We start from the raw sequence: 57,671 nt of genomic DNA, 5'->3' as shown, positions 1-57,671 counted from the left end.
GGACTGACGGCGTCCGTCACAACCCCATCTGCCGCGACGCCAGATCCTTCATGATCTCCTCGGTGCCGCCGCCGATGGCGTTGACCTTGACCTCGCGATAGATGCGCTCGGCCTTGATGCCGCGCATGAATCCGGCGCCGCCGAAGATCTGCACGGCTTCGGAGGCACAGAACGCCATGGTCTGCGTCGCCTGGTTCTTCATCATGCAGATTTCCGCAACCGGGCTCTCGCCCTGTTCGAGCCGCCAGGCCAGCATCTCCAGCATTGCTTGCGAGGCTGCCACCTTCTGCGCCATGTCGACGATCTTGTGCCTGATGACCTGGTGTTGGGCGAGCGGCTTGCCGAAGGTCTTGCGCTCCTTGGCGTAGGCAATGGCCTCGTCGAGGCAGACGCGGGCGAAGGCGGTGCAGCCTGCCGCCATGCCCATGCGCTCGCTGTTGAAGTTCTGCATGATGATCTTGAAGCCCTGGCCCTCCTCGCCGATCAGGTTTTCGGCCGGCACGCGGCATTCGTCGAAATGCAGCGTCGCAGTGTCGGAGGCCCACCAGCCCATCTTCTTCAGCTTCGTCCGGGACAGGCCGGGCGTGTCTCCTTCGATCAGGAGCAGGCTGACGCCGCCCGCGCCCTCACCGCCGGTACGCACGGCCACGGTCAGATAATCGGCGCGCATGCCGGAGGTGATGAAGGTCTTCTCGCCGCTCACGACGTAGTGATCGCCGTCGCGCCGTGCCCTGGTGCGGAGGCCCGCGACATCGGAGCCACCGCCCGGCTCGGTGATCGCGAGCGCGGAGATCTTCTCGCCCGACAGCACCTGCGGCAGCACGCGCGCCTTCACCTCGGGCCGCGCCGCTCGCGCGATCGGCGGCGAGCCGATGGTGTGGCTCATCAGGCTGGCACTGACGCCGCCCGAACCGGCGCGCGCCAGCTCCTGGCTGGCCACGATCTTCATGAACTGATCGGCGGCGATCCCGCCATATTCCTCGGGAAATCCGAGTCCCAACAGGCCGATCTCCGCCGCTTTGCGATAGAGCTCACGGGGAAATTCGCCGGCCTCGTCCCATTCATGAGCGAACGGGGTGATCTCCTTGTCGACGAAGCGGCGCATCACGTCGCGGAAGGCGTCGTGCTCGGCGGTATAGAACGGGCTCTTCATTGGTCTCGCCCTGTTGGCGGATTCGCTGGTCCACCATGGCTGGAACATTTGCCATTCACTTGCGCAGAGTGGCTGACCGCAAGGAGCCGCTCCACCGCGGCCTACGGCCTAGCAACTCAACGCAAGACGATTTTCGTCGCGCACAGGCCAACTCTGGCGCAAAAAACGTTGCTGCACAGACTCCGGCTGGTCCCAGGGCCACGCCGGCATAGTGCGCAGGGGAGGTATTTTTGGCCGTTCGTTACTACGACTGGATCGTTCATCATGGCCGCCGCACTCCGAACAAGGTCGCGGTGATCGACCTCGCGAGCGAGCGCCGCTTCACCTATTCCCAGTTGGACGCCCGCGTCTCGCGCCTCGCTTCGTTGCTGCGCCATACGCTGAACGTCTCGCGCGGCGACCGCGTCGCGGTGCTGGCGCTGAATACGACCGATACGCTGGAGGTACAGTTTGCCTGCGGCCGCCTCGGCGCCATCTTCGTGCCGCTGAACACCCGCCTCACCGTTCCCGAGCTTCAATTCATCACCGGCGATTGCGCGCCGAAGGTGATGATCCACGACGTCGAGCTCGCCGAGACGGCGCTTGCCGTCGCCAAGCTCTGCGGCGTCGCGACCACCCTGCTGCTCGGCCCGGGCGGGTCCTACGAGGCCGGTATCGCGGCCGCAAAGCCGCTCGACCGCGCCGAGGAGGTCACGCTCGATGACGTCTCGACCATCATGTACACATCGGGCACGACGGGCCATCCGAAGGGCGCGACCATCACCCATGGCATGACCTTCTGGAATTGCGTCAATCTCGGCGGCCCTGCCTGCATAGGGCCATCCTCGGTGCTGCTCACCGTGCTGCCGTTATTCCACACCGGCGGTCTCAACTGCTACACCAATCCGGTGCTGCATGCCGGCGGCACCGTGATGATCATGCGCGCCTTCGATCCCGGCACCGCACTCGGCCTGATCAACGATCCCGCGCAAGGCATCAACGTGTTCTTCGGCGTGCCGGCGATCTACCAGTTCATGGCGCAGCATCCCGCGTTTGCGACGACCGACCTCAGCCGGCTGATCGTCGGCGGTGTCGGCGGCGCACCGATGCCGGTACCGCTGCTGAAAGTGTGGGAAGCGCGCGGCGTCGCCCTGCAACAGGGTTACGGCATGACCGAGACCTCGCCGGCCGTCCTGGTGCTCGATCGCGAGGATGCGGCGCGCAAGGCCGGCTCCGCCGGCAAGCCCGTGCTGCATACCGAAGTGCGCATCGTGCGCCCCGACGGCAGCGATGCCGATGTCGGCGAGCTTGGCGAGCTCTGGGTTAGGGGTCCCAACATCACGCCGGGCTATTGGAACAGGCCGGAGGCGAACAAGACCTCCTTCACCGACGGCTGGCTGCACACCGGCGATGCGACGCGCATCGACGAGGAAGGCTTCTACTACATCGTCGACCGCTGGAAGGACATGTACATCTCCGGCGGCGAGAACGTCTATCCGGCCGAGGTCGAGAACGTCCTGCATCAGCTCAGTGCCATCGCCGAAGCCGCCGTGATCGGCATTCCCGATCCGCAATGGGGCGAGGTCGGCCTCGCCATCGTCGCGGTCAAGCCCGGCCAGAAGCTCACCGAGGCCGACGTCTTGGCGCATTGCGCGGCCAATCTGGCGCGCTTCAAGTGCCCGCGCCAGATCCGCTTCGTCGACGCGCTGCCGCGCAACGCCACCGGCAAGATCCACAAACCGACCTTGCGCAAGGAATTCTCGGTGGCCTCGGAGGTCGACAAGAAGGTCGCCAACGCCTGACGACAGCGTCCATAGCGGGCGCTTTATTTTCCGGCGTGCCGGCCCGTCGGTCGCGGATTATTGCGTCAAGAACAGCGCAAAAGGCTCTTCCACCGTGCGGCGCAGATGCTTTCGATACAGGGCGTGATTGGCATCGCCAGGCGCAACCCGCCCCAGGGATGGCTGCGGGACGTTCCTGAGAGGCACGTAGGCGATCGGTGCTGCGATCGGCGTGAGCTGCGAACCAGGCCCTGCACGGAGCGTCGAGATGATGCCGTACATCTCGCCGGCAACGGTCGGCCGCGACACCGTGATCACGCGGTGCTGCCCGTGCTTGATGATGACGAGGTAGATGAAGCCGGACTGATGGGGAACGGCGACCTCGCCGGTATGCTCGTAGGCAGCATCGGTTCGATCGCCCTCGCGGAAGACCAGCGAAGAGACCTTCGGCTCCCAGACGATCTCCGTGCGGTAGGCGAAGATCGCGTCCTTGTCGCCAAAGGACGGTCGCAACGTGATGTAGACGTCTTCGAGCCAGGTCACGGCGCGATGCGCATAGGAGCCGAGGCTGTCGGGAGCGACATCGTTGGCGGCCTGAGGCGCCGGCACGACGGGACCTTTGCGCAAGGAAACGCCCAGTGCCTGCTCCAGCCGGACCGTCGTCGCCAGCGTGAATGGGCGTCGTCCGCCGAGCACCTTCTCCAGCGTCGAGAGGCTGAGCTTGGCCTGCTCGGCCAGCGCCTGCCGGGACATCCGGCGCCGGGCGAGCTCCTCGCGAATGGTCTCGGCGATCTCGCGGCTCTGTTCATCCGAAAGCTGCTTGTCGGAAACCTTGTCCTGCATCTGCATCGTTAGCCCTGCTCCAGCGCGGCCACTCTAGCAGGCCGGACAAACCAGCACAAAACCGCACATGGCCGCCCCGGCCACGGCACACCCGGCCGGCCGTGGCGGAACATTGCCGATCATTCTGCTCGCGAAAGCGGCCGCTCCCGGCGAATGCTCGGAGCCAGCAAACGCTTTCTCGGGAGCAGGCCAAATGGACACCTACGACACAGCCGACAACGACGAGCACCCCCTGTTGAAGGGGCTGATCAAGTTCGGATTGTTGCTCCTCGCTCAGGGTATCGCGGTGATGCTGATGGCCTTCGTGGCCCTGCTCGTCAGCTTCGGGACGAGTTGGTCGGCAACGACCGAGCAGGCCAGCCTGCTCCAGCCCGGCGATGCCAGATCCGGAAGCCTGCTCCTGAAGGACGGCGACGCCATCACGGAAGCGATCCGCCTCGGCATCGACGTCGACATCACGGTTTCCGGCCCGACCTTGCGTGCCCGGATCACTCAGGTGTTCCGCAACCCGAGCAAGGATTGGGTCGAGGCGACCTATGTCTATCCGCTCGCGGCCGGCGGGGCCGTCGATACGCTGAAAATGGTGGTCGGCGACCGCATCATCGTGGGAGACATCAAGGAGCGGCAGCAGGCGCGCGTGATCTACGAAGAGGCGCGCCGCGCCGGCCAGAGGGCCGCGCTCACCGAGCAGGAACGGCCAAACATCTTCACCAATTCGGTTGCCAATATTGGCCCCGGCGAAGCCGTGCTGGTGCAGATCGAGTACCAGGAGCCGGTGCATCAATCCGGCAACGAATATTCGCTCCGCCTGCCGCTGGTGGTCGGGCCGCGCTACAATCCGGCGCCGATCGTCCAGAGCGTCGACTTCCGCAAGGACGGATCCGGCTGGGGCGCGACGACGTCGGATCCGGTAGCGGATCGTGACCGCATCTCGCCGCCCGTGCTGGATCCCGCCAAGAACGCATCGGTCAATCCGACCAGCATCACGGTACGCCTGAACGCCGGCTTCGCGCTTGGCGAGGTCAAGAGCCACCACCATAACGTCAAGATCGACAGCCCGGACAGCGCGACACGGATCGTCACGCTCTCCGACGGCGTCGTCCCCGCCGACCGCGACTTCGAGCTGACCTGGAAGCCCGCCGCCGAGAAGGCGCCATCGGTCGGCCTGTTCCGCGAACGCGTCGGCAACGCCGACTATCTGCTCGCCTTCGTCACCTCGCCCGGCACCGAGCAGGCGACAAAAAAGCCGCTGCCACGCGAGGTCGTGTTCGTGATCGACAATTCTGGGTCGATGGGCGGCACGTCGATCGTCCAGGCCAAGGCGAGCCTCACTTATGCGCTCTCCCGGCTTCAGCCGACCGATCGCTTCAACGTCATTCGCTTCGACGACACCATGGACGTGCTGTTTCCCGCTTCCGTGCCGGCAGATGCCGCGCATGTCGGCGAGGCCACCTCGTTCGTGAGCGCTTTGCAGGCGCGCGGCGGCACCGAGATGGTGCCGGCGATGCGCGCAGCGCTGGCCGACAAGCTCGGCGACACCGGCATGGTTCGCCAGGTGGTTTTCCTGACCGACGGCGCAATCGGCAACGAGCAGCAATTGTTCGAAGCGATCACGGCGATGCGCGGTCGCTCGCGTGTCTTCATGGTCGGCATCGGGTCGGCGCCCAACACCTATCTGATGACGCGCGCCGCCGAGCTCGGCCGCGGGGCTTTCACCCATATCGGCTCGGTCGAGCAGGTGGAGGAGCGCATGCGCGGCCTGTTTGCCAAGCTCGAAAACCCGGCCGTGACCGGCCTCACCGCGAAATTCTCCGAGGCCAACGCCGACGTCACACCGGCGATCATCCCGGACGTCTATCGCGACGAGCCGCTGGTGCTGGCGGCAAAGCTCGACAAGCTCGCAGGCGCGCTCGAGATCAGGGGACGGGTCGGCGACCGTCCATGGTCGGTGACGCTGCCGCTGCAACAAGCTGCCGAAGGCAAGGGCCTGTCGAAACTCTGGGCCAGGCGCAAGATCGGCGACGCCGAAGTGGCGCGCGCCATGCGGGAGCTCGCCCCCGAGGAGGCGGACAAGGCGATCCTGGCGCTGGCGCTCGACCATCAGATCGTCACGCGCCTGACCAGCCTGGTCGCCTTCGACAAGACGCCGAGCCGCCCCGAAGGCGCGCCGCTCAAGCTCAGCGAATTGCCGATCAACCTGCCGGCCGGCTGGGATTTCGAGAAGGTGTTTGGCGAACGGCCGCAGATCCCGGCGCAGTTGCGCGAGCGCCATGCCGATGCAGCCGCCTCACCGGCCGCGCGGCGCCCGACGCCCGCAGCGCCCGATGCGATCCGCCTGCCCAAGACGGCGACCTCGGCCGAACTGAAAATGATCGCAGGCCTGATTCTGATCGTGCTCGCCCTTTTCCTGTTCGTGTTCAACCGGCGTCGGCCCTTGCTCACCAACGCCGCTTGAGAGAGGAGCTCCCCGACTCCTCTGTTAGCGCGCGCGGCTGCCTGTCCCGTCACCAACGGCCGCGCGCGCCCTTTTTTGCGGATGTCATTCCGGAGCGATGCGAAGCATCGAGTCCGGAATCTCGAGATTCCGGGTTTGGCTCTGCGAGCCGCCCCGGAATGACCAACAAAGAGATACAGATGCCCCGCCTCATCTCTCCTCTGGTTCTGGCCCTGATCGGCCTCTTCCTGTTCGGTGACGGCGCCTACATCCACGCCAAGGCGTGGCTCGCGCAGGTGCTGCTGGCGCGGGCGTTCGACCGAAGCGTCGCGACAGGACAGGCGGTGAAGCCATGGTCGTGGGCGGACACCTGGCCGATCGCCCGGATCGAGGTCAGGCGAATCGGCGCCAGCGCCATCGTGCTGGAAGGCGCGAGCGGACAGGCGCTGGCTTTTGGCCCCGGTCATGTCCAGCACACGGCCGATGCGGGCGAGCGTGGGACCGCCGTCTATGCCGCCCATCGCGACACTCATTTCCGCTTCCTGCGCAACGTCGTCATTGGCGACATCATCGATGTCACGCGTCGCGACGGTCGACATTTCCGCTATCGCGCGGATTCCGCGGATGTGGTCCGTTTTGATGCATCGGGCATCGAGGCCACGACACAGGGCTTCGAGCTTGTTCTCGCGACCTGCTGGCCATTCGACGCGGTCACCTCCGGCCCCGAGCGCTACATCCTCCATGCAACATTGATCGGAGCCGACACATCGCCTACCGCGCCGACGACACGCGGCAGCATCGCTCATTCCACCACACGGCATACCCCCGTGGTTGCCACTCCACCGGACTCGCCATAGAACGGAGTGGCACTCGACCAAGAAGAACAACAGGTGAGGTCACGGCATGGAAGCCCAGGTGTCCGCTGCGTCCGCGTTCCATCCATGGTCTCCGCCGTCCGATGCCAGCGACATCGTCAAGGGCATCCACGCGATGCTGCACCCGCGCAACATCGTGCTGGTGGGCGCGACCGACAAGCCTGGCAATTATGCCGAACGCATCTGGAACAATCTGGTCAAGTACGGCTACGAGGGCGGCCTCTATCCGGTCAACGCCAAGCGCGACACCATCTGGGGCGTTCCCTGCTACAAGGACTTTGCGAGCCTCCCGGAGAAGCCCGATCACGTTCTGGTGCTGGTGCCGGCGCGTTTTGCGGTCCAGGTGATCCGCGACGCCGCGGCGGCCGGCGCGCGCTCGGCCACGATCGTCACCTCCGGCTTCAGCGAGCTGCAGGATGAGGAAAGCCAGAAGCTCGCCGCCGAATTGCAGGCGGCCGTGCGCGAGACGGGGCTTGCGGTCACGGGCCCGAACTGCCTCGGCAATCTGAGTGCGGGCGAAAAGCTCTTCACCAACATCGACGACCGTGTCGTGACCATGGAGCAGGGCGCGGTGGCGATCGCCGGGCAATCGGGCGCGATCGTCATGGCGATCCGCCAGGCGCTGGAGGATCGCGGCGTCGGGGTCGGCTACATGGTGACGACAGGCAACGAGGCCGGGCTCGAGACGCCCGACCTGATGCGCTATTTCGCAGAGGATCCGAGCGTCAAGGTGATCGTCGTCTACCTCGAAGGCGTACGCAACACCAGGGCGTTCCGCGATGCCTGCAAGGCGGCGCGCGCCGCAAGCAAGCCCGTCATCGCGCTCAAGCTCGGCGCCTCCGAAGGCGGCCGCGCCGCGGCGATGGCGCACACCGGCGCGCTCGCGGGCTCGATCGAGACGTTCGACGCCGTTGCAACGCGCGAAGGCGTGATCCGGGTCGGCGGGCTCGACGAGCTGATCGAGACCACCGAATGCTTCGTCCACGCGGCCGTGCCCAAGGGCGACCGGCTCGCCGCCGTCACGCTGTCGGGCGGCAAGCGCGGCATGCTGATCGACGCCTTCGACGCAGAAGGCCTGAAGTTCGCGCCGCTGAGCCCGCATGTCAGCTCGGAGCTGTCGAAGATGCTCGGGCCGGGCTCGATCGTCGGCAATCCGCTCGATGCCGGCTTTGCCGCGGTCGTCGATCCCTCCGTCTATATGAAGTCGATCAAGCTGATGATCGACGATCCCGATATCGACATCGTCATCATCGATGCCGAGCTGCCGAAGGCGCCGCACGAGCTGCGCGAGCGCAATCTGCGCATCGTCGACGAGATGGCGAGCAAGGGCGGCAAGCCCGTGATCTATATCAGCGCGATGTCGATCGGCTTCACCGAGTACACCAAATCCCTGCGCAAGTCGCTGCCGCATCTCGCGGTGATGCAGGGCATGGACCGGGCGGTGACCGCGATCAAGTCGCTGCTCGCCTACGCCAAGCTGCGCAAGGAGGTGCCCGACATCGTCCCGAGCTCGGAGCCCGCCGCCCGCGCCGTGCTGGAGAAGGCGCTGAAATCGGCAAGCGGCGCCGCGCTCGATGAGGTCGCCTCGAAGAAGCTCCTGAAAGCGTATGGCATTCCGGTCTCGAAGGAGGCGATCGCACAGACGGCGACGGAAGCCGCAGAGATCGCCAAGCAGATCGGCTTTCCGGTCGTGGCCAAGGTCGTCAGCGCTGAGATCCTGCACAAGTCCGACATCGGCGGCGTGGTGTTGAACCTGAACAGCGCGGCCGAGGTGAAGAAGGCGTTCGCCGATATCACGGCCCGGGTGAGCAAGTTGAAAGGCAAGCCGAGGCTCGACGGCGTCCTGATCGCGCAGCAGGTCAAGGCCGAGCTCGAGCTCGTGGTAGGCGCCTCCCTCGATGCCGAGATGGGGCCTGTCGTGCTGTTCGGCACCGGTGGCGTCGACATCGAGCTGATGAAGGACGTCGCGCTCGCCGGCGCGCCGCTGGACGAGGCCGAGGCGCGGCTCCTGATCGGCCGTACCAAGGCCGGCATCAAGATGCGGGGCTATCGCGGCAAGCCGGCCCTGCACGAGGCCTCCGCGGTGAAGGCGCTGGTCGGCCTGTCCAATTTGATCGCGGATGCCGGCGACCGGATCGCCTCGATCGACGTCAACCCGTTCCTGATCAACACCAGGACCGGCGTGGCCGTCGATGCCCTGATCGTGCTCAACAACGCCGCGGCAAGGCGCGCGGCTGGCCATTGAGGCGCCGTAGCACGTAGGCAGAATCCGCCACTCCCTGCGACAGGCGAGAAAGGCGGCGGGTTACGCTTCGCTAACCCGCCCCCACTTACATTGCGGCCTGCTTCCAACTTCCCTGCTTTGGCCTTAGACTCAGCCTCATGGCACGTGCGAGCAATCTGGTGATCGGAACGGCGACGCTGGCGGTGATCGCCGTGGCGCTCGGCGGCGTGCTCGGCGTGCAGAAATGGCGCACCATCCAGAGCCGCAGCCAGCTGCGTGTGGTGTTCGAAGGCGGCTCCGCCAGCGGCCTGCGCCGCGGCGGGCCGGTCAATTTCGACGGTGTGCCGGCCGGCCAGATCCGCTCGATCAAGCTGGAGAGTCCGCGCCGGATCGTGGCACTGGTGATGCTCGATAATACCGCGCCGATCCGCAAGGACACTGTGGCGGGCATCGAGTTCCAGGGCCTGACCGGCGTCGCTGCGATCTCACTAATCGGAGGCGCGCCCTCCGCGCCACCGGTGCCGCTGGATTCGGACGGCGTCCCCGTCCTGACCGCCGATCTCAGCGACGCCGAAACCATCGTCGAAACCCTGCACAGCGTCGACCGCGCGATCGTCAGCAATGCCCCCGCAATCAAGGAGGGCCTAAGCACGTTCGAAAATTATACCGCCGATCTTCGCAGCAAGGGCACAGAGATCGATTCCGTCATGGCCAAGGTCGACAGCGCCTTCGCGGGCTTCGACAAGGCGGTCACGAAGATCGAGGGCGTGGTGCCCGGCTTCGTCGACGGCAAGGCCGACGAGCTGTTCGAGAAGATCAAGGGGCTGCACGAGCTTGCCGACACCATGAAGAAGAAGTCGGCGGGTTATCTCGAGGACATCCGTCGCTCGCTGCTCGATGTCAGCGAGGCCGCCAACAAGATGAGCGGGATACCAGCGCCGCCGCGCCCCCCGCGCCGGCCCACGGAGCAGAAGCGGTAATTCCTCTTTCTTACCCTCCCCTGGAGGGGGAGGGTCGGCTCACATGGAGCGTAGCGAAATGTGAGACGGGGTGGGGTGACGGTCTCTTCCCATCCAACAGTGCCCGAGAGGAGAGATCACCCCACCCCGCTCGCGCTACGCGCGATCGACCCTCCCCCTCCAGGGGAGGGTGGCAGTCCCCGCTTAGCGACGTTCGAGGGACTCACACTCCAAGATCACCGACGCGGAATCCGCCAACAGCTCAGTAGTTGCTGGCCGCCGCGCCGTTCGGAATGCCGTCGATCGGACATTCGTCAGTCCCCGGCGTCGCGCGGGTCATCGCCTCGACCATGTCCCGCGTGCCTTCGGGATCCCTGATCCAGTTCTTGTAGAAATCATACGGACACGCCGCGACGCCGCGCGGACTGTCGCCGGAATTGATCATGCCGGTGTAGCCGCGGTGGACCAGCTTGTAGAGATGGTTCTGCGACTGGCCGTTGCGGCGCGCGTCGCGGATCAGGTGTTTCGAGAGCTGGGCGTACTGGATGCCGTAATCCTCCTCGCCGCACTCGCCGAGGGTGCGACCGTCGAAGCCGATGATCGCGGAATGGCCGAAATAGGAATAGACGCCGTCGAAGCCGGCGGCATTGGCAACCGCGACATAGACGTTGTTAGCCCAGGCCATCGCCTTGGAGATCATGACCTGCTGCTCCTTGGCCGGATACATGTAGCCCTGGCAACGCACGATCAGCTCGGCGCCCTTCATGGCGCAGTCGCGCCAGATCTCCGGATAATTGCCGTCGTCGCAGATGATCAGGCTGACCTTGAGCCCTTTCGGCCCCTCGGACACATAGGTGCAATTGCCGGGATACCAACCCTCGATCGGCACCCAGGGCATGATCTTGCGGTACTTCTGCACGATCTCGCCCTTGTCGTTCATCAGGATCAAGGTGTTGTAGGGCGCCTTGTGCGGATGCTCCTCGTGGCGCTCGCCGGTCAGCGAGAACACGCCCCACACCTTTGCCTTGCGGCAGGCTTCGGCGAAGATCGCGGTCTCCTCGCCGGGCACCATGGACGCCGTCTCGTACATCTCCTTGGAATCGTACATGATGCCTTGCGTGGAATATTCCGGGAAGATCACGAGGTCCATGCCGGGCAGGCCGAGCTTCATGCCGACGATCATGTCGGCGATCTTGCGGGCGTTGTCGAGCACCTCGGCCTTGGTGTGCAGGCGGGGCATCTTGTAATTGACGACTGCGACGCCGACCGTGTCGTTGCTGCTGGAGATGTCACCGTGAAGCATGTTGAGCGCTCCTGTACCTTGTCTGTTTGATGCTGGCGTGTCGCGTTAGTGGCTGATCATCCAGGGCCGCGCCGTCGGAAAGCCCTTGGCGCCGCCTCCGGACCTGGTCATCAGCCGTGCCGGCTTCTTCTTGTCCGACGGGCCCTTGTCCTTCACCGTCTTGCCCGACGAGCAGCAGCCGCAGCCGGGGCCGTGCGAGGCCTTGTATTGCGCCAGCGTCTGCGGCGCGTGCGAACTGCGCTCGTTGACGGCATGCGCCTTGCGCTCGTCGGCCGGCATGCAGAAGAAATTTGGCGCGGTCAGAATCACCCGCGGCGCTGGGGTCTCGCAGTGCGGACAGCTCTGCGGATCGTCGCATTCCGCCATCGGGCGCAGGTCCTTGAAGGGACCGCAATCATCACAGAGATATTCATAGACCGGCATCGTATCACCTACGCTGTTGCCTGTTCACACAACTCGCTGCCACCGCGCGTGTGGAGACAGCCCCTCACCCCAACCCTCTCCCCGTAAGAGCGGGGAGAGGGAGCGCAAGCGTCACTTGTCTGGCGAGATCGGCATCTGGATGTCGCCGGTGATGTGCTTGATGGGCCCTGCCGCCGACGGGCTCACGTCGAAGTCGAAGATCTCCGTCGGCAGCCACAGCGTGGCGCAGGCGTTGGGCACGTCGACCACGCCGGAGATGTGGCCCTGGCACGGCGCGGTGCCGAGGATCGAATAGGCCTGGGCGCCGGAATAGCCGAATTTCTTCAGATACTCGATCGCATTGAGACAGGCCTGGCGATAGGCGATGTGGACGTCGAGATAGTGCTGCTTGCCGGCTTCATCCACCGAGATGCCTTCGAAGATCAGGTAGTCCTTGTAGTTCGGCGTGATCGGCGACGGCTTGAAGATCGGGTTCTTGATGCCGTATTTCGACATGCCGTCCTTGATCACCTCGACCTTCAGATGCAGCCAGCCGGCCATCTCGATGGCGCCGCAGAAGGTGATCTCGCCGTCGCCCTGGCTGAAGTGCAGATCGCCCATGGAGAGACCCGCGCCCGGCACATAGACCGGGAAGTAGATCTTCGAGCCGCGCGAGAGATCCTTGATGTCGCAATTGCCGCCATGCTCGCGCGGCGGCACCGTGCGCGCGCCTTCGGCGCCGATCTTGGCCTTGACGTCGCCCTTGGCACGACCGCCATGGGCCGTGGGTGCGAAGGGCGGATTGGCAAGGCCGGGCACGCGGGTCGGGTTGGTCGAGATCAGCTCGGCCTCGCGCTTGTTCCAGGTCTCCAGCATCTTGGGATCGGGCAGGCAGCCGATCAGGCCGGGATGGATCAGGCCGGCGAAGTTGACGCCGGGCACGTGGCGCGACGAGGTGTAGAGGCCCTTGATGTCCCAGATCGACTTCTGCGCCAGCGGGAAATGGTCGGTGAGGAAGCCGCCGCCGTTCTGCTTGGAGAAGAAGCCGTTGAAGCCCCACAGGCTTTCCTTGAGCGGACCGACGTCGAGCAGGTCGACGACGAGGAGGTCGCCCGGCTCGGCGCCCTTGACGCCGATCGGTCCGGACAGGAAGTGCACGATCGACAGGTCGATGTCGCGCACGTCGTCGGCGGAATCGTTGTTCTTGATGAAGCCGCCGGTCCAGTCATAGGTCTCGATGATGAAATCGTCGCCGGGATTGACCCAGGCCACGATCGGGATGTCGGGGTGCCAGCGGTTGTGCACCATGTCATTTTCATAGGCCGACTTGGTGAGATCGACCTTGATCAGTGTCTCTGGCATCGAGAGGCTCCCCTTTTGCACGGTTGGTTAGACGGACAGATATTTCGAGACCTGCGCGGCATCGACGGCATCGCGCGGATCGTCCCGCACGATCTCGCCGTTCTCGATCACCAGCACGCGGTCGGCGATATCGAGCGCGAAGCTCAGGACCTGCTCGGACACGACGATGGAGAGCCCCTTCTCGTCGCGGATACGCTTCAGCGTGCGCGCCATCTCCTTGATGATCGAGGGCTGGATGCCTTCGGTCGGCTCGTCCAGCAGCAGGACCTTCGGCTTGGTCGCGAGCGCACGCGCGATCGCGAGCTGCTGTTGCTGGCCGCCCGAGAGATTGCCGCCGCGCCGGCCTTTCATCTCCAGCAGCACCGGGAACAATTCGTAGATGTCGCCGGGCACCTCGGAGCCGCCGGAGACGACGAGCCCGGTTTCGATGTTCTCCTTCACCGTCATGGTCGAGAAGATCATGCGGCCCTGCGGCACATAGGCGAGGCCCTTGGCAACGCGCTCAAAGCTCTTGAGGTTGCCGAGCTCGGCGCCGTCCATGGTCACCGAGCCGCTTTTGGCGGGCAAAATGCCCATCAGCGACTTCATCAGCGTGGTCTTGCCCATGCCGTTGCGGCCCATGATCGCCACGATCTCGTTGGGCGCGACCTTGACGTTGAGCCCGTGCAGCACCTCGCTCTGGCCATAGGCGACGTGGAGATCGGAAATTGCCAGCATCAGCGTGTTCCTTAATGGCCGAGATAGACTTCAACGACCTTGGGGTCGTTCTTCACCTTCTCCATGGTCCCCTCGGAGAGGATCTGGCCCTGGTGCAGCACGGTAACCTTGTGCGCGATGTCCTCGACGAACTTCATGTCGTGCTCGATCACGAGCACCGAGCGATTCTTGATGATGCGGTTGAGCAATTCGGCGGTCTTGGCACGCTCGGACACGCTCATGCCGGCGACGGGCTCGTCCAGCATCAGAAGGTCGGGGTCCTGGATCAGCAGCATGCCGATCTCGAGCCATTGCTTCTGGCCATGGCTGAGCTCGTCGGCATAGGTGTTGAGCTTGTCCTTGAGGAAGATCATCTCGGCGACCTCCTCGACCCGGTCCTTCACGAGCTGGTCGCGCTGGAAGGTCAGCGAGCCGAACACGGTGCGACCGCGCGGGAACGAGATCTCGAGGTTCTCGAACACGGTGAGGTCCTCGAACACCGAAGGCGTCTGGAATTTGCGGCCGACGCCGGTCTGCACGATCTCGTTCTCCTTCATCTTCGTGAGCTCCTTGCCACGAAACTGGATCGAGCCCGAGGTCGCCTTGGTCTTGCCGCAGATCAGGTCGAGCACCGTGGTCTTGCCGGCGCCGTTGGGACCGATGATGACCCGGATCTCGTTCTCCTCGACATAGAAGGAGAGATCGTTGACCGCCTTGAACCCGTCGAACGAGACGGTCAGTCCGGAGACGGCGAGCAGGAAGTCCTTGGGCTGATGTCCGATGAGCATGATCCCCTCCTCACTCTGCCGGTGCGCCGTCGGCGACCGAATTGTCGGTCCAGCCCGCCTTCGGCTTGCGTGAGCCGAACAGCCGGTCGATGCGCGGCTGTACGTAGTCGGCCCAGAGCCCGGACAGGCCGTTCGGGAAGGCGAGCACGACGGCGATGAACAGCGCGCCGAGGCCGAACAGCCAGAGTTGCGGAAAGGATTCCGACAGGCTGGTCTTGGCGAAATTCACCAGGATAGCGCCCCAGATCGCGCCGAAGATCGACATGCGCCCGCCGACCGCGGTGTAGATCACCATCTCGATCGACGGCACGATGCCGACGAAGGACGGCGACATGAACCCGACATTGAGCGCGAACATGGCGCCGCCGATCGCGGCGAAGACCGCCGCCATGCAGAAGGCGAAGATCTTGAAATTGGCGACGCTGTAGCCGGAGAAGCGGACGCGGTCCTCTTGCTCGCGCATTGCGACCAGGATGCGGCCGAGCTTGGTCAGGCGGATGAACTGCGCGATGCCGATGCAGGCGAACAGCAGCACCACCTCGACGAAGTACAGGATGATCTTGGCGTGGTCGGGCCGGATGTCCCAGCCCTTGAGCGTGCGCAGATCGGTCATGCCGTTGATGCCGCCGGTATAGCCCTGTTGCCCGACGATCAGGATGGTGAGGATGGCGGCGACGGCCTGGGTGATGATCGCGAAGTAGGTGCCGCCGACACGACGCTTGAACATCGCGGTGCCGATGATCAGGGCGAACAGGCCGGGGACCAGGATGATGGCGAGGATGGTGAAGGTGAGGCTGTGGAATGGCTGCCAGAACAGCGGCAGTGACGTGATCTGATTCCAGTCCATGAAATCGGGGATACCGGGTGTCGACTGGATCTTGGTGTTCTCGACGCTCGAGGCTTCGAGCTTGAGGAACATTGCCATGCAATAGCCGCCGAGGCCGAAGAACACGCCCTGCCCGAGGCTCAAGATGCCGCCATAGCCCCAGCACAGTACGAGGCCGAGCGCGACAAAGGCGTAGGTGAGGTATTTCGCGACCAGATTGAGGCGGAATACATCCAGCGTCAGCGGCAGGATCACGAACAGCACGGCGGCCAGCGCGATGAAGCCCATCAGTTCGGATCGGTTGAAGAAGCGTGAGTTGATGATCATGACTTGCCTGCTTCTCGTTATTTGCGGACTTTGAGGGCGAAGAGGCCCTGGGGCCGCAGCATCAGGATGCCGACGACCGCGAGCAGCGTGAGCACCTTGGCCATCGAGCCCGACATGAAGAATTCGAGCGTCGATTGCGTCTGCGAGATCGAGAAGGCGGAGGCGATGGTGCCGAGCAGGCTGGCGGCGCCGCCGAACACGACGACCAGGAACGTATCGACGATGTAGAGCTGCCCCGACGTCGGCCCGGTCGAGCCGATCATGGTGAAGGCGCTGCCGGCAATTCCGGCGATGCCGCAGCCGAGGCCGAAGGTGTAGCGGTCGACCTTCTCGGTGTTGATGCCGACCGCGCCCGCCATGATGCGGTTCTGCACCACGGCGCGCACCTGGCGCCCCCAGCGCGACATGTAGAGCACGTAGGCGACACAGACAGTGATCAGCACGGTGAGGCACATCACGAAAATGCCGTTGATCGGCACCTCGATGCTGTCGGTGACCTGGAGCGAACCAAGCATCCATTGCGGCAACTCGACGCCGACCTCACGTGCGCCGAACACGGAGCGATAGGCTTGCTGCAGCATCAGGCTGAGGCCCCAGGTGGCGAGCAGCGTATCGAGCGGACGCTTGTAGAGGTGCCGTATCAGCGCCCATTCCACCAGCATGCCCAGCGCGCCGGATGCGACAAAGGCCAGGATCATCGCCAGGAAGAAGTAGCCGGCGAACAGGCCCGGCAAGTAGGCCTGGAAGAGATTGGAGGTCATCCAGGTGACGTAGGCCCCGAGGATCATGAACTCGCCATGGGCCATGTTGATGACGCCCATCTGGCCGAAGATGATGGCAAGCCCGAGCGCCATCAGGACGTAGACCGAGAACAGGATCAGCCCGGCAAAGCCCTGCATGACGAAGATGGAGCCGAGATCACCAAGCGAATAGTCGCCGAACATCGATGTCCTCCGTCGGGGATAAGGGTCCCGCGTCGCGATGCAGACTCGCGACGCGGGGTCTTGCGGCATGGACTTGCAATCCACGCCAGGGAGCGGCTTGGCCTGTGGGAGAAGCGCGACGGATGTCGTCGCTTATTGATAGCCCTTCGGGAACGGATCCGGCTCGACGAGATCGGCGGTCTCGTAGATCAGCTCGAACTGGCCATCGAGCTTGGCGCGCCCCACCCGGGTCTTCGACCACAAATGATGGTTCTCGTGGATGCGCACATAGCCTTCCGGCGCGCCCTTGAACTCGACGCCCGGGGAGGCCGCCGCGATCTTGTCGACGTCGAAGGAGCCGGCCTTCTCGACCGTCAGCTTCCACAGCCACGGGCCGAGATAGGCAGCCTGGGTGACGTCGCCGATCACGGTCTTCTCGCCCCACATCTTCTTGAACGCCGAGACGAAAGCCTTGTTGTTCGCATTGTCGAGCGACTGGAAGTACTTCATGCAGGCATAGGCGCCCGCGATGTTCTCGCCGCCGATGCCGTCGATCTCGTCTTCGGTCACCGAGATCGTCAGCAGCGCCTGCTTAGAGAGATCGATGCCGGCCGCCTTGAGCTGCTTGTAGAACGCGACGTTGGAGCCGCCGACGACGTCGGTGAAGATCACGTCCGGCTTGGTCAGCTTGATCTTGTTGATGACCGAGTTGAACTGGGTCGAGCCCAGCGCGTAATATTCCTCGCCGACGACCTTGCCCTTCAGCACGTTCTCGACGTGCTTGCGCGCGATCTTGTTCGAGGTGCGCGGCCAGATGTAGTCCGAGCCGATGAAGAAGAAGGACTTGGCGCCCTTCTCCTTGGCGATCCAGTTGAGGCCCGCCAGAATCTGCTGCGTCGCTTCCTGGCCGGTGTAGATCACGTTCTTGGACTGCTCGAGGCCTTCGTAGAAAGTCGGGTAGTAGAGCATGCCGTTGTATTGTTCGACGACCGGCAGCACGGCCTTGCGGGAGGCCGAGGTCCAGCAACCCATGATCGCCGCAACCTTGTCGTTGACGAGGAGCTTCTTCGCCTTCTCGGCGAAGGTCGGCCAGTCCGACGCACCGTCCTCCTGGATGAACTTGATCTTGCGGCCGAGCACGCCGCCCGCCGCGTTGATCTGCTCGATCGCGAGCTTTTCGGCCTGGATCGAGCCGGTCTCGGAGATGGCCATGGTGCCGGTCGCCGAGTGCAGGATGCCGACCGTCACCTCGGTGTCGGTGACGGCAAGACCCGTGGTGTTGACCGCCGAGGTCGCCGGCGCCTGGGCGAATGATCCCCGCGGCAGCATCGTCATGGCCGGCACGGCGGCCATTCCCATCAATAATTTGCGCCGAAACGGCGATAACAGGCCATTGTTTCGTTCGTCCGACATGAGCACCCCACTTTTTGTTCGAGACCACGCGATTGGTGCGGTGAGGATGGCGCGGATTGGGGCAGCGGGCGCATACGCAAGATCGCGTATACTGCACCGCAAAATGCCGACGTAGGCTCTTGGTACGGAATTTGCGAGGGGCTCCGGGTCCGTATCGGCAGTGGGGTAGAGCGTGGCAGGGCGGCAGCGAATAGACCGCGTCAGGCGCCAGTACAACCAATGGGTCGCCAACCAGACGCTGGAAGACTACGCGCTGCGCTTCACGGCCAAGAGCGCACGCCGCTGGTCCGCCGCCCGGGTCGCCAACACTGCGCTGGGCGCGATCTCGTTCCTGGCGATGGAGGCGATCGGCGGCACCATCACGCTGAACTACGGCGTCACCAACGCCACTGTCGCCATTCTCGTGGTTTCCCTCATCATCTTCTGCTGCGGCGTTCCGATCGCCTATTATGCCGCCAAATGCGGCATCGACATCGACCTGCTGACGCGCGGCGCCGGGTTCGGCTACATCGGCTCGACCGTCACCTCGCTGATCTACGCGTCCTTCACCTTCATCTTCTTCGCGATTGAAGCGGTGATCCTCGCGTCCGCGCTCGAGATGTGCTTCGGGATTCCGCGGCCGATCGGCTATCTCATCAGCGCCGTCGTCATCATCCCGCTGGTGGCTTACGGCATCACGCTGATCAGCCGCTTTCAATTGTGGACGCAGCCGCTGTGGATCGTGCTGCACATCATCCCATTCGCGGCGATCGCCTGGCACAACCCGCATTCCTTTACGGAATGGCGCAAGTTTTCCGGCGAGCACGGCGACCTCAACGGGCAATTTGATCTGCTGCTGTTCGGTGTCGCGGCCTCGGTCGTGTTCTCGCTGGTGGCGCAGATCGGCGAGCAGGTCGACTTCCTGCGCTTCCTGCCGCGCGACCGCCGCGCGTCCAAGGCCTCCTGGTGGATGGCGCTGATGAGCGCAGGCCCCGGCTGGATCGTGCTGGGCGCGCTGAAGCTGCTGGCGGGCTCGTTCCTCGCCTTCTTCGCGCTCAGCCACGGGGTGCCGCCCGAGGAGGCCGCCGAGCCGGCGCACATGTATCTCGAAGCGTTCCGCTACGTGCTGTCGCAGCCCGATCTTGCGCTGGCCCTAACCGGAACGTTCGTGATCCTCTCGCAGGTCAAGATCAACGTCACCAACGCCTATGCCGGTTCGATCGCGTGGTCGAACTTCTTTTCGCGCCTGACCCACAGCCATCCCGGCCGCGTGGTGTGGCTGGTCTTCAACGTCATCGTGGCCCTGTTGCTGATGGAGATCGGGGTCTACAAGGCGCTGGAGCAGACGCTGGCGCTTTATTCCAACGTCGCGATCGCTTGGGTCGGCGCGCTGGTCGCCGATCTCGTCATCAACAAGCCGCTGGGCTTGCGGCCGCAGCAGATCGAATTCAAGCGCGCGCATCTCTACGACATCAACCCGGTCGGCGTCGGTGCGATGACGATCGCGACCATCGTCTCCATCAGCGCCTTTTACGGTCTGTTCGGGCCTACCGCGAAGGCGCTGTCGGCCTTCATCGCGCTCGCCGTCGCCTTCATCGCCGCCCCGTTGATTGCCTGGGCCACCGGCGGCAAATACTACATCGCACGCAAGCCCAAGCGCAGCTGGCAGAACATCGAATCGATCCAGTGCTGTATCTGCGAGCACGCGTTCGAGCCGGAGGACATGGCCTCCTGCCCCGCTTACGCCGGGCCGATCTGTTCCCTGTGCTGTTCGCTGGACGCCCGCTGCCACGATCTCTGCAAGCCGCATGCGCGGATCCAGGCGCAGGTGTCGGAGACGCTGGGCAAGCTGATGCCGCAGCCGATCTACGCCCGGATCAACTCGCAGCTCGGCCACTATATCGGCGTGTTCGTGGTCTCGGCGGGTCTCGTCGCGCTGGTGCTCGGGCTGATCTATCTGCAGACATCGGCGAGCGTACATGGCGAAAATGCACTCGTCTCCGACGTGCTGTGGAAGGTGTTCTTCTCGCTCAGCATCATCATCGGTGTGGTCGCCTGGCTGTTCGTGTTGGCGCAGCAGAGCCGCCGCGCGGCCGAAGCCGAGACGCGGCGGCAGACGACACTGCTGATCCAGGAGATCGACGCCCACAAGCGCACCGACGCCGAGCTCCAGCGCGCCAAGGAAGTCGCCGAATCCGCCAACCTCGCCAAGAGCCGCTACGTGGTAGGCCTGAGCCACGAGCTGCGCTCGCCGCTGAACGCGATCAGCGGCTATGCCCAGCTGCTGGAGCAGGATGCGACGCTGAGCGCCAAGCCGCGCGACCAGGTCCGCGTCGTCCGTCGCAGCGCCGACCACCTCTCCGGCCTGATCGACGGCATTCTGGACATCTCCAAGATCGAGGCAGGGCGGCTGTACCTGTCGCGCGACGAGGTGCGCCTCGGCGAATTCCTCGACCAGCTCGTCGGCATGTTCCGTTTGCAGGCCGCGGCCAAGGGCATCGACTTCGTGTTCCGGCGGCCTCCACACCTGCCGCTGGTGGTCTATGCCGACGAGAAGCGGCTGCGCCAGGTGTTGATCAATTTGCTCTCCAACGCCATCAAGTTCACCCAGAGCGGCAGTGTGCAGTTCGTCGTGCACTATCGCAGCCCCGTGGCCGAGTTCGAGGTGATCGACACCGGCCCGGGCATCCGGGCCGACGACCTCGAGCGCATCTTCGCGCCCTTCGAACGCGGCGCGCTCGGCGTCTCGCAGCCGCAGACCGGCACCGGGCTCGGCCTGACCATCAGCCGCCTGCTGGCCGGGGTGATGGGCGGCGATATCAAGGTCACGAGCACGGTCGGGACCGGTTCGACCTTCAAGGTCAAGCTTCTGCTCTCGGAGGTCACCAATCCGCAGCGCATCGCGCCGGTGGAGGCGCCGGTCTCCGGCTATCACGGCGCGCGCAAGACCATCCTCGTCACCGACGACGATCCCGTGCATCGCGACCTGCTGCGCGAGGTGCTGACGCCGCTCGGTTTCATCCTGCTCAGCGCCCCCGATGGGCCCGGCTGCCTCGCACTGGCGCAGCATTGCCGGCCCGATCTGTTCCTGCTCGACATTTCGATGCCGGCCATGGACGGCTGGGCCGTAGCGGAGGCCTTGCGCGCGAGCGGCCATCACCAGGCGCGGATACTGATGGTGTCGGCAAGCGCACTAGAGGCCCACGGCGCGCCGCTGGCACAGCCCTTCCACGACGGCTATCTGATGAAGCCGATCGACATCCCTCGGCTCTTGGAGACGATCCGCCAACTCCTCAAGATCGAGTGGCAGTACGGTTCGAACGAGATCGCAGTGCCGTTCTGGCGTCCCGAGACTGGTTCAAGGCCGCCGGCGCGGCACATCGAGGCGCTGATCGGGCTCGGCCAGATCGGCTACGTCAAGGGCATCCAATTGAAGCTGGACGAGATCGGCAGCGAGCATCCGGAGCATGCCGACTTCGTCGCGCAGATGCGCTCGCTGGTCGACCGCTTCGATCTCGATCAGTACATGGACACATTGAAGACATTGCATGCGCATGAGCATTGAACCGAAGAAGCGCGACGTCGCGCTCGTTGTCGATGACTCTCCGGAGACGCTGCGGCTGCTGACCGACGCGCTCGACGGTGCCGGCATGACGGTGATGGTGGCGCTCGACGGCGCAGCCGCGATGCGCATCGTCGACCAGATCACGCCCGACATCGTGCTGCTCGATGCCGTGATGCCCGGAATCGACGGCTTCGAGACCTGCCGCCGGCTCAAGCGCGACGCCGACCTTGCCAATGTCCCTGTCATCTTCATGACGGGCCTCGCTGAAACCGAGCACATCGTGCGCGGGCTCGAGGCCGGCGGCGTCGACTACGTGACCAAGCCGATCGTGATCGAGGAGATGCTGGCGCGGATCCGCGTTCATCTCGGCAATGCCCGGCTGACGCAGAGCGCGCGCGCCGCGCTCGACGTCTCCGGCCGCTTCCTGTTCGCGGTCAACCGCCAGGGCAACGTGCTGTGGGCGACGCCGCAGGCGCAGAAATTGATGTCCGACCATCAGGGCACACAGGCCGACGACTTCGTGCTGCCGCCATCACTGCTGCAATGGCTCGAGCAGGCCAAGGCCAAGGGCAGCTCGAAGTCGCAGGCGACCTCGTTACCCGACAATCCGCAACTCCGGCTCTATTACATGGGCGAAACGGCGCCGAACGAGTTTCTGCTGCGGCTCTCCCGGGAGTCCGGCACCGCGCTGCCTCCCGAGTTCACCAGCGAGCTCGGCCTCACCACCCGCGAGGGCGAGGTGCTCGCCTGGCTCAGCAAGGGCAAGACCAACCGCGACATCGCGCAGATCCTGGGCCTCAGCCCGCGCACCGTCGACAAGCATCTGGAGCAGATCTACGCCAAGCTCGGCGTGGAGAACCGGACGGCGGCGGCGGCGATTGCGGCGAATGCGACGCGGCGGAATTCTTAGGCGTGGCGTGAATGAGTTGAGATGCTGCGCACCCGATCCACGGTGTCGTCCCGGACAAGCGCAGCGAAGCGGAGCGCCGATCCGGGAGCCATAACCCCCGGGAGGTGTTTTGCGAAGACTCGGAGTGATCAGCGTGCCCAGTAACCACTCCCTGTGGTTATGGGTCCCGGGCTCGCTTCGCACCCCGGGACGACAGCGGAGTGTGTGGCGATCGATAGCCGCCCCTTACATCGGCATCTTCAACTGTACACAAACGCGTTGTCGTCCAGATCCGTCTTCGGAATCTCGTCCTTTTCGGTCCAGTAATCCTGGCTGTGCTGCCATTCCGGCTTGTCGCCGCGCTTGGGCAACAGGTCCATGTTGCGCATCATGTAGCCGGGATTGAAGTTTTCCGGATCAATCCAGGGCAGGATCGGCATGTTGTGGTCTTCGGGGCGCAGTTTCACCTCGACCTTCCTGGCGCCCTTGGCCTTCATGTGACCGAGCAGCCGGCAGACGAAATCGGCGACGAGGTCGACGCGCAGCGTCCAGCTGGCGCGGAAATAGCCGAACACCCAGACCATGTTGGGCACGCCCGTGAACATCATGCCGCGATAGGTGACGGTGTCGCCGAAGGCGAGCGGCTTGCCGTCGATCTCGAAGGCGATGTCGCCGAGCGCCGCGAGATTGAAGCCCGTCGCGGTGACGATGACGTCGGCTTCGAGCAGCTTGCCCGATTTCAGCTGGATGCCGTTCTCGACGAAGCACTCGATCTCGTCGGTGACGACGGAGGCCTTGCCGCTGGCGATGCCCTTGAACAGGTCGGCATCCGGGACGAAGGCGATGCGCTGGCGCCAGGGCCGGTAGGTCGGCGTGAAGTGCGTCTCGACATCGTAATCGGGGCCGAGCACAGCGCTGATCTGGCCGATCAGCTCCTTCTTCACCTGCTCGGGCTTGGATACGCAGAGCTTGGTGAAGGCATCCTGCTCGAACAGGATCTTGCGCCGCACGATCTCGTGGATCCACGCCTCGTCGACCTGAAGCCGGCGCAGCTCTTCGGCGATCTCGATGGCGTTGCGGCCGAGCCGGAAATAGGTCGGCGAGCGCTGCAGCATGGTGACATGCGCGCATTTGTCCGCGATGTTCGGCACCAGCGTCGCCGCAGTGGCGCCCGAGCCGATCACGACGACCCTCTTGTTCGTGAGGTCGATGTCGTCAGGCCAGGTCTGGGGATGGACGATGCGACCCTTGAAGCGGTCCATGCCCTTCCATTCCGGTGTATAGCCTTCCGAATGGCGGTAATAGCCCTGGCACATCCAGAGAAAGTTCGCGGTGAACGTCCTTGCTTCGCCGGTGTCGGTCGTCACCGCCTCGATGGTCCAGAGATTCTGCTCGCTCGACCAGCTCGCGGAATTGATCTTGTGCTTGTAGCGGATGTGCTTGGCGATATCGTTCTCGTCGATCACCTCTTTCATATAGGAAAGTATCTCATCGGCCGTCGCAATCGGCGGGCCGACCCACGGCTTGAAGCTGTAGCCGAAGGTATGGAGATCGCTGTCGGAGCGAATGCCGGGGTAGCGATGTGTGCTCCATGTGCCGCCGAACGTCTCCTGCGTCTCCAGGATGACGTAGCTCGTGCCCGGAAGCTGCTTCTGGATGTGATAGGCGCTGCCGATGCCGGAGATGCCGGCACCGACGATCAGCACGTCGAAATGTTCCGAAGCTTGCTTGGTTGTGGCGTGACTGCGAACAGCGACATTCATTGGTGCTTCTATGCCTTGCTTGTTTTTGTGGCCGCCCTTGACGGGCAACGCGTTTCCTCCGCGACCGGCATGATCACCCGGCGCGCTTCCGCTTCAAAATGACATAGATCAAGTCGCGGTCAAATCACAGCGCCGCGCCCCAGCCCCGCGCGGTCTGCAAGATCCAGTCGCGGTACAGCGTGAGCGGCGTGACGCCGGTCATTCCGCCGCAACCGGCCGCACCGTTCGGCCCCGTGGACCAGCTGACGAGCCCGACGAGGAAGGCGCCATTCGGCTTGTCCTCGAACACAGGACCGCCGGAATCGCCGGTGCAAGCGCCGATTCCCTCGCGAACACCGTTGGTTACGGGATCGACCAGCCTAATCTGGAGCGTGCCGGGCTGGCCCGTGGCAACGAGCCCGGCCACACGCGTGATGCCGCCACTCTTGCCGTCACCGTGGACCGTGACGCCAATGCCGGCGATGACGAATCGGCTGCCGACCCGGATTGGGATCGTCGGCGTGCCGACCGTCACTGTGGATTTTCCCTTGAGTGGAATTTCCAGTTGCAGCAACGCCACGTCGGCGGTGGCGCGGTGCGATTGCATCGCCTGCATGCTGAAGTTCGGATGGATCGCGACCGTGCGCACGTTCAGCAATTGCGGCGTACCGTCGGCGCCGCGATCGACCACCTTGTAGTCCGCGCCAGGCTGCACGCAGTGCGCGACCGTCAAGACCACGCGCGGTGCAATCAGGCTGCCGGTGCAGAAATTGCCGCGCGAGCCGACGATGGTGACGATGGCGCGCGCGACACCATCGGCCTGCGGCGTGCCGCCGCCGACGATGGCATGAGCTGACCCGACGGTCAGCAGCGCAGCGATGACGAGAGTTGCAAGCTTCTTCATGGGAACACGCTTCGGCGTCGTTGACGGCGGCAGATGGCTTCGGACTGGCCCTTGCCGATAGCGCATGCTAGCCGTCTTGGAAAGGAATTGACGAGGGCAGGACATTGGCGATCGAGGCGGTGATCTTTGATTTTGGCGGCGTGCTGACGAGCTCGCCCTTCGAGGCGTTCGCGCGGTTCGAGACGGCGCGCGGCCTGCCCGTCGACATCATCCGGCGCACCAACGCCGCCAACCACCTGGAAAACGCCTGGGCCAGGTTCGAGCGGGCCGAGGTCGACATCGAGACGTTCGATCGATTGTTCGCCGAGGAATCTCGCGCGCTTGGCGCCGAGGTGCGCGGCCGCGAGGTGCTGCCGCTGCTGCAGGGCGAGCTGCGCCCGGAGATGGTCGAGGCCCTGAAGCGCATCAAGGCGCAATTCAAGACCGGCTGCATTACCAACAACCTTCCGGCCAATGCGATCGGCAGCCTGACCGGGCGCTCGCTCTACATTGCCGAGGTGATGGTGCTGTTCGACCATGTGATCGAATCCGCCAAGATCGGCCTGCGCAAGCCCGACCCGCGCATCTACGCGCAGATGGTAGACACATTGAAGGTCGATCCAAAGAACTGCGTCTATCTCGACGATCTCGGCGTCAACCTCAAGCCCGCGCGCGAGATGGGCATGACCACGATCAAGGTGACGAGCGGCGCACAGGCGATTGCCGAGCTGGAGAAGGCGACGGGGCTGACGCTGGGGTAGACAGCGCGCCAGTGACGCTGCCGTAGGGTGGGCAAAGCGCAGCGTGCCCACCACTGGCAAATCGTGGGCACGGCGCTTCCGCGCCTTTGCCCACCCTACGAGAGCTATTCCGCCGCGGCAGCGATCCGCTCCGGGAATGCCGCAGCGAGCGAGGCTCGATCCGGCTTCAGCACGCCGCGCTCGGTGATGAGACCTGTCACAAGGCGCGCCGGGGTCACGTCGAAGGCGTAGTTCGCGACCGGCGAGCCCTCCGGCACGATCCGCACCGTCTCCAGCCTTCCATCGGCGGTGCGGCCGGTCATGTCGGTGACCTCGACGCCGCTGCGCTGCTCGATCGGGATATCGCGGATGCCGTCATGGACGGCGAAATCGATCGTGGGCGACGGCAGCGCGACGTAGAACGGCACGTTGTTGTCGTGGGCGGCGAGCGCCTTCAGATAGGTGCCGATCTTGTTGCAGACGTCGCCATTGGCGGCGACGCGGTCGGTGCCGACGATGGCGAGATCGACCATGCCGTGCTGCATTAGATGGCCGCCGGTATTGTCGGGGATCACGGTATGCGGCACGCCGTGATGGCCGAGTTCCCATGCGGTGAGCGAGGCGCCCTGGTTGCGCGGACGCGTCTCGTCGACCCAGACATGGATCTTGATGCCGCGCTCATGCGCAAGATAGATCGGCGCCGTCGCGGTGCCCCAGTCGACGGTGGCAAGCCAGCCGGCGTTGCAATGGGTCAGCACGTTGACCGCCTCGCCCGGCTTCTTCGATGCGATCGCCTCGATCAGCTTCAGACCGTTGCCGGCGATGCCGCGATTGATCTCGACATCCTGCTCGACGATCTCATCGGCGCGCGCATAAGCGGCCTCCGCCCGTTCATCGGGATCGATCGGCGCCAGCGTCGCACGCATCTCGTCCAGCGCCCATTTCAGATTGATCGCCGTCGGCCGCGCCACGACAAGCGTGTCATAGGCCCGTTTCAGCCCGGCGTCGGAGGCATCCTCGCGCATAGCGAGCGCCATGCCATAAGCCGCCGTCGCGCCGATCAACGGCGCGCCGCGCACCAGCATGTCGCGGATCGCGACGGCCGCGTCTTCGCACGAGATCAGCTTCGCGACGACGAACTCATGCGGCAGCCGGCGCTGATCGATCGCGCCGACCGACCAGCCGTCACGCTCACGCCAGATGCTGCGGAAGTGCTTGCCGTCGACCTTCATGGCATTCTGCCTTTCGTATCACGCCCGCAGCACGCGTCCCGCCACCGCGTCGAGCTTCTTGAGCAGCTCCGGATCGCGCGCCTCGGGCGCCGTGATCAGCGCGGTGTCGAGCGCGCGGTCCGAGCCGATCGGGCACGGCTCGTGCTCGCGCGGGAAATCCCTTGCCAGCCGCGCCACCAGCGCCTTCGCCTTGTCGGCGTTGGAGCTCAGCACGCGGATGATGTCCTGCACAGTGACGGCATCGTGGTCGGGATGCCAGCAATCGAAATCCGTCACCATCGCGACCGTGGCGTAGCAGATCTCCGCCTCGCGTGCGAGCTTTGCCTCGGGCATGTTGGTCATGCCGATCACGGAATAGCCCAGCGTCTTGTAGGTCATGCTCTCGGCATAGGTGGAGAATTGCGGACCTTCCATGCAGACATAGGTTCCCCCGCGCGCAATCGCGATATTCTCGGCTTCGGCCGCTGCCGCAAGGTGGATGCGCAACCGCGGCGAGACCGGATGCGCCATCGACACATGCGCGACGCAGCCCCGCCCGAAGAACGAGCTCTCGCGCTTGTGGGTACGGTCCACGAACTGGTCGACGAGGACGAAGGTGCCGGGCGGAAGTTCCTCCTTGAACGAACCGCAGGCCGACAGCGAGATCAGGTCGGTGACCCCGGCGCGCTTGAGCACGTCGATATTGGCGCGATAGTTGATATCGGAGGGCGACAGCCGATGGCCCTTGTCGTGCCGCGGCAGGAACACGATCGGCAGGCCGGCGATAGCGCCGCGCCGCAAGGGAGCCGACGGCTCGCCCCAGGGACTTCCGATCACCTCTTCGCGCGCATCCTCGAGGCCCGGCAGATCATAGATGCCTGAACCGCCGATGATGCCCAATACCGCCTGCGCCATGCCTGCTCCACCCTGTTCGCCACGTGCGACATGGTTAAGCTATGCCAGTTTTGCGGCGGCTTTGGAACGGGGATGGTGCAGTGATGCCGGTGCCGTGAGGAGGGCGATTGCGCACTAGGCAGGGACGACACACCTGGAAGAGAGCAGCGCCCTGACTTAAGCCGCGTTCGCCAGCTGCAGCTGCGCCGCCACCATCCGCTCCAGGGTCTCGACGGACTGGAAATTCTCCGGCGTGATCTCCGACTGCGGGATCGTGAAGTCGAACTCGGCTTCGACCCCGAGCATCAGATTGACCATATCCATCGAGGTCAGGCCGGCGTCGACCAGCTTGGCGGATGGCGTGAGGTCGGCGCTGAGCGAATTCTGCTCGAGGATGCCCTTCACCAGCTTGATGATGCGGTTGCGCAATTCGGTATCAAAGGCCTGCATCGGCAAATTCCCGTCTGTCGTCGGAGGTGGACCAGCTCCGGCTACGATGGGCGCGGCCCGCCGGTCCTGCAATGGGAGGCACCAATACTTCGCGTTTGTTAGTAAACGATGACTCAGATTGTCTGGAATTCGAGCTTCTTCCAGATTCCTAACGCGATGCTCGAAAAGCGGGAGGCACAAACAACCCGACCTTAACTGTTCGTTCGGAATTTGGCTTTGTTTACCCTGTATTTGATCGACGAATTTGAATTAAATCCGTAGCCTCGTCTCACAAGCAAAGATGACCGGAGGATCGCTTTCAGCGGCGTCGCAATGACGCCGGCGATCTCGAACGGCAACCGGAGGCGGACGAGTATGAACGTGCGTGAAGCAATCCTCACTGTCGACGAAGCACAGACGAGCTTCCTCGAGCAGGGTCCCTCCCTGATCGAGCGCACCGCCCGAACCGCCGCTGCTGCGGCGGCCGACGCCGACGAGGTCGATCGCGACGCCCGTTTCCCGCACAAGGCTTTCGAGGCCGCCCGCGAGCAGAAGCTGCTCGGCGTCATGATCCCGGTCGAATTCGGCGGCTTCGGCGCTTCCATCTACGACGTCACCGACATCTGCTACACGCTCGGCCGCGCCTGCGCCTCGACCGCGATGATCTACGCGATGCACCAGACCAAGGTCGCCTGCGTGATCAGGCACGGCCACGGCATTCCCTGGATGGAGACCATGATGCGCCGGGTCGCCCGCGACCAGTGGCTGCTCGCCTCCTCGACCACCGAGGGCCAGAACGGCGGCAACATCCGCGCCAGCGCCGCCGCCGTCGACCACGCCGGCGACACCATCTCGCTGGTGCGCGACGCCACCGTGATTTCCTACGGCGCCGAGGCCGACGGCCTCGTCACCATCGCCCGTCGCGCCACCGATGCCGCGGCCTCCGACCAGGTGCTGCTGGCACTCGCTAAGGACGATTATTCGCTGAAGCGGACCCTTGGCTGGGAAACGCTGGGCATGCGCGGCACCTGCTCGACCGGGTTCGAGCTGAAGGTCGACTGCCCCGCCGACCGCGTCTTCCCGGAATCCTATGACAAGATCCACGCCCAGACCATGACGCCGTTCGCACATCTGTGCTGGTCGTCGGCCTGGGCCGGGATCGCCGCCGCAGCCGTCACCCGCGCACAGGCCTTCATCCGCAAGGCAGCCCGCAGCTCCGGCGGCCAGATGCCGCCCGCCGCGGCACATTTCACCGCCGCCAAGATGTCGCTGGCAAGACTGCGCGCGCTGCTGTCGGCCAATATCGACGCCTTTGCCCGCGCCGAGCACGACGAGCGCGCCCTCGGCTCGCTCGACTTCCAGTCCTCGATCACGCTTCTGAAGGTGCAGGCCTCCGAGCTGGCGGTCGAGACCGTGATGCATGCGATGCGCACGGCGGGCCTCTCCGGCTACCGCAACGACGGCGAATTCACCATGGGCCGGCACCTGCGCGACGTGCTGTCGGCTCCGATCATGATCAACAACGACCGCATTCTCGCCAATGCCGCGACATCGACGCTGATGAGCGGCGTGCCGACAAGCCTTCGTGACTAAGTCCTCGGCGACCGAACCAACAAGAACAATTTTGAGATAGCAGGATACCGGACCATGAACATTGCCATCCTCCCCGATTCGCCGACGACCGCGCCGCAGGCGATCGATCCGCTCGATCATCTCGCCGACAAACTGTTCCATCGCATGGGTGCCGACGGAGTCTACGCCCGCACCGCGCTCTATGAAGGCGTCGTCGAGAAGCTTGCCGCGCTGATCACGGGCCATCGCGAATCCGGCACCGAAGTGATGCGCTTCCCGCCGGTGATGAGCCGGGCTCAGCTGGAGAAATCCGGCTATCTCAAGAGCTTTCCGAACCTGCTCGGCTGCGTCTGCGGCCTGCACGGGACCGAGCGCGAGATCAACGCCGCGGTGAGCCGCTTCGATGCCGGCGGCGACTGGACCACCTCGCTGTCGCCCGCCGACCTCGTGCTGTCGCCAGCAGCCTGCTATCCGGTCTATCCGATCGCGGCGAGCCGCGGGCCCCTGCCGAAGGGCGGCCTGCGCTTCGACGTCGCCGCGGATTGCTTCCGCCGCGAGCCATCGAAGCATCTCGACCGGCTGCAATCGTTCCGGATGCGCGAATATGTCTGCATCGGCAGCCCCGACGACGTCGCCGACTTCCGTGAGCGCTGGATGGTGCGCGCGCAGAACATCGCGACCGACCTCGGCCTCACCTTCCGCGTCGACTATGCCAGCGACCCCTTCTTCGGCCGCGTCGGCCAGATGAAGGCGGTGAGCCAGAAGCAGCAGCAGCTCAAGTTCGAGCTTCTCATTCCGCTGCGCTCGGAAGAGCAGCCGACGGCCTGCATGAGCTTCAATTATCACCGCGAGCATTTCGGCACGACCTGGGGAATCCAGGATGCCAACGGCGAGCCGGCCCACACCGGCTGCGTTGCCTTCGGCATGGACCGGCTTGCGGTCGCCATGTTCCACACTCACGGCACCGACCTTGCGGCCTGGCCCGCCAAGGTTCGGGACGTGCTGGGCCTGCAGCCGCTGGCACCGGCCGATGCCCATGTCGCGGCCCATGTCGAGGGCTGGCGCTAACCGAACGAGGCCTGTCATTTCCACGGGTAAGACGAGCGTGATCCACACCAAGGTCCGATGCCGCGAGATCACCGAGTCCGACGCAGACGCGATCGCTGACTTGCTGACGCGCGGCTTCGTGGGCCGCTCGCGCAACTACTGGATCCAGGGCCTGCGCCGACAGGCCTTCCGGCCCGTACCGGAGGGCTATCCGCGCTTCGGCTACATGCTCGACAATGACGGCACGCCGGTCGGCGTGCTGCTGCTGATCTATACGGCACGCAGGAATGGCGAAGAGACTGCCATTCAGTGCAACCTGTCCAGCTGGTATGTCGATCCGGCCTATCGCAATTACGCTCCGCTGCTGACCAAGATCGCCCAGCGGCACAAGGACGTGACTTACTTCAACATCAGCCCGGCGCCGTGGACCTGGCCGATCATCGAGACCCAGGGCTTTCGCGCCTATTGCCGCGGAATATTCTTCTCGGTGCCGGCACTGGCGCGTGTCCCTCGCGCGAGCGAGATCGAGGTCATCTCGCCTCACGCCAAGACGATCGAGGGGCTTTCCGAATCCGAAGCCGAGCTGCTGATCCAGCATGCGCGGTACAATTGCCTCAGCCTGGTCTGCCGAACGCCACAGGGAACGTTTCCTTTCATTCTGCAACCCGTCCGCATCCGCCGCGGCTTCATCGCGCCCCCTGCGATGAAGCTGATCTATTGCCGTAACGCCGCGGAATACGCCGCCTGTGCCGGCCGTATCGGCCGGCTGCTGCTTCGGCTCGGCAAGATCGCGGTGGCGGTCGATGCCAACGGGCCGATTCCCGGTCTTGTCGGTATTTATACCGAACGGCGCGGTCGCAAGTACTTCAAGGGCCCGCACCGGCCGCAGCTCGGCGATCTCACGGACACGGAGCTCGTGTTGTACGGGCCTTAGGGCAGTGCTCGGCCGAGAACACACCGTTGTCCCTGCGAACGCAGGGACCCATTACCGCGTGATCCATCTCTAAGTCCCGGCAGTCGTACCCGGGCCCCCTTCACTTCCAGTTTTTCGCCAAACATCTTCCTGTGGCTATGAGTCCCTGCGCCCCGTGCGCAATTGCGCACTAGGCAGGGACGACACTGATGTGTTGTGTATCTCTCGGCCAAGTCTCGCTTGCGCCTCTTCATTTACGACACTCTCTCCATCGCCGGTCACCCTCCGTAAACTACTGCGCTTAAGGGAATTTTCCGGCCTCTTCGCTACGCTCAGTGGTTGAATTAGGTTGCGTTAATTGCTCGCCGAGATCCCGCCGATCCCATGACGTCGACCTGCGACAACGAGCTTGATGCACGCCGCGAGCTGGGCCCGGAGGCCCTGGTCGCGCTGAGCCAGCTTGCGCTCGACCACATGGAGCAGGGCGTCTGCGTTTACGACGCGGAAAACCGCGTCGTGCTGGTCAACCAGCGTTACCTTTCCCTGTTCGATATGTCGGCCGACGTCGTGCGGGTAGGCACGAGCTACCGCGAGGTGCTCGCACACAGCGCCGGGCGCGGCAACTTCCCGCCAAGCGAGCTCGACGCGCTCTACTCGGCGCGGATCGCACGGATCGCAGCGGGAAAGCCGTTCCGGACCGAGCAGCGGCTCGCGACCGGCTTCGTCATGTCGCTCGAGTTGAAGCCGCTTCCCGGCGGCGGCTGGATGACGATCTGCGACGATGTCACCCGCCTAGCCCGGCTCGAAGCGGAATTGCGCGTGCAGACCGAGCGCAGCCAGCACGCGCTCGCCAACATGTCGCACGGCCTCATCATGTACGACGCCGACAGCCGCGTCGTCGTCTGCAACGAGCGTTTCCTGAACCTCTACAACCTCGATCCCGGGGTCGTGAAGCCGGGGGTCTCCCATCGTACGGTGCTCGACCATTGGGTGGCGCGGGGCAATTTGTCGGGCATGCCGGCCGACGAATTCCACGATTCCAGATTGGAGGACGTGCGTCTCAGACGGACGAAATCGCTGCTCGTGATGCGTTACGACGGCCGCATGGTGCAGACGATCTCCCGCTTCCTGCCCGACGGCGGCTGGGTGACCGTGCACGAGGACGTCACGGAGCGGCTGCAATACGAGGAAACGCTGCGGCAACAGAACGTCATGCTCGATGCGGCGCTGGAGAACATGGCGCACGGGCTTGCTTTCTACGACAGCGACATGCGGCTTCGGATCTGCAACACCACCTACCGCAAGCTCTACCGATTATCGCCGGAGGAAACCAGGCCCGGCACGCATCTGGCCGAGCTGATCGAGCGTTCGATGGCGAACGGCGCGTTCTCGTCCGAGTACAGCCCCCAGCAGATCCTGGAAGACGCCCGCACGCGGATCGCGAGCCGCGATTCCTCGCCGATGCGTCGGCGCATGTCGAACGACACCGTGGTCTCGGTACGCTATTGCGCCCTGACCGACGGCGGCTTCGTCGCCACCTATGAGGATATCACCGAGCGGGAACATGCGATCGGGGAGCTGAGCGAGCAGTACCGCCGCTTCGACGCGGCGCTCAACAACATGAGCCAGGGCCTGTGCATGCTCGATGCGAACCTGCGCGTGATCGTCTGCAATCGCCGCTATATCGAGATGTTCGGCCTGTCGCCTGACGTCGTGAAGCCGGGCGTCTCGATGCGCGAGATCATGGAGCACAGCTGCGAGCTGGGCCTCCATCCTGACATGACGGGAGCCAGGCTTTATGCCGATTACGTCGAACGGCTGCGCGAAGGCGAGCACACGCTGCACCGGCATTTGAACGACGGCCGCATCATCAAGCTCAACCACAAGCGCATGGAGCAAGGCGGCTGGGTCGTCACCTACGAGGACGTCACCGAGCGTCACAAGGCCCAGGCCCGCGTGGCGCACATGGCGCGGCACGATTCGCTCACCGACCTGCCCAATCGCCTGCTGTTCCGCGAGAAGATGAGCGAGGGGCTGAACCAGGTCGCGATCGCCGGCGGCGCGATGGCGGTGCTGTGCTTCGACCTCGACAATTTCAAGACCGTCAACGACCGCCTCGGCCACGCCGCGGGCGACCGCCTGCTGCGCTGGGTCGCGGCGCGCCTCAAGGAGAATGTCGGCGAGCACGACACCGTCGCACGTCTCGGCGGCGACGAATTCGCCGTCCTGCAGCGCGGACCGCAGCCGCAATCGGCGGAGAAGCTCGCCAGACGCCTGGTCGAGGTCATCGGCCGCCCGCCGCCGCTGGAGAACCAGTCGATCCATGTCGGCGCCTCCGTCGGCATCGCGATCGCGCCCGACCACGGGCTCGATGCGGACGAGCTGATGAAGTGCGCCGACCTCGCACTCTACCAGGCCAAGGCCAAGGGGCGCGGCGCCTATCAGCTGTTCGAGCCCGAGATGGAAGAGGAGGCACGCAGCCGTCACGCGCTGGAGCAGGATTTGCGCGGTGCGCTGGAGGCGCGCGAATTCCACCTGGTGTTCCAGCCGCAGATGCGGCTCGATTCGTCGGAGCTCACCGGTTTCGAGGCACTGCTGCGCTGGAAACATCCCTCGCGCGGTCTGGTCTCGCCGGCCGAATTCATTCCGATCGCGGAAGAGAACGGGCTGATCGTTCCGATCGGCGAATGGGTGCTGCGCAGCGCCTGTGCGACTGCCGCGTCCTGGCCCGACGTCAGCGTCGCGGTGAACCTGTCGCCGGTGCAGTTTCGCTCGCGCGGATTGGTGGCAATGGTCACGAGCGCGCTCGCTGAAGCCGGCCTGCCGCCGCAGCGGCTCGAGCTCGAAGTCACCGAAACGGCCCTGCTCGACGACAGCGAAGCGACGATCGAGATCCTGCACCAGCTTCGGGCGCTGGGAGTGCGCGTCAGCCTCGACGATTTCGGCGTCGGCTATTCCTCGCTGAGCTACTTACGCAAGTTTCCGTTCGACCGCATCAAGATCGACCGCTCCTTCGTCGGCACGCTCGGCGAGAGCCCGGAGAGTGTTGCCATCGTCCGCACCATCGCAAGCCTCGGCTCCGTGCTCGGCGTCGAGACGACGGCCGAGGGTGTGGAGACCGAGGAGCAGCTCGATTTCGTCCGCGAATGCGGCTGCACCGCGGTGCAGGGCTATTATTTCGGCAAGCCGTGCCTCGCATCGGAGGTCGGCCGCACGATCGAGACGCTGAACACGGTCCGAAAGGTCGCCTGAGCCGCGCGCCGTCCGCCGACGGCGCAAATTCCGTGTCTCGGCAAGCGCCAGAACGACGGATTGTCGCACGCCCCGTTTCCGGCATGATTGGCTCCCCGACTGTGCACCGCGACCGCGCAATGCGCTTTTCTTCTCCCGTGAATTCGAGGACAATCCCGTCGCAACAATGAGAAACTGCGGCCCGAACGGGCCGCCGCGAGGGAGGTGTTCCGATGTCGGGGTATGGGCTGAGGGCGGCTGCATTTGCCGCTATGCATGTCGTCATGGGCGCGTTGGCCGCAACCAGCGCTGGCGCGCAAGATTATCCGACCAAGCCGATCACGCTGATCGTGCCGTGGCCGGCCGGCGGATCGACCGATATCTCGATGCGCGCAATCGCCGACAGCGCCTCGAAGGTGCTGGGGCAGCCGATCGTGATCGACAACAAGGCCGGCGGCGGCGGCACGGTCGGTCCCGCGACCATGGCAGCGGCGGCGAAGCCGGACGGCTACACCATCTCGCAGATCCCGATCACGGTCTTCCGCCTGCCCTTGATGCAGGAGGTGTCGTGGGATCCGGCCAAGGACTTCAGCTACATCGTCCATCTCACCGGCTACACCTTCGGTGTGACCACCAGCGCAGAGTCGCAGTTCAAGAGCTGGAAGGACGTGGTGGAGTTCGCGAAGGCGAATCCGGGCAAGGTCACCTATGCCACGCCGGGCGCCGGCACCTCGCTGCATATCGGCATGGAGCAGATCGCCGGAATGTCCGGCATCAAGCTGACGCAAGTCCCGTTCAAGGGCGGTGCGGAGACCAACGCCGCGGTGCTGGGACAGCACACCATGCTCCAGGCGGATTCCACGGGATGGCGGCCGCTGGTCGACGCCGGCAAGCTGCGCCTGTTGATGGTGTGGACGGGCGCGCGGTCGCCGAACTACCCCGATGTGCCGACGCTGAAAGAGCTCGGTTATCCCATGGTCTACGACTCTCCGTTCGGCATCGCCGGCCCGAAGGGAATGGATCCCAAGATCGTCGCCAAGCTGCACGATGCTTTCAAGAAGGCGGTCGAGGACCCCGCCGTCGTGGCGACGCTCGCCAAGTACGACATGGTGCCGAACTACAAGAACACCGAGGATTACAAGAAGTTCGTCGTCGAGGTCACCGAGTCCGAGCGCAAGGTGATCGACAAGCTCGGGCTTGCGAAGAAGTAGGGCCACACTGCTTCGTGTCCCGGACGCAGTGCAGCGCTTCTTCAGCGATGCACTGCAGAGCCGGGACCCACCTTGCCACGAACCGCTGGACCCCGGATCTGCAGCGCACCACTCCGTGCTGCGCAGCGTCCGGGGAATGGTCGAGAGAGAATCGATGCACGATCCAACCAACGTCAAGCTCCGCCTCAACAATTCCGAGCTCTGGGGCGGGCTGATCGGGCTCGCGCTCGGCGGCTTCGTGATCTGGTCGGGCACGAAGCTCAAGCTCGGCACCATCAACGATCCCGGCTCCGGCTACGTGCTGTTCTACACCGGCATCCTGATGTGCGTGTTCGCTGGCGCCATCATCCTCTCCGCGGTCACCGAGGGCGGCCCGACGCTGGCCTCGCGCTGGGAGAACGTGCGCTGGAGCAAGCCGCTCCTGCTGATCGGCTGCCTGGTGGCATTCTCGGTCGCACTGGAGCCGCTCGGCTTCCTGCTGTCGTCGATCCCCTTGATGCTGCTGTTGTTGCGGCTGATCGATCCCGTGCGCTGGACGCTTGCGATTCCGATCGCCGTGCTGGCGCCCATGGGCATGTGGTGGGTGCTGAAGCGGGTGCTGCTGATCCAGCTGCCCTCGGGCCTGTTTGGGATCGGTTGACCGCATGGATACGCTCATCAATGTCGCGCACGGGTTCGGCGTCGCGCTGCTGCCGATCAACCTGCTCTACTGCTTCATCGGCGTCTTCATCGGCACGCTGGTCGGCGTGCTGCCGGGCATCGGGCCGATCTCGGCGATGTCGCTGCTGCTGCCCGTGACGCTGTCGGGCACGCCGGAATCCGGCATCATCATGATGGCTGGCATCTATTACGGCTCGATGTATGGCGGCTCGACCACCTCGATCCTGGTCAACATCCCCGGCGAAGCCGCTTCCGTCGTCACCTGCATCGACGGCCACCAGATGGCGAAGCAGGGCCGCGCTGGCCCCGCGCTCGGCATCGCAGCCTTCGGCTCCTTCATTGCCGGCACGTTTGCACTGATCGCCTTGATGCTGGTCGCGCCGAAGCTTGCCAGCATCGCCATCGCGTTCGGCCCGGCAGAGTATTTCAGCCTGATGGTGCTCGGCCTCGTGGTGCTCACCTTCCTGACGCAGGGCTCGATGCCGAAGGCGCTGCTGATGGCGTGCATTGGCGTCGTGCTCGGTCTGATCGGGCTCGACAGCATCACGGCGCAGCCGCGCCTGACCTTCGGCCGCATGGAGCTGATCGACGGCATCGGGCTCGTGCCCGTCGTGATGGGCCTGTTCGGGGTTGCGGAGGTGCTGCTCAACACCGAGCAGGCGATCAAGCGCGACGTCATCAACACCAGGATCACTCATCTGCTGCCCACCGGGGAGGACTGGAGGGCGAGCGCAGGTCCGGTCGGCCGCGGCACCATGCTCGGCTTCTTCCTCGGCATCCTGCCCGGCGGCGGGGCCGTGGTGGCGTCGTTCGCCTCCTACGCGCTGGAGAAGCGGCTGTCGAAGACGCCCGGGCGTTTCGGCCAAGGAGCGATCGAAGGCGTCGCGGGGCCGGAAGCGGCGAACAACGCCGCGGCGGGCGGAGCCTTCATTCCGCTGATGACGCTCGGCATCCCGCCGAACGTGGTGATGGCGCTGCTGTTAGGCGCCTTCGTCATTCACGGCCTGCAGCCGGGACCGCTGCTGATCACGCAAAACCCCGGCCTGTTCTGGGGCATCGTCGCCAGCATGTATATCGGCAACGTCATGCTGCTGATCCTGAACCTGCCGATGATCGGCATGTGGGTGCAGCTGCTCAAGCTGCCCTACAACATCCTGTTTCCGCTGATCATCCTGTTCACAATCCTCGGCGTCTACTGCTCCAGCAACAATGTGTTCGACGTCTATGTGATGATCGCGTTCGGGATCATCGGCTATTTCATGCGCAAGCTCGGCTACGAGCCGGCACCGCTGGTGCTGGCCTTCGTGCTCGGACCGATGATGGAGAACAATCTGCGTAAGTCGCTGATCCTGTCGCAGGGCGACCTGTGGACCTTCGTGCAGCGGCCGATCTCGGGCGTCTGCCTTGCGTTCGCGATGGTGCTGCTGGTCGCGCCGCTCCTGCCGTCGTTGCGCAAGAAGCGCGAGCTGGTGGCGCTGGACGAGGGGGCGTGATTTCGTAGGGTGGGCAAAGCGAAGCGTGCCCACGCGTCTGTTGCCGTATCGAAAAAGCGTGGGCACGGCGCAAGTGCGCCTTTGCCCACCCTACGACATCTCAGCTCGCCGCAGGCAGCGCGCTCTCCGTTGAAACGCCCCACGGCCGCTCGGCCGAGGCGAGTCCGATCAGCCGGCCCTGGATGTAGTCGCAGCCCCAGTCGCGCAGCATGCCTGCGGCTTCCTCGTCCTGCACCCATTCGGCCACGGTCTTGATGTCGAGGCGGCGGGCGAGGTCGATCAGGGTCTGCACGAAGGCGCGGTCGTCGGCGGAATGGGTGATGTTCTGCACGAAGGCGCCGTCGATCTTCACGATATCGACGCCGAGCTTGCGCAGGTTTCGAAACGAGGTGTAGCCGGCGCCGAAATCGTCGATGGCGATGCGGCTGCCGAAATTCTTCAGCCGCGTGACGAAGCCGCGGACGTCGTCGATGTCCTGGATCGCGACCGTCTCGGTGATCTCGACGATCAGCCGCTCGGCGACGCCGGGATGGGACAGCATCAGCGACTCGATCCCCGCCCACCAGTCCGGGTCCATCGTCGTATCCGGCGAGATGTTGAGGCTGAGGCTGACATCGGGGGCGGCGGCGAGCTCGGCGACCACGAGCTCAAGCACGCGATGATCGACCAGGCGGATCAGGCCGAGCCGTTCGGCGACCGGCACGATGTCGGGCGCGAGCAGCACATGGCCATCGCCCTGGTCCATCCGCACCAGGCATTCGTGGAACGCGCGCTCGCGCGAGGCGGCGGACACCACCGGCTCATAGGCGAGCCTGATGCGGCGCTCGTTCAGCGCGGTGACGATCTCGTCGGTCACGCGGATATTGACGCGGCGCTGCGCGTCGCGCGCGGCGTCCGGACGCCACGCGGCGAACGAGCCGGCGCGGCGGCGCTTGGCGGCGTCCAGCGTCTCGTGGGCGCGGTTGACGGCCTCGTCGGTGTTGCGGGCATAGCGCGGCAGGCTGACCGCGCCGATCGAGGCGGTGACCGAGACCGGGCCGGATTTTGTCGGCACCACCTCGTCGCGGATGCCGGCGAGGAAGCGTTCGGCGGCGACGTTCATGTCGTCGACGGTGCAGTTCTTCAGGATCAGGCCGAACTTGTTGCCGGAGAAACGGCCGAGCACGTCGCCGCCGCGCAGCCGCGAGCGGATGCGCCTGGCGACGTCGAGGATCACGGCGTCGGCAACGTCGAAACCGAAAGCGTCGTTGACGCGGGCGAGGTGATCGATGCCGACCAGCATGAACGCGGCGGTGGAGCGGAAGCGGGTCGTCTCCTCGATCGCCTCGGCCAGCGCCGCGATCATATGCGCGCGGTTGAGTTCGCCGGTCAGCGGATCGAGCCGGGCCAGCTTCGTCAGCTCCTCGTCGCGGGCATGACGCTCGTTGTTGATGCGGACCGAGCCGATCGCGCGCGTGGGGCGGCCGTCGGGACCGGCGAACCAGCGGCCGGTTTCCTCGATCCAGATCACGGGATCGGCGGCGCTCATGCGGACGCCGTACTCGATGCGGTAGGGCGTGCCGTCCGCGCCATGCACGGCGGACGTCTGCGCCAGCGCGGCGGTCCGCAGCGCCGGCCCGGGCTCGATCAGCTTGGCGAATTCGGCGCCGGTCGCCAGCCGCTCGGCAGGAATGCCGGGAAAAACGCTGGCGACCTGGTCACCCCAGACCATGGCATCGCTGGCGATGTCCCAGGCGAACACGGCCTGACCGAGCGCGGCCAGAATGTCGGAGGCTTGCGGCAATGCAGGGGTCAAAATCGCCTCGTTTCGGGACAGCGGGAAGTCCTGAGTCGGCACAGGATAAAGCCAGATTCGCTGCCGACCCTAGGCAAAGTTCATAAACAATTTGGAAACCACGTTCCCAAAGCACCCAGGAACCAATTAAGCTCGACCGGCATAGGCCTTGCGAGACCATCACATGCCCCGGCGCCAATGTCCCAAAACGCGCCAGTTCGAGCAGATGAGCGGTGTTGCGATGGTGAACGCAGACGGATTGGAAGAGACGGAGCGGCAAGCCGGCACGGCCCTCGTGCCGCTGATGCCGACCTTGCGCTGGGTCCGCAAGGCGCCGCTGCCACGTCCCGATCCGAGCTTCGTCGCCCAGCTCATCGCCAATGCCGAGCAGCTGCCCCAAACGAGCCGGTTCCGCCGCGCCTCTTCTGAAGACGCGCAGATGGCCTATGGCAGCAAACGCCCGCTGCAAAGCGTCAGCGCACGGACACGTCAGGTGGCCTGAGGCTGGTCAGCGCGGCGGCGTGTCGGAGGACGGCGGCGTGCCGTTGCCCGGCTGAAGCTGCGGCGAGGCAATTTCCGGCGAAGACGCGCCCTGCACGGGCTTGGGCGCAGGATGGTCCATCAGCACGGATTCGGCGACGGATTGCGCCGAGGCTGCAGGAGGCTCGACCGGTGCCGGCTGCGATGCAATCACCGGCTCGAACTTGCGCTCGGACGCCACATCCTCCGCCGGCGCGTCGGCTTGGCGCTTGGCCTTGCGCGGCGCCGGCACCGTGGTCTCGGCGACATAGGTGACACGGCGGCGCGTGCGCTGGGCAATGCCAGCGAAGAAGTCCGCCATCGCCAGCAGCACCAGCAGGAAAAAGGTGGAGTTGCCGAATTTGGGCCACATCACGAATTCGGCTGCCGCCGCGCCGAAGACGATCAGCGACAGCAGATGGTCCATCAGGAATTTCGATCCGGGCCGCGCACCCTTGACCACTTCCAGCAGCAGCAGAACCACGCCGAGCGCGAGCAGGAGATCGGCAAGCGTGACCGGCCAGGTCTCGCCCGTGACCATCGGCACCCTGAACAGCACGTCCGTGAAGGACACGGTCGGCATCAGGAAGGCGATGATGTTGTAGACCGCGAGCGGAATCAGAAGCAGCGGGAAACCGACCATCGGCAAAATGCCTCTCGATCATGATATCCGGACAGAATAATGCAGCGGCGAAGCATTCGCTCCGCCGCCGTCACCGTCTATCTCGTGGATGGGCCGAAACCAGGCAAGCCAGATCATCCTGCCCGAAGAAGGATCCTGACCTCAGGACTCTTTCTTCTTCAGGACCTGCCGGCCCTTGTACATACCGGTCTTGAGGTCGAGGTGGTGCGGACGACGGAGTTCGCCGGAGTCCTTGTCTTCCACATAGGTCGGCTTCTTGATGGCGTCTGCCGAGCGGCGCATGCCACGGCGCGACGGCGAGGTTTTTCTTCTCGGAACGGCCATTTCAATATCCTCTAGGGATTGGTGTCATCAGGGCATCGTCCGGAGGGGACGGCTCAGCACCCGCAATACGAGGCGAGCTGAATGCCGATCAAGGCCGGGCTTATAGAGGAAGGCTGGCCGTAAAGCTAGGCTCTTGGGCCGGAAAATACGCCCGGAACGGGCTCAAAATCAGCGATTTTCGCGCCAGCAGGTCGCGAGCGAACTCGCCTGCCCCCGCGCCATATAGGTGGCCGCAAGCCGCCGGACGCCAGGGCCCGGGGTTTTGGCGCTGCGTTTCACTGGATTCGGTAGGATCGAGGCCAGGAGCGCCGCCTCCCGGGGTGAAAGGTCCTCCGCCGACTTGCCAAAGGCATGGGCGCTGCCAGCCTCGACGCCAAACTGGCCCTGCGGACCGAGCTCGGCGATGTTGAGGTAAATTTCCAGGATCCGCGGCTTGGGCAGGACGAGGTCGATCCAAAGGGCCAGCGGGAATTCCAGTGCCTTGCGGACGAAATCCCGCCCCTGCCAGAGGAACAGGTTTTTTGCGACCTGCTGGGTGATGGTGGAGGCGCCCCGGAACGGCGTACCGTCCTCCTGCGCATCATCGATCGCCTCGCGCAACGCGCCCCAATCGATCCCGTGATGCTTGCAGAAATGCGCGTCCTCGGCTGCCACCACTGCGCGCGGCAGATAGGGCGACATCGCGGCCAGATCGATCCACTCCCGCTGCATCGGCGCGCCGCGAAGCGAGCGCCAGGCCATCAGCGTCGAGACGGGATGGCCGGTGCGGTAGAATGGCGCGATCACATAGGGCGCGAGCAGCGCAACCGCGAACACCAGAAGAAGGATTTTGACGACGCGCAAATCGACCTTTCCGGCGCAAGCTGAACCACGGCCACGGGCTGGAGCATTAAGTCTGTGATAATTCGGGCCTTTTCCAGCACTTTTTAGGCCTTCCAAACGATTGACTGAGGCGGGCGCATAAAGGATTGTCCCGCCGAATTTTAGTTCTGGAGCCCTCCTTGATGACCGGCACGTCCCCGTCCGATTTCGCCAAACGTCTGGACAAGACCGCTGATGATACCGAGGCCCTGCTCGGGCGCCTGCTGTCGGACGATATCCTGCACGATGAGATCGCCCGGCCCAAGCGACTGATGGACGCAATGCGCTATTCGAGCCTGAACGGCGGCAAGCGTTTGCGGCCGTTCCTGGTGGTCGAGAGCGCAGCAATATTCGGCGTTCCGCGCGAAGCGGCGCTGCTCGTGGGCGCGGCGCTCGAATGCATCCACTGCTATTCGCTGATCCATGACGACCTGCCGGCCATGGACAATTCGGACCTGCGCCGCGGCCGCCCCACGCTGCACAAGAAGACCGATGACGCCACCGCGATCCTCGCCGGCGATGGTCTCCTGACGCTCGCCTTCGACATCGTCACCCGCGACGAGATCCATCGCGACGCCAACGTGCGCCTTCTGCTGACGCGCGCGCTGGCGCGCTGCGCCGGCATCGGCGGCATGGTCGGCGGCCAGATCCTCGATCTCGCCGGCGAGGGCCGCTTCGGCGGCAACGAGCCGATCGATGTCGCCCGTATCCAGCAAATGAAGACCGGCGCCCTGCTGCGCTACGGCTGCATCGCGGGCGCGATCCTCGGCCAGGCCTCGCAGAAGGAATATCAGGCGCTCGACGATTACGGCCGCGCGCTCGGCGAAGCCTTCCAGATCGCGGACGATCTTCTCGACATCGAGGGCGATGCGGCAGCGCTCGGCAAGCCGGCCGGCGCCGATGCCGCGCTCGGCAAGACCACGTTCGTCACCCAGCTCGGCATCGAAGGCGCCAAGCAGCGCGTGCGCGACCTGCTCGCGCGGGCCGACAGTGCCGTCTCGATCTTCGGCGACCGCGCCGCCGTGCTGCAGGCGGCGGCACGCTTCGTCGCCGAGCGGAAGAACTAATAGCTCCGGGCTCCTTCACCTCTCCCGCTTTGCGGGAAAGGTCGACACGCTCGCAGAGCGTGGCGGGTGAGGGCACTCTTCTTTTGGGGGTCCTCGATTGTGGAGACACCCTCTCCGCACCCCTCCCCCGCGAGCGGGGGCGGGAGCGCACCTACGATGCGGCCACAACGAGAGTTGAGTGAGAGAGCCGTCCCGTCATGGCTACAAACAAGGAAGATCCCGCCCTCGCCCGCTTCCGCAAGATGTCGCGGCCGGTGCGGCTGATCTATGCGCGGCCGCGGACCTTCATCGCGGTCGGGGCCGGCATCCTGGTCGGCCTGCTGCTGCCGGGCTCGTACCGGCTGGTGACGCGGCTCCTGTTCGGCTGGGACGCGCTGATCGCGGTCTATCTCGTGCTGGTCTATGCGATGATGCTGTGCAACGACCACCACCACATCCGCCGCGCCGCCGCGATGCAGGACGACGGCCGCTTCGTGATCCTGCTGGTGACGGCGATCGGCGCCTTCGCCAGCATCGCGGCAATCGTCTCCGAACTCGGTACGCCCCATCGCGGCGTGCTGGAGTTGAGTATCGCCATCACCACCATCGCTTTGTCGTGGGCCGCCGTGCACACGACCTTCGCGCTGCATTACGCGCATGATTATTACCGCAGCACCACGCCGGGCGGCCTGCAATTCCCAAGCGGCGACAAGGAAGACCACGCCGATTATTGGGACTTCGTCTATTTCTCGTTCGTGATCGGCATGACCGCGCAGGTCTCCGACGTCGGCATCACCGACAAGACGATCCGCCGCACGGCCACCGCGCACGGGATCGTGTCGTTCATCTATAACACGGCCTTGCTGGCCCTGACGGTGAACATCGCAGCGAGCGCGATCTCGGCCTGACGTCGTCCGAGCCCTGCCGGACGACGCTCTCGACCACGCATGCCCCTCAGCGACACACCTCGACATTGGCGTCGACGTGGGGGCCGCCGCCGCCGCGATATTCGAGATGGCAGCCGCGGTTGACGGGACGGCAACCGAGGCTGTTGCAGAATATCTGCCCGCCGCCGGACGGACGGCCGGCACCAGCCGCCGCAGTCATGCCGGCCGCGGCACCATAGCCGCCCGCCGTGCCAGCGGCAGCACCGCCGGCCTGACGACGCTGCCGTGCGGGACGCTCGTCACCGACGTCGCGCTTCGCCGTCGCCGGCTTGGCCGGCTTTGCGGCGCGCTGCTTCTCGCACTCATTGTCGTCGTTGACCGCATAGCCCTCGCGGCAGACGATCTTCGTGCATTTGTCGCCGTCGGCCTTGAAGCCGTGCTCGCAAACCAGCGGACAGACCCGCGCCGGCTTGGCCTTGACCGCATCGAGCGCGTCGGTGCTCGCGACCTTGACGTCGAGCTTGGTGCCGGCATAGCGATTGAACTGCGACAGCGAGCGCTGCGAGGACGTATTCCAGTTGCCGTCGGCCGAGCCCGAGAAGCAGCCGACGCGGCCGAGCTCGGTCTGCACCGACCGGTTGAGATCGGCCGGCGCGGTCGGCGGCGTCAGCGAGGCGACATTGGTGCCGGCCGGGCCTGCCGTGCTGGCCGGCGCGGCGCTCGGGGCCGCGGCGGCAAGGTTGACGCGCTGCTGCTCGGCCGCGGCCGCCTGCTGCTGCGCCTGCTCCTTCGCCTTCTGCGCGGCAAGCTGGGCCTGCTCGGCGGCTTTGGCGTCGGCCGCGGCTCTGGCCTGCGCGTCCTTCTGGGCGCCGAGGGCCGCGAGGCGCTCGCGCTCGGCCTCGGCCTGCTTCGCCTTCGCGATGGCCGCTGCGTGGGCCTGCTCGGCACCGAGCTTTTCGACCTGGAGCTTGGCGAGATTTGCATAGAAGCCATCGGGGTGCTGGGCGAGGAAGGCGTCCCATGCCGCCTTGTTGCCAACCTGCAGCGCGAGCTCATAGTCGCGGCGGATATCGGCCTGCGGGTTCGCCACCGGCGCGACGGGCGCAGCGGCCACCACCTTGACCGGAACCAGCGGCACGTCCTCGCCGCCGAGCGAGCCGTAGACGAACGGCTCCTGCTTGTTGGCGGTCGACTTGAGCACCTCGTCGCGCACGAAACCGAACGCGCGGCGGACATCGAGGCCCGGCGTCGTCAGATATTTCGACAGCGCCACCGTAAAGGGGCTATTGGCGCCGTCGCCATCCTGGGCGGTGAAGCCGGCCTTCGCCGAATAGGCGATCAGCGTGTTGGGGCTGGTCGGCTCGACTTGTGCGAGGCCTCGACCCATGGCGCGCGAGGCAATCGTGCGCTTCATCCTCTTGGCGAACGGATTGTCACGGCAGGCGTCCAGGATCACCAGGCGGAGCTGCTTGGCGGGCTCGACGGCGACGAGAACGCGGTCGAGCGAGAGCGCCTCGTCATAGACGTCGGTGTCGCGCTCGAGCTTGGCGTCGACCGGGATCAGATAGTTCGAGCCCTCGACCTCGATGCCGTGGCCGGCATAGTAAACCACGGCGATGTCGGCCGTGCGGGTCGCGTCGGCAAAATCGCGCAGCACGCGCCGGGTGTCCTGCGCGGACAAATCGTGCCGGGAATCGACGATATCGAAACCGGCCTCCTTCAGCGTCTTGGCTATCACCGCACCGTCATTGACGGGGTTGGTGAGCGACGGCGCGTGCTGATACGCCGAATTGGCGAGCACCAGCGCGACGCGCTTTCCGGCGAACGCGGGATCCGCGCCGAATAGCAGCGCGGCGGCGAGGAGAAGCGGGCAGAGTCTGAGCAGATTGCACATGACACGACTTCCGAAGTTCGGGGCGTCTCGAGCCCCCTTTGGGACCGCTTTAGCAGGATGTGGTGGCGATGCTTGTGATGGAGGTCACGAAGACCGCACCGACCAACTGCCCGAAAGCCCCCCTATGTTTGTCGCGCCAGACCGGCCGGGGTTCGCTGCCAGGCCGGCGTTCCGGCCGAGTTCCCTCAGCCGTCGCCGATATGCCCCCGATATTGCGGCAGATTGTCCGTAATTTCGTGCCAGGGCGCCTTCGAGCCTACGAAAATATGGGCGCTAGGCTGGATCGAAGGGGCATCGACCAGGGCTCCCATGGCGACATGGACCCATTGTCCGTCGCGCACCCGGGAGTAAAGCAGCGAGCCGCATCGCCGACAATGGGCGTCATGGGCGGTGGCGTCGCCGAAAATGAGGCGCTGGTCGTCACCCCTGACGATGCGGAGCTCGTCCTGCGGGATGCCGGCGAACGGCTTGAAGGCCGAGCCGGTGGTGCGGCGGCAATTGGAACAGTGGCAGTTCATCGCATAGGAGAACGCGTCGGCCACCTCGAAGCGGACGGTGCGGCAGTAGCATTCGCCGATCAAGATACGCGCGTTCGAATTTTCTGATCCGGTCATGGCAAGCCTTGGCGCAAATGGCTGACACACCCATAGCGCATTTTGATGTCTACGACTAAGTTCGCCGCAAGCCATCATGCAAAAGGGTGATCCATGAGCCAGAACCGTTCGAGCGTCGAAGCCGTCGTGCAATCCTATTTTGACGGCCTTTACGAGGGCGACGCCGAAAAGCTCGGCGCCATCTTCCATCCCTCGGCTGACTTGCGCTGGGTCGAGAAGGGCGAGCTGCAGGTGCTGACTGTGCCCGACTGGCTCGATCGTGTGCGCAAGCGCCCCTCCGCCAAGGCCGAGGGCAAGCCGCGCGAGGATTTCATCGTCACCATCGACCGTTCGGACGAGAAGACTGCCTTCATCAAGGTCCGGTGCCAATTGCCGCCGCGCTACTTCACCGATTATTTGGTGGCGATGAAGCTCGCCGACGGCTGGCAGATCGTGTCGAAATCGTATCGGTACGACCTGAGGGAGTGACGGAGTCTTCCCCCGTCTAACTTGCGAGGCACCCGCCTCCCCTGTTCATGAATGCGAGCCAAACTCTCGCCACACGTCATTGCGAGGAGCTCTTGCGACGAAGCAATCCAGAATCCCTCCGTGGATCGATTCTGGGTTGCTTCGCTGCGCTCGCAATGACGGCGCGGATGAAGCGTGCGTAATCGTCCCTCTCCGCTGACCCGAAAGTCTCCCATGCCGCTCGATCGCCGTTCTCTGCTCGCCTCGCTCTGCTGGATGGCTGCGTCTCCCGTGCTTGCCGCGGAGGCGCCGCCCGAGTTCGGAGCCTACGAGCGCGAGAGCGGCGGGCGGGTCGGGCTCCATGCGGAGAACCTTGCGACCGGCGCAAAGCTCAGCTGGCGCGCCGATGAGCGCTTCGTCATGTGCTCGACCTTCAAGGCCTCGCTCGCCGCCTGCGTGCTGGCGCGGGTCGATCGCGGCGAGGAGCAACTCGCGGCCATGATCCCTTACGGCAAGGCCGACCTGCTGGACTATGCGCCGGTCGCCAAGCAGAATCTCGCGGCCGGCACGATGTCGGTCGCCGACATGTGCAAGGCAATCGTCGAGCTCAGCGACAATACCTGCGCCAATCTGCTGCTGGCACGGATCGGCGGGCCGGCTGCCCTTACCGCATTCTGGCGGTCGATTGGCGATACCACCTCGCGGCTCGATCATAACGAGCCAGAGCTCAACCGCTCGCTTCCCGGCAATCCCCAGGATACCACGACGCCGGCGGCGATGGCGGGCAATTTGCGCCGCCTGGTGGTCGGCGACGCCTTGTCGCCGGCCTCGCGTGCCCTGCTCACGGAGTGGATGGTGAACTGCAAGACCGGCGCGAACCGGCTGCGCGGCGGCCTGCCCGCAAGCTGGACCATCGGCGACAAGACCGGCAACAACGGCAAGGATGCTGCGGGCGACATCGCGGTGGTCTGGCCAAAACCCGACACGCCGATCCTGATCACGGCCTACGTCCAGGGCGGCGCGCCGAATGCGGCGCAGATCGAGGCCGTGTTCGCGCGGATCGGTCGGATGGTGGCTGAGCGGCTGGCGTAAGCCGCGCATTGACGCAGCGATCGCTTCCGGGTCAAGACAGATCGTCATGGAAGCGAAGTTTCAGACGTTCCTCATCCTGCTTGCCGTATTGGCAGGCGTGGCGTTGGCCGCACGCCGCTTCAATATCGCGCCCGCCATCCTGCTGATGCTGGCAGGCGTCGGCCTCGCCTTTGTGCCTGGCATGCCCCAGGTGGAATTGCCGCCGGAACTGGTGCTGCTGATGGTGCTGCCGCCGCTGATCTACTCGGCGAGCGTCGCCATGAGCTGGCGCGAGTTCAGGAAGAATCTGCGCCCCATCGTGCTGCTCGCGGTCGGCGCCGTGGTCTTCACGGCGGCGATGGTGGCCGCCGCGACGCATTACATAATTGGCCTGCCCTGGACCATCGGCTTCCTGCTCGGCGCCATCGTCGCGCCGCCCGACGTGGTGGCGCCGCTCGCGATCGCGCGCCGGCTCAACATGCCGCGGCGGCTCCTGGTCATCCTCGAGGGGGAAGGACTCGCCAACGACGCCACCGCGCTGATCCTCTACCGCTTTGCGCTGGCCGCAATCATGGTCGGGCATTTCTCGCTGCCGCTTGCCGCCGGCGAATTCCTCCTCATCGTCGCCAGCGAGATCGCCTTCGGCATCGGCGTCGGCTGGCTCGCCCTTCGCTTCCGCAAATGGTCCGGAGATCCGCAGGTCGAGCTGACGCTGTCGCTGATCACGCCCTACGTGTCCTACTGGCTGCCCGAGCATGTCGGCGGCTCCGGCGTGATCGCAACCGTCGCCTGCGGGCTCTATGTGAGCTGGAACGGCCCGCTGCTGATCTCGTCCGCGACGCGGCTGCAAGGCATCTTCTTCTGGGACCTCGTGATCTACCTGATCGAAGGCGTGCTGTTCCTGCTCACCGGCTTCCAGATGCGCGCGCTCTACGAGAAATCGAAGTCATTTCCGCTCGACGACATCCTGATCGCAACCGCATTGGTCCTGATGATCGTCGTGATCGCGCGCTTCGCCTGGCTCTATCCGGCAACCTATCTGCCGCGGATGCTCAGCAAGTCGCTGCGCCAGCGCGATCCGGCGCCGCCATGGCAATGGCCGTTCGTGCTCGCCTTCACCGGCGTGCGCGGCGCGGTCTCGCTGGCGGCCGCGCTGGCGCTGCCGTTCGCGTTGCCGAACGGCGAGGCCTTTCCGTATCGCGACCTGATCCTGTTCGTCGCCTTCGGCGTCATCTCCGTCACGCTGATCGGCATCGGCCTTACGCTGCCGCCGGTGGTGCGCTGGCTTGGTGTCGCGCAGGCCGGCCGCAACGAGCATGTCGCCGAGCACGCGGCCGAGATCGCCGCCCGCCGCCAGGCCCTCGATGTCGCATTGAAATCGCTCGAGGCCATGACAGCGGGGCAGGAAGTCTCCGACGAGGTGATGCGGCTGCTGCGTGCACGTCACGAGATCCGCGTCAACCAGCTGCCGGATTCACTCGACCCCGGCCACCAGGACGTGTCCGCCGCCGGCACCGCGTTGACCCGCGACTTGATCGCCGCCGAACGCAGATTCATTCACAACCTGCTGCGCGACGGCCAGATCACCGACGAAACGCGGCGGCGGATCGAGCGCGACCTGGATCTGGAGGAGGCAAGCCTGGCGAACCGGGAATATCGGGGCGGGCCGCTGTAACTTTTCGTCATTGCGAGCGCAGCGGCGCAGCGGAGCAATCTACCGCCTCTCGCAGAACTGCCTCATCGCGGCCGCGACGGCTCCCGCGACGGCCTCGTGCCGCTCCGGCGAGTTCATCTCCATTTCCTCGTCGCGGTTGATGATCGAGCCCGCCTCCAGCAGCACCGCGGCGCTTCGCGTCCGCGACAGCACGACGAGCCCGTCATAGCGGTAGACACCGACATCCTTGTCGAGCAACTGGCGGCGGTAGCGGCCCATCACCGGCAATGTGTACTGGCTGGCATAGTGCAGGCCCTGCTCCTTCAGCTGCCCGCCGATCATCCGGGCCAGCATCAGGCTGGTCGCAAAGTGCGGATTCTGCCGCGACACGAACAGCGAGTGGCCCGAAAAGCGGTCGCTGAAATAGCTCTTTGCGCCGTCGAACTCCCAGGTCTCGAGCAGCTTGTCCGGCACCGAGTCGTGATGGACCGACAGGAACAGATCGGCCCGGCCGTCATTCGCGGCACTGACCCGCTTGAACAGGCTCGGCCGCGCCTTGCCGTCCGTGACGAGCAGGCGGGTTGCCGCGAAGCCTTCAGACTGGAGCTTCGCTGTGATCAACCTGGCGAGGCGGAAGTTGAAGCCGAACTCCGGATCATTGCGCGCGCTGAGCGCGCCGTAAGAGTCCGGCGTGTGCCCGACATCCACGACGATCCTGAATCTCGGCATCTCGCATCTGGCCGGTTGCGACGGCCTCGGCTTGGTTCTGGCTATCTTTCGCGCGGCAGCAGCCTCGCTGGCGTCGACAAGGGCGAGCGGCGACAGCAGGATCGACGCGACCAACCCGGCGATGATCCTGCGCGATTGCCCCAAGCCCTGCTCCGCCCTGCGATCCGCGGGCGGCCGACGAAGCCCGCGATTTGGCTTCGGGAAGATTGGCGCGGGAATCGGGGTGGGTCAACGCAAGATAGCGCGCGTGTCACGAAGAGCGATCAAACCGGCCGCTCGCCCTTCACTGTCACGCGCGTGCCCGAGCGGGTGTGCGGCCAGTAGTCCCACATCGCGCGGTGCTGGGTGCAGCGGTTGTCCCAGAACGCGATCGCGTTCTCGGTCCAGCGGAAGCGGCACTGGAACAGCGGGTTTTCGGCATGCTGGTACAGATAGGCAAGCATCGCGTCGCTCTCGTCGCGGGGAATGCCGTTGATGTGCCGGGTGAAGCCGCGGTTGACGTAAAGCGCCTTCTTGCCGGTGACCGGATGCGTGCGCACCACGGGATGCTCGGCATGCGGATAACTCGGCCGGTCGGCAACGCCGTAATTCGCATAGAGCCCGCGATAGATCGGCTCGCCGTCGTGGAGCGCGGTGAGGCCGTCGAGATACGCCTTCATGCGGTCCGACAAAGCCTCGTAGGCCGCGTACATGTTGGCGAACAGCGTATCGCCGCCGCGCGGCGGGCATTGCTTGATGTAGAGGATCGAGCCCATCGGCGGCTCGAGATCGCAGGACACGTCGGAGTGCCAGCCCTCGCCGTTGGCCCGCGGCGAATTCCTGTCGGCGTAGATCTTCATCAGGGCCGGGTCTTCGTCCTCATGCGGCGCGGCGGGATGAAAATGCAGCTCGCCGAACTTGCGGCCGAAGGCGAGATGCTGCTGCGGGGTAATGTGTTGGTCGCGGAAGAAGATGACGAGATTTTCGGCCAGCGCGCGGTGGATCTCGTCCATCTGCCGGTTGGAGCGTGCGTCGCCCTCGACGAGCTTCCCGATGTCCACGCCCGAGACTTCCGCGCCGATGATGGGCGTGAGCTTTTCGACCGCGATGGTCTCGTAAGGCGCGCCATCCTCGGCCGTGTGGCGATAGCGCGGACCCTGCTTGCCGGCGAGTGAGCTCATGGCGTGTCTCCCGATCATTATTGATTGGGAGCTATCGTAGCGTGCGCGTGCCGATGTGCAATCTGCACCGCAAACACAGCCGTCGTCCCGGGGCGCGCAAAGCGCGAGCCCGGGACCCATAACCACAGGATTGCGTTTGACGAAGATTCGGAGTGACAGCTCACCATAACCACGACGGCCTGTGGTTATGGGCCCCCGCCTTCGCGGAGGCGACGAGCAGAGCGCGGGCGACAGCGGAGTAAAATTACTCCGCCGCGGTCACCGGCAGCTTGGCGCCCTGGCCGTAACGCTGCTCGATATAGTCGATCACCAGCGCCTTGAAGTCGGCGGAGATGGTGGGGCCGCGCAGCGTGCGGAACTTCTTGCCGTCGACGAAGACGGGCGCGGCCGGCGCTTCGCCGGTGCCGGGCAGCGAGATGCCGATATTGGCGTGCTTGGATTCGCCGGGGCCGTTGACGATGCAGCCCATCACCGCGACGTTGAGCTCCTCGACCCCCGGATATTTCGTCTTCCAATTGGGCATCTCGTCGCGGATGAAATCCTGGATCGAGCGCGCCAGCTCCTGGAACGTGGTCGAGGTGGTGCGGCCGCAGCCGGGGCACGCCGCGACCAGCGGCACGAAGGTGCGGAAGCCCATGGTCTGCAGCAGCTCCTGGCCGACCTGCACCTCGCGGGTGCGGTCGCCGCCGGGCTCAGGCGTCAGCGAGATGCGGATGGTGTCGCCGATGCCCTGCTGCAACAGGATGCCGAGCGCGGCCGAGGACGCCACGATGCCCTTCGAGCCCATGCCGGCCTCGGTCAGGCCGAGATGGATGGCGTAATCGGAACGGCTGGCGAGGTCCTGGTAGACCGCGATCAGATCCTGCACCGCCGAGACTTTTGCGGACAGGATGATGCGGTTCTTGGGCATGCCGAGCTCTTCGGCGCGCGCGGCCGAGAGCAGCGCGGACTGCACCATGGCCTCGCGCGTCACGGCGCGCACGTCGCGCGGATTGGCGGAGGCTGCGTTCTCGTCCATCAGCCTGGTCAGGAGCTCCTGGTCGAGCGAGCCCCAATTGGCGCCGATGCGGACCGGCTTGTTGTTCTTGTTGGCGATCTCGATGATGTCGGCGAACTGGGTGTCGCGCTTGTCCTTGAAGCCGACATTGCCGGGATTGATGCGGTACTTGGCCAGCGCCTCGGCGCAGGCCGGATAGGCCGCGAGCAGCTTGTGGCCGATATAGTGGAAGTCGCCGATCAGCGGCGTATTGATGCCGCGCTTGGCGAGGCCGTCGCGAATGTGCGGAACGGCGGCCGCGGCTTCCTCGCGGTCCACGGTGATGCGGACCATCTCGGAGCCGGCGCGCGCGAGCGCTGCGACCTGGGCGATGGTACCGTCGATGTCGGCGGTGTCGGTGTTGGTCATCGACTGCACGACGATCGGCGCACCGCCGCCGACGGCGACGTCGCCGACCTTGACCTGGGTGGTACGATGGCGCGGCGCAGGCCCCGCGATGTCGGAATCGATGCTGGTTTCGGGCTTGTTCATGGGGTCCAAATATCAGGTTTTGGTGACGTTCAGCAATGCATCAGCTGGCGCCGCAGCCGATGGGCTCGGACGGTTAACCAGAAAAAGCCCAGCAATTACAAGGAGGGCGGCCGCCCCGAATGCCAGGCTTAGGGTGTCGTGCATGATGAAATAGCTACCCACCACGCCAAACAAAGGGGTGATGAAGGTAAAAGCCGACAATTTGCTGGCCGAATAGGCCTTCACCAGCGCGAACCAAAGCGTGAACGTGGTTCCAACCACCCAGATCGCCTGGAACGCCATCAGGCCGAGCGACAGCGGCGACGGCATGTGCGTGATGCTCTCATCGAACAGCCAAGCCGCGAGCCCCAGGATCGGGATCGAGATGGCGACCTGATAGCCCAGCGCCTTCTCTGGCGCGGCAAACCGCAGCCGCGTGCCCTTGGCCACCAGCGTGGTTGCCGCCCACAGCGCCGCGCCGCCGACGATCATGAGGTCGCCGAGCAGGACATGCGAATCGACATTGGCCTGCGGCACGCCGATCGCGAGCGCAACGCCGGCAAAGCTGATGGCGAGGCCCAGCCATTGCGAGGCACCGAGCCGCTCGCCGAGCACCTGATAGGAGCCGAGCGCAACGAAGAACGGCGCGGTGTACAGGAACACCACCGCGCGCGAGGCCGAGGTGAGGCGCAGCCCCTGGAAGATCAGCACGAATTCAATACCGAACATCAGGCCGGCGATCAGGCCCGGCTTCCAGGTGTGATCGTTCTCGAAGAATTTGACGCCGCGAAACGTGCCGATGATGAAAAGCACCGGCAGCGCGCCCGCCGAGCGGATCGTAGCCTGGAGCATCGGCGGGATGTCCGGCAGCACCAGCTTCACCGCGATCTGGTTGAACCCCCAGGTCAGGCACAGCATGAGCATCAGGGCGATGGCGCCGGCACTGAGGGGACGTGCGGCGGAGTAATTGGCTTGTGATGAGGACATGTCTTCCCGAAAAACCGGCTTTGCGCCGTTGTTGCTATGCAGCTTTCTGGCAATGGGTGCAGACGCCCGTGATCTCCACCACGGACAGCTTCGGAGCAAAGCCCGAGCTGCGTGCCGCGGCATTGAGATCCCCGGCGAATGAGGCCGACGGGATCTCGCCGACCAGGCCGCAGCGCTCGCAGATCAGGAACGCGACCGCCGAGGTCGCGTCGTGGTCGTGGGCGGCACAGGCGAGGTAGGCGTTGCGGCTTTCGATACGGTGCACGAGACCGTTGGCCATCAGGAAATCAAGCGCGCGATAGACCGTGATCGGCGCCGGCCGCGACATCGACTTGGCGAGCTCGTCGATCACCTCATAGGCGCCGAGGGGGCGGTGGCTGGAGAGCAGCGCTCCCAGAACCTGGCGGCGGATCGGCGTGAATTTCTGCGCGCGCTGCTCGCAAACTTCCTCGGCATGCGCCAGCGCATCCGCGGTGCAGCGGCCGTGATCGTGATCGGGCGCGGGAAATGCCGGCTTGGCGAGGGTCATGCACCAATAATCTTAGCATCCGGGCTCGGGAACCCAAAGCGCGACCATGCAAACGGCTGTCAGCCATGCTGGCGCTGCGGGGCAGCCCCTCTGAACTCGCCATGGGAATAATAATAAGCTTGCTTATTATATTCCGAGCTTATTGGAGACCAAGCTCATGAGCCGCGGGTCCGTCGACCAGAACTTCCTGTTCACGCTGGGCGAGCTTTACCGCCTGTTGCGAGTCTATGCCGACAAGGAGGCAAGGCGGTTCGGCATTACCCGCGCGCAATGGGCGGTGCTGGCCAAGGTCGAGCGCAGCGAGGGCATGAAGCAGTCGGAACTGGCCGAGCTGCTAGAGATGCAGCCGATCACGCTGACCCGCATGATCGACAAGCTCTGCGATAATGACTGGATCGAGCGCCGCAGCGACGCTTCGGACCGCCGCGTCAAGCGCCTCTATCTCAAGAAGGCCGGCCGGCAATTGCTGGGTCGGCTGAGCGGGTTGAGGTCGGAGCTGACCGCCAATGCGCTCGACGGCATCACACCGGCGGACGCCCACCGCCTCCTGACCCAGCTCGAGACCATCAAGGAAAACGTGCGCACTGCGATCCAGGCATCCGGCGCTGAGCAAGCGCGCAAGGAGCAGCGCTATGGCTGACCAGGTCCTCAAGTTCCAGCCCGAGCAGAAGACTGACGGCGGCAAGCCCACCAAGAAAGCCGGCACCGACCCGCGCCGCCGCCTGGTGGCAGGCTTGCGCCGCTATCGCCGCTTCCTGCTCCTGGTCGTGCTGCCGGTTGTCGTCGCCATCGGCGGCCTCACCTTCTACCTGCATGGCGGCCGCTATGTCGGGACCGACGACGCCTATGTCGGCGCCCAGAAGGTGCTGGTGACGCCCGACATCTCCGGCAAGATTTTGAAGGTGATCGTGAAGGAGGGCCAGTCGGTCAAGCGCGGCGACGAGCTGTTCGAGATCGACCCCGTTCCGTTCCGCCTCGCGGTGGACGAGGCCAAGGCGCAGCTCGCGCAGGCCCGCACGACCTATGACAACCTCGTCGCCAACATCAAGATCTATGGCGACATGCTCGATCTGGCCCAGCAGGGCATCGATCTGAAGAAGCGCGATGTCGAGCGCAAGCAGGCGCTGGTGAAGAACAATTTTGGCTCGCAGCTCGACCTCGACAATGCCTCGACTGCACTGGTCACCGCCGGCGGGCAGGCGCAATACATCAAGCAGCAACTCTCCAACGCCAAGACGCAGCTGCTCGGCGACCCCGAATTGCCGCTGGAGCGATTTCCGCCCTACGCGCAGGCGAAGGCCAAGCTGGACGACGCCCAGCGCAACCTCGACCACACCGTGCTGCGCGCGCCGATGGAAGGCGTGGCGACGCAGGTCGAGCAGATCCAGCTCGGACGCTACGTCGCGGCCGGCACGCCGGTGTTCTCCATCATCGACGTCGCCCATCCCTGGGTCGACGCCAATCCGAAGGAGAGCGACCTCACCCATGTCACCGAGGGGCAGCCGGTCACGCTCGAGGTCGACGCGTTCCCGAACCATGTCTTCAAGGGCAAGATCGGCTCGCTCTCGCCCGGCACCGGCGCGCAATTTGCGATCCTGCCGCCGCAGAACGCCACCGGCAATTTCGTCAAGGTGGTGCAGCGCGTGCCGATCCGCATCTATTTCGACGAGACCGACAAATACGTGCGGAAACTGAAGGCCGGGATGAGCGTCTATGCCACCATCGACACCGGCCATCGGCGCTCGCTCGCCGGCCTCTTCGGCCTGCCGGCGACCGCGAGCCAAGATCAAGATAAGGACTGACAAGGACTGATCGGATGTCCGGTCCCAACGCCAATCTGATGGTCCCCGGCCTGCGCCGGAACATGGTGACGATCTGCGCCATGACCGCGACCATCATGCAGGCGCTGGACACCACCATCGCCAACGTCGCTCTGCCCTACATGCAGGGCACGCTGTCGGCCTCGCAGGACCAGATCAACTGGGTGCTGACCTCCTACATCGTCGCCGCCGCGATCATGACGGCGCCCGTCGGCTGGATCGCCAACCGGTTCGGCCGCAAGCGCATCTTCATCATCTGCTCGGCCGGCTTCACCATGGCGTCGGTGCTGTGCGGCCTCGCGCAAGACATCAACCAGATGGTGCTATTCCGGCTGCTGCAGGGTGTGTTCGGCGCCGCCCTGGTGCCGCTGTCGCAATCGGTGATGCTCGACTATTACACGCTGCAGGAACGCGCCAAGGCGATGTCGATCTGGGGCATGGGCGTGATGATGGGCCCG

General features: G+C 65.0%; 49 protein-coding genes and 1 pseudogene (1 of these 50 running past the window's edge). 24 read left to right on the top strand and 26 right to left on the bottom strand.

The features are described from left to right. Positions 1-16: 16 nt before the first annotated feature. Entirely contained in the window at positions 17-1,153 is a 1,137-nt protein-coding gene (locus WI560_RS01530) for an acyl-CoA dehydrogenase family protein (protein WP_375306616.1), read from the bottom strand. A 230-nt stretch (positions 1,154-1,383) separates the two neighbouring features. Between WI560_RS01530 and WI560_RS01525 the strand changes: the two genes are divergently transcribed. After that, positions 1,384-2,934: a long-chain fatty acid--CoA ligase gene (locus WI560_RS01525; RefSeq protein WP_375306615.1), complete on the top strand. Its 1,551-nt coding sequence runs from the start codon at positions 1,384-1,386 to the stop codon at positions 2,932-2,934. 57 nt (positions 2,935-2,991) lie between these two features. Here WI560_RS01525 and WI560_RS01520 read toward each other — a convergent pair whose 3' ends face one another. Continuing rightward, entirely contained in the window at positions 2,992-3,762 is a 771-nt protein-coding gene (locus WI560_RS01520; RefSeq protein WP_375306614.1) for a multiprotein-bridging factor 1 family protein, read from the bottom strand. A 187-nt stretch (positions 3,763-3,949) separates the two neighbouring features. Between WI560_RS01520 and WI560_RS01515 the strand changes: the two genes are divergently transcribed. The 4 genes and pseudogenes from WI560_RS01515 (at position 3,950) to WI560_RS01500 (ending at position 10,269) form a co-directional block, all read left to right on the top strand. Further along, complete coding sequence (locus WI560_RS01515; protein ID WP_375306613.1) at positions 3,950-6,211, top strand: marine proteobacterial sortase target protein; 2,262 nt, start codon at positions 3,950-3,952, stop codon at positions 6,209-6,211. A 179-nt stretch (positions 6,212-6,390) separates the two neighbouring features. Next, positions 6,391-6,951: pseudogene (locus WI560_RS01510) on the top strand (class GN sortase); the annotation flags it as partial. A gap of 142 nt (positions 6,952-7,093) precedes the next feature. Further along, positions 7,094-9,310, top strand: a complete 2,217-nt coding sequence (locus WI560_RS01505; RefSeq protein WP_375306612.1) for an acetate--CoA ligase family protein — start codon at positions 7,094-7,096, stop codon at positions 9,308-9,310. 137 nt (positions 9,311-9,447) lie between these two features. Then, positions 9,448-10,269: an MlaD family protein gene (locus WI560_RS01500; protein WP_375306611.1), complete on the top strand. Its 822-nt coding sequence runs from the start codon at positions 9,448-9,450 to the stop codon at positions 10,267-10,269. A gap of 241 nt (positions 10,270-10,510) precedes the next feature. Here the strand turns inward: WI560_RS01500 and WI560_RS01495 are convergent, their stop codons facing one another. The 8 genes from WI560_RS01495 to urtA form a co-directional block, all read right to left on the bottom strand. Next, positions 10,511-11,551, bottom strand: a complete 1,041-nt coding sequence (locus WI560_RS01495) for an aliphatic amidase (RefSeq protein WP_375306610.1) — start codon at positions 11,549-11,551, stop codon at positions 10,511-10,513. A 45-nt stretch (positions 11,552-11,596) separates the two neighbouring features. Further along, positions 11,597-11,974: a zinc ribbon domain-containing protein gene (locus tag WI560_RS01490; RefSeq protein WP_375306609.1), complete on the bottom strand. Its 378-nt coding sequence runs from the start codon at positions 11,972-11,974 to the stop codon at positions 11,597-11,599. A gap of 111 nt (positions 11,975-12,085) precedes the next feature. Then, positions 12,086-13,315, bottom strand: coding sequence for a formamidase (gene fmdA / locus WI560_RS01485; RefSeq protein ID WP_375306608.1), 1,230 nt, complete (start codon positions 13,313-13,315; stop codon positions 12,086-12,088). A 27-nt stretch (positions 13,316-13,342) separates the two neighbouring features. After that, the gene (urtE, locus tag WI560_RS01480; RefSeq protein WP_257197140.1) at positions 13,343-14,032 is read right to left on the bottom strand and encodes an urea ABC transporter ATP-binding subunit UrtE; all 690 of its coding nucleotides are present in this window, start codon (positions 14,030-14,032) and stop codon (positions 13,343-13,345) included. Between the two features lie 11 nt (positions 14,033-14,043). Continuing rightward, on the bottom strand, positions 14,044-14,799 hold the full coding sequence (urtD, locus tag WI560_RS01475) for an urea ABC transporter ATP-binding protein UrtD (RefSeq protein WP_375158284.1): 756 nt from the start codon (positions 14,797-14,799) through the stop codon (positions 14,044-14,046). Between the two features lie 10 nt (positions 14,800-14,809). Continuing rightward, positions 14,810-15,952 (bottom strand): urea ABC transporter permease subunit UrtC, encoded by a 1,143-nt coding sequence (gene urtC / locus WI560_RS01470; RefSeq protein ID WP_375306607.1) that lies wholly within the window; start codon positions 15,950-15,952, stop codon positions 14,810-14,812. Positions 15,953-15,969: 17 nt separating this feature from the next. Continuing rightward, the gene (urtB, locus tag WI560_RS01465) at positions 15,970-16,896 is read right to left on the bottom strand and encodes an urea ABC transporter permease subunit UrtB (protein WP_257179285.1); all 927 of its coding nucleotides are present in this window, start codon (positions 16,894-16,896) and stop codon (positions 15,970-15,972) included. A 132-nt stretch (positions 16,897-17,028) separates the two neighbouring features. After that, on the bottom strand, positions 17,029-18,288 hold the full coding sequence (urtA, locus tag WI560_RS01460; RefSeq protein WP_375306606.1) for an urea ABC transporter substrate-binding protein: 1,260 nt from the start codon (positions 18,286-18,288) through the stop codon (positions 17,029-17,031). 172 nt (positions 18,289-18,460) lie between these two features. On the opposite strand from urtA, the gene WI560_RS01455 reads away from it, so the two are divergent. Both WI560_RS01455 and WI560_RS01450 read left to right on the top strand, forming a co-directional pair. Then, on the top strand, positions 18,461-21,832 hold the full coding sequence (locus WI560_RS01455) for an ATP-binding protein (protein ID WP_375306605.1): 3,372 nt from the start codon (positions 18,461-18,463) through the stop codon (positions 21,830-21,832). Continuing rightward, entirely contained in the window at positions 21,816-22,742 is a 927-nt protein-coding gene (locus WI560_RS01450) for a response regulator (protein ID WP_375306604.1), read from the top strand. The genes WI560_RS01455 and WI560_RS01450 overlap by 17 nt, the downstream gene beginning before the upstream one ends. A 239-nt stretch (positions 22,743-22,981) precedes the next feature. On the opposite strand, the gene WI560_RS01445 is transcribed toward WI560_RS01450, so the two are convergent. Together WI560_RS01445 and WI560_RS01440 are read right to left on the bottom strand one after the other, a co-directional pair. Beyond that, on the bottom strand, positions 22,982-24,484 hold the full coding sequence (locus WI560_RS01445) for a flavin-containing monooxygenase (RefSeq protein WP_375306603.1): 1,503 nt from the start codon (positions 24,482-24,484) through the stop codon (positions 22,982-22,984). Between the two features lie 124 nt (positions 24,485-24,608). Continuing rightward, a complete protein-coding gene (locus WI560_RS01440; protein WP_375306602.1) occupies positions 24,609-25,367 on the bottom strand; it encodes a trypsin-like serine protease in 759 nt (252 codons plus the stop codon). A 104-nt stretch (positions 25,368-25,471) separates the two neighbouring features. Here WI560_RS01440 and WI560_RS01435 point away from each other — a divergent pair, with 104 nt between their 5' ends. Then, on the top strand, positions 25,472-26,107 hold the full coding sequence (locus WI560_RS01435) for an HAD-IA family hydrolase (protein ID WP_257179278.1): 636 nt from the start codon (positions 25,472-25,474) through the stop codon (positions 26,105-26,107). Positions 26,108-26,211: 104 nt separating this feature from the next. On the opposite strand, the gene mtnA is transcribed toward WI560_RS01435, so the two are convergent. The 3 genes from mtnA to WI560_RS01420 form a co-directional block, all read right to left on the bottom strand. Beyond that, a complete protein-coding gene (gene mtnA / locus WI560_RS01430) occupies positions 26,212-27,318 on the bottom strand; it encodes an S-methyl-5-thioribose-1-phosphate isomerase (RefSeq protein WP_375306601.1) in 1,107 nt (368 codons plus the stop codon). A gap of 18 nt (positions 27,319-27,336) precedes the next feature. Beyond that, complete coding sequence (locus WI560_RS01425) at positions 27,337-28,212, bottom strand: S-methyl-5'-thioadenosine phosphorylase (protein ID WP_375306600.1); 876 nt, start codon at positions 28,210-28,212, stop codon at positions 27,337-27,339. 156 nt (positions 28,213-28,368) lie between these two features. Further along, positions 28,369-28,641 carry a phosphopantetheine-binding protein gene (locus WI560_RS01420; protein WP_028133822.1) on the bottom strand — a complete coding sequence of 91 codons (273 nt, stop codon included), beginning with the start codon at positions 28,639-28,641 and terminating at the stop codon, positions 28,369-28,371. Between the two features lie 354 nt (positions 28,642-28,995). Between WI560_RS01420 and WI560_RS01415 the strand changes: the two genes are divergently transcribed. The 7 genes from WI560_RS01415 to WI560_RS01385 all read left to right on the top strand — a co-directional run bounded on the left by WI560_RS01415 (position 28,996) and on the right by WI560_RS01385 (position 38,747). Beyond that, positions 28,996-30,213, top strand: coding sequence for an acyl-CoA dehydrogenase family protein (locus WI560_RS01415; RefSeq protein WP_375306599.1), 1,218 nt, complete (start codon positions 28,996-28,998; stop codon positions 30,211-30,213). A 54-nt stretch (positions 30,214-30,267) separates the two neighbouring features. Continuing rightward, on the top strand, positions 30,268-31,260 hold the full coding sequence (locus tag WI560_RS01410; protein ID WP_375306598.1) for an amino acid--[acyl-carrier-protein] ligase: 993 nt from the start codon (positions 30,268-30,270) through the stop codon (positions 31,258-31,260). Positions 31,261-31,297: 37 nt separating this feature from the next. After that, positions 31,298-32,173: an acyl-CoA acyltransferase gene (locus tag WI560_RS01405; RefSeq protein ID WP_375306597.1), complete on the top strand. Its 876-nt coding sequence runs from the start codon at positions 31,298-31,300 to the stop codon at positions 32,171-32,173. A gap of 363 nt (positions 32,174-32,536) precedes the next feature. Beyond that, entirely contained in the window at positions 32,537-35,404 is a 2,868-nt protein-coding gene (locus WI560_RS01400) for a PAS-domain containing protein (RefSeq protein ID WP_375306596.1), read from the top strand. A gap of 212 nt (positions 35,405-35,616) precedes the next feature. Then, positions 35,617-36,594 carry a Bug family tripartite tricarboxylate transporter substrate binding protein gene (locus WI560_RS01395; RefSeq protein ID WP_375306595.1) on the top strand — a complete coding sequence of 326 codons (978 nt, stop codon included), beginning with the start codon at positions 35,617-35,619 and terminating at the stop codon, positions 36,592-36,594. Positions 36,595-36,748: 154 nt separating this feature from the next. Beyond that, complete coding sequence (locus WI560_RS01390; RefSeq protein ID WP_375306594.1) at positions 36,749-37,234, top strand: tripartite tricarboxylate transporter TctB family protein; 486 nt, start codon at positions 36,749-36,751, stop codon at positions 37,232-37,234. A 4-nt stretch (positions 37,235-37,238) separates the two neighbouring features. Then, on the top strand, positions 37,239-38,747 hold the full coding sequence (locus WI560_RS01385; protein ID WP_375306593.1) for a tripartite tricarboxylate transporter permease: 1,509 nt from the start codon (positions 37,239-37,241) through the stop codon (positions 38,745-38,747). 100 nt (positions 38,748-38,847) lie between these two features. On the opposite strand, the gene WI560_RS01380 is transcribed toward WI560_RS01385, so the two are convergent. Continuing rightward, positions 38,848-40,542, bottom strand: coding sequence for an EAL domain-containing protein (locus WI560_RS01380; protein WP_375306592.1), 1,695 nt, complete (start codon positions 40,540-40,542; stop codon positions 38,848-38,850). Between the two features lie 205 nt (positions 40,543-40,747). Here WI560_RS01380 and WI560_RS01375 point away from each other — a divergent pair, with 205 nt between their 5' ends. Beyond that, complete coding sequence (locus tag WI560_RS01375) at positions 40,748-41,023, top strand: hypothetical protein (RefSeq protein WP_375306591.1); 276 nt, start codon at positions 40,748-40,750, stop codon at positions 41,021-41,023. Positions 41,024-41,029: 6 nt separating this feature from the next. Here WI560_RS01375 and WI560_RS01370 read toward each other — a convergent pair whose 3' ends face one another. From WI560_RS01370 to mtgA, 3 genes are all read right to left on the bottom strand, one after another. Further along, positions 41,030-41,683, bottom strand: a complete 654-nt coding sequence (locus WI560_RS01370) for a hypothetical protein (RefSeq protein WP_028133812.1) — start codon at positions 41,681-41,683, stop codon at positions 41,030-41,032. A gap of 141 nt (positions 41,684-41,824) precedes the next feature. After that, positions 41,825-42,007: a 50S ribosomal protein L32 gene (gene rpmF, locus WI560_RS01365; protein WP_007598106.1), complete on the bottom strand. Its 183-nt coding sequence runs from the start codon at positions 42,005-42,007 to the stop codon at positions 41,825-41,827. Between the two features lie 168 nt (positions 42,008-42,175). Continuing rightward, a complete protein-coding gene (mtgA, locus tag WI560_RS01360) occupies positions 42,176-42,850 on the bottom strand; it encodes a monofunctional biosynthetic peptidoglycan transglycosylase (protein WP_375306590.1) in 675 nt (224 codons plus the stop codon). Positions 42,851-43,011: 161 nt separating this feature from the next. On the opposite strand from mtgA, the gene WI560_RS01355 reads away from it, so the two are divergent. Both WI560_RS01355 and WI560_RS01350 read left to right on the top strand, forming a co-directional pair. Beyond that, the gene (locus WI560_RS01355) at positions 43,012-43,935 is read left to right on the top strand and encodes a polyprenyl synthetase family protein (RefSeq protein WP_375306589.1); all 924 of its coding nucleotides are present in this window, start codon (positions 43,012-43,014) and stop codon (positions 43,933-43,935) included. Between the two features lie 197 nt (positions 43,936-44,132). Beyond that, a complete protein-coding gene (locus WI560_RS01350) occupies positions 44,133-44,822 on the top strand; it encodes a DUF1345 domain-containing protein (protein WP_375306588.1) in 690 nt (229 codons plus the stop codon). 46 nt (positions 44,823-44,868) lie between these two features. Here the strand turns inward: WI560_RS01350 and WI560_RS01345 are convergent, their stop codons facing one another. Continuing rightward, on the bottom strand, positions 44,869-46,695 hold the full coding sequence (locus tag WI560_RS01345) for a caspase domain-containing protein (RefSeq protein ID WP_375306587.1): 1,827 nt from the start codon (positions 46,693-46,695) through the stop codon (positions 44,869-44,871). Between the two features lie 185 nt (positions 46,696-46,880). After that, complete coding sequence (locus WI560_RS01340; protein WP_257197162.1) at positions 46,881-47,309, bottom strand: GFA family protein; 429 nt, start codon at positions 47,307-47,309, stop codon at positions 46,881-46,883. A 93-nt stretch (positions 47,310-47,402) separates the two neighbouring features. Between WI560_RS01340 and WI560_RS01335 the strand changes: the two genes are divergently transcribed. The 3 genes from WI560_RS01335 (at position 47,403) to WI560_RS01325 (ending at position 50,502) form a co-directional block, all read left to right on the top strand. After that, entirely contained in the window at positions 47,403-47,777 is a 375-nt protein-coding gene (locus WI560_RS01335; protein WP_028133806.1) for a nuclear transport factor 2 family protein, read from the top strand. Positions 47,778-47,990: 213 nt separating this feature from the next. Next, the gene (gene bla / locus WI560_RS01330) at positions 47,991-48,848 is read left to right on the top strand and encodes a class A beta-lactamase (protein WP_375306586.1); all 858 of its coding nucleotides are present in this window, start codon (positions 47,991-47,993) and stop codon (positions 48,846-48,848) included. A 46-nt stretch (positions 48,849-48,894) separates the two neighbouring features. Continuing rightward, positions 48,895-50,502: a Na+/H+ antiporter gene (locus WI560_RS01325; RefSeq protein WP_375306585.1), complete on the top strand. Its 1,608-nt coding sequence runs from the start codon at positions 48,895-48,897 to the stop codon at positions 50,500-50,502. A gap of 39 nt (positions 50,503-50,541) precedes the next feature. Here WI560_RS01325 and WI560_RS01320 read toward each other — a convergent pair whose 3' ends face one another. The 5 genes from WI560_RS01320 to WI560_RS01300 all read right to left on the bottom strand — a co-directional run bounded on the left by WI560_RS01320 (position 50,542) and on the right by WI560_RS01300 (position 55,393). Continuing rightward, positions 50,542-51,354: an N-acetylmuramoyl-L-alanine amidase gene (locus WI560_RS01320; RefSeq protein WP_375306584.1), complete on the bottom strand. Its 813-nt coding sequence runs from the start codon at positions 51,352-51,354 to the stop codon at positions 50,542-50,544. A gap of 119 nt (positions 51,355-51,473) precedes the next feature. Then, positions 51,474-52,370: a TauD/TfdA dioxygenase family protein gene (locus tag WI560_RS01315; RefSeq protein ID WP_375306583.1), complete on the bottom strand. Its 897-nt coding sequence runs from the start codon at positions 52,368-52,370 to the stop codon at positions 51,474-51,476. Between the two features lie 244 nt (positions 52,371-52,614). Further along, positions 52,615-53,898 (bottom strand): flavodoxin-dependent (E)-4-hydroxy-3-methylbut-2-enyl-diphosphate synthase, encoded by a 1,284-nt coding sequence (ispG, locus tag WI560_RS01310; RefSeq protein ID WP_028133800.1) that lies wholly within the window; start codon positions 53,896-53,898, stop codon positions 52,615-52,617. A gap of 12 nt (positions 53,899-53,910) precedes the next feature. Then, the gene (locus tag WI560_RS01305; protein ID WP_375306582.1) at positions 53,911-54,864 is read right to left on the bottom strand and encodes a DMT family transporter; all 954 of its coding nucleotides are present in this window, start codon (positions 54,862-54,864) and stop codon (positions 53,911-53,913) included. A 34-nt stretch (positions 54,865-54,898) separates the two neighbouring features. Next, positions 54,899-55,393: a Fur family transcriptional regulator gene (locus WI560_RS01300; RefSeq protein ID WP_257179258.1), complete on the bottom strand. Its 495-nt coding sequence runs from the start codon at positions 55,391-55,393 to the stop codon at positions 54,899-54,901. 157 nt (positions 55,394-55,550) lie between these two features. On the opposite strand from WI560_RS01300, the gene WI560_RS01295 reads away from it, so the two are divergent. The 3 genes in view from WI560_RS01295 to WI560_RS01285 are tightly spaced (at most 14 nt apart) and all read left to right on the top strand, a layout consistent with a single transcriptional unit that may run on beyond the window. Beyond that, positions 55,551-56,033, top strand: coding sequence for a MarR family winged helix-turn-helix transcriptional regulator (locus tag WI560_RS01295; protein WP_375306581.1), 483 nt, complete (start codon positions 55,551-55,553; stop codon positions 56,031-56,033). Further along, a complete protein-coding gene (locus WI560_RS01290; protein ID WP_375306580.1) occupies positions 56,026-57,195 on the top strand; it encodes an HlyD family secretion protein in 1,170 nt (389 codons plus the stop codon). Before WI560_RS01295 ends, WI560_RS01290 begins: the two co-directional genes overlap by 8 nt. Positions 57,196-57,209: 14 nt before the next feature. Further along, positions 57,210-57,671, top strand: the beginning of a protein-coding gene (locus WI560_RS01285) for an MDR family MFS transporter (RefSeq protein WP_375306579.1). 1,095 nt of this gene lie beyond the right edge of the window; only the first 462 of its 1,557 coding nucleotides appear in the window; the start codon lies at positions 57,210-57,212; its stop codon lies beyond the right edge, outside the window.

The sequence above is a fragment of the Bradyrhizobium sp. A11 genome (assembly GCF_042077125.1).
Taxonomy (GTDB): Bacteria; Pseudomonadota; Alphaproteobacteria; order Rhizobiales; family Xanthobacteraceae; genus Bradyrhizobium; species Bradyrhizobium japonicum_B.
The sequence above is the reverse complement of the archived record's forward strand: the minus strand, read 5'-3'. Positions and strand labels throughout refer to the sequence as shown.

Excerpts from the sequence above, each read along its gene's own strand:
- WI560_RS01340 (WP_257197162.1), bottom strand. The coding sequence starts at position 47,309 with ATGACCGGATCAGAAAATTCGAACGCGCGTATCTTGATCGGCGAATGC.
- urtE (WP_257197140.1), bottom strand. The coding sequence starts at position 14,032 with ATGCTGGCAATTTCCGATCTCCACGTCGCCTATGGCCAGAGCGAGGTG.
- urtA (WP_375306606.1), bottom strand. The coding sequence starts at position 18,288 with ATGTCGGACGAACGAAACAATGGCCTGTTATCGCCGTTTCGGCGCAAA.
- WI560_RS01385 (WP_375306593.1), top strand. The coding sequence starts at position 37,239 with ATGGATACGCTCATCAATGTCGCGCACGGGTTCGGCGTCGCGCTGCTG.
- WI560_RS01395 (WP_375306595.1), top strand. The coding sequence starts at position 35,617 with ATGTCGGGGTATGGGCTGAGGGCGGCTGCATTTGCCGCTATGCATGTC.
- WI560_RS01345 (WP_375306587.1), bottom strand. The coding sequence starts at position 46,695 with ATGTGCAATCTGCTCAGACTCTGCCCGCTTCTCCTCGCCGCCGCGCTG.
- WI560_RS01370 (WP_028133812.1), bottom strand. The coding sequence starts at position 41,683 with ATGGTCGGTTTCCCGCTGCTTCTGATTCCGCTCGCGGTCTACAACATC.
- WI560_RS01515 (WP_375306613.1), top strand. The coding sequence starts at position 3,950 with ATGGACACCTACGACACAGCCGACAACGACGAGCACCCCCTGTTGAAG.
- WI560_RS01420 (WP_028133822.1), bottom strand. The coding sequence starts at position 28,641 with ATGCAGGCCTTTGATACCGAATTGCGCAACCGCATCATCAAGCTGGTG.
- WI560_RS01410 (WP_375306598.1), top strand. The coding sequence starts at position 30,268 with ATGAACATTGCCATCCTCCCCGATTCGCCGACGACCGCGCCGCAGGCG.
- urtD (WP_375158284.1), bottom strand. The coding sequence starts at position 14,799 with ATGCTCATCGGACATCAGCCCAAGGACTTCCTGCTCGCCGTCTCCGGA.
- WI560_RS01355 (WP_375306589.1), top strand. The coding sequence starts at position 43,012 with ATGACCGGCACGTCCCCGTCCGATTTCGCCAAACGTCTGGACAAGACC.
- WI560_RS01335 (WP_028133806.1), top strand. The coding sequence starts at position 47,403 with ATGAGCCAGAACCGTTCGAGCGTCGAAGCCGTCGTGCAATCCTATTTT.
- WI560_RS01415 (WP_375306599.1), top strand. The coding sequence starts at position 28,996 with ATGAACGTGCGTGAAGCAATCCTCACTGTCGACGAAGCACAGACGAGC.
- ispG (WP_028133800.1), bottom strand. The coding sequence starts at position 53,898 with ATGAACAAGCCCGAAACCAGCATCGATTCCGACATCGCGGGGCCTGCG.
- WI560_RS01295 (WP_375306581.1), top strand. The coding sequence starts at position 55,551 with ATGAGCCGCGGGTCCGTCGACCAGAACTTCCTGTTCACGCTGGGCGAG.
- WI560_RS01530 (WP_375306616.1), bottom strand. The coding sequence starts at position 1,153 with ATGAAGAGCCCGTTCTATACCGCCGAGCACGACGCCTTCCGCGACGTG.
- WI560_RS01305 (WP_375306582.1), bottom strand. The coding sequence starts at position 54,864 with ATGTCCTCATCACAAGCCAATTACTCCGCCGCACGTCCCCTCAGTGCC.
- WI560_RS01425 (WP_375306600.1), bottom strand. The coding sequence starts at position 28,212 with ATGGCGCAGGCGGTATTGGGCATCATCGGCGGTTCAGGCATCTATGAT.
- WI560_RS01315 (WP_375306583.1), bottom strand. The coding sequence starts at position 52,370 with ATGAGCTCACTCGCCGGCAAGCAGGGTCCGCGCTATCGCCACACGGCC.
- WI560_RS01375 (WP_375306591.1), top strand. The coding sequence starts at position 40,748 with ATGAGCGGTGTTGCGATGGTGAACGCAGACGGATTGGAAGAGACGGAG.
- WI560_RS01350 (WP_375306588.1), top strand. The coding sequence starts at position 44,133 with ATGGCTACAAACAAGGAAGATCCCGCCCTCGCCCGCTTCCGCAAGATG.
- WI560_RS01300 (WP_257179258.1), bottom strand. The coding sequence starts at position 55,393 with ATGACCCTCGCCAAGCCGGCATTTCCCGCGCCCGATCACGATCACGGC.
- WI560_RS01390 (WP_375306594.1), top strand. The coding sequence starts at position 36,749 with ATGCACGATCCAACCAACGTCAAGCTCCGCCTCAACAATTCCGAGCTC.
- bla (WP_375306586.1), top strand. The coding sequence starts at position 47,991 with ATGCCGCTCGATCGCCGTTCTCTGCTCGCCTCGCTCTGCTGGATGGCT.
- WI560_RS01290 (WP_375306580.1), top strand. The coding sequence starts at position 56,026 with ATGGCTGACCAGGTCCTCAAGTTCCAGCCCGAGCAGAAGACTGACGGC.
- WI560_RS01520 (WP_375306614.1), bottom strand. The coding sequence starts at position 3,762 with ATGCAGATGCAGGACAAGGTTTCCGACAAGCAGCTTTCGGATGAACAG.
- urtC (WP_375306607.1), bottom strand. The coding sequence starts at position 15,952 with ATGATCATCAACTCACGCTTCTTCAACCGATCCGAACTGATGGGCTTC.
- WI560_RS01495 (WP_375306610.1), bottom strand. The coding sequence starts at position 11,551 with ATGCTTCACGGTGACATCTCCAGCAGCAACGACACGGTCGGCGTCGCA.
- fmdA (WP_375306608.1), bottom strand. The coding sequence starts at position 13,315 with ATGCCAGAGACACTGATCAAGGTCGATCTCACCAAGTCGGCCTATGAA.
- rpmF (WP_007598106.1), bottom strand. The coding sequence starts at position 42,007 with ATGGCCGTTCCGAGAAGAAAAACCTCGCCGTCGCGCCGTGGCATGCGC.
- urtB (WP_257179285.1), bottom strand. The coding sequence starts at position 16,896 with ATGTTCGGCGACTATTCGCTTGGTGATCTCGGCTCCATCTTCGTCATG.
- WI560_RS01400 (WP_375306596.1), top strand. The coding sequence starts at position 32,537 with ATGACGTCGACCTGCGACAACGAGCTTGATGCACGCCGCGAGCTGGGC.
- mtnA (WP_375306601.1), bottom strand. The coding sequence starts at position 27,318 with ATGAAGGTCGACGGCAAGCACTTCCGCAGCATCTGGCGTGAGCGTGAC.
- WI560_RS01325 (WP_375306585.1), top strand. The coding sequence starts at position 48,895 with ATGGAAGCGAAGTTTCAGACGTTCCTCATCCTGCTTGCCGTATTGGCA.
- WI560_RS01445 (WP_375306603.1), bottom strand. The coding sequence starts at position 24,484 with ATGAATGTCGCTGTTCGCAGTCACGCCACAACCAAGCAAGCTTCGGAA.
- WI560_RS01505 (WP_375306612.1), top strand. The coding sequence starts at position 7,094 with ATGGAAGCCCAGGTGTCCGCTGCGTCCGCGTTCCATCCATGGTCTCCG.
- WI560_RS01440 (WP_375306602.1), bottom strand. The coding sequence starts at position 25,367 with ATGAAGAAGCTTGCAACTCTCGTCATCGCTGCGCTGCTGACCGTCGGG.
- WI560_RS01450 (WP_375306604.1), top strand. The coding sequence starts at position 21,816 with ATGCGCATGAGCATTGAACCGAAGAAGCGCGACGTCGCGCTCGTTGTC.
- WI560_RS01500 (WP_375306611.1), top strand. The coding sequence starts at position 9,448 with ATGGCACGTGCGAGCAATCTGGTGATCGGAACGGCGACGCTGGCGGTG.
- WI560_RS01490 (WP_375306609.1), bottom strand. The coding sequence starts at position 11,974 with ATGCCGGTCTATGAATATCTCTGTGATGATTGCGGTCCCTTCAAGGAC.